At 70.9% G+C, this 56,152-nt stretch carries 55 protein-coding genes and 7 tRNA genes (2 of these 62 cut by a window edge); 19 read left to right on the top strand and 43 right to left on the bottom strand.

Features of this window, described 5'->3' with window-relative positions:
* The 3 genes from STRVI_RS13710 to rpsD all read right to left on the bottom strand — a co-directional run.
* Window positions 1-50 carry the 5' portion of a DUF6167 family protein gene (locus tag STRVI_RS13710; protein WP_014056247.1) on the bottom strand. It extends 280 nt beyond the left edge of the window, so 50 of the gene's 330 nt are visible here — the first part of the coding sequence; the start codon lies at window positions 48-50; its stop codon lies beyond the left edge, outside the window.
* A gap of 8 nt (window positions 51-58) precedes the next feature.
* Window positions 59-505: a DUF948 domain-containing protein gene (locus tag STRVI_RS13705; RefSeq protein WP_014056246.1), complete on the bottom strand. Its 447-nt coding sequence runs from the start codon at window positions 503-505 to the stop codon at window positions 59-61.
* 279 nt (window positions 506-784) lie between these two features.
* Complete coding sequence (gene rpsD, locus STRVI_RS13700) at window positions 785-1,396, bottom strand: 30S ribosomal protein S4 (protein ID WP_014056245.1); 612 nt, start codon at window positions 1,394-1,396, stop codon at window positions 785-787.
* Window positions 1,397-1,451: 55 nt separating this feature from the next.
* On the opposite strand from rpsD, the gene STRVI_RS13695 reads away from it, so the two are divergent.
* Window positions 1,452-2,354 carry a DUF2470 domain-containing protein gene (locus STRVI_RS13695; RefSeq protein WP_014056244.1) on the top strand — a complete coding sequence of 301 codons (903 nt, stop codon included), beginning with the start codon at window positions 1,452-1,454 and terminating at the stop codon, window positions 2,352-2,354.
* Between the two features lie 50 nt (window positions 2,355-2,404).
* On the opposite strand, the gene STRVI_RS13690 is transcribed toward STRVI_RS13695, so the two are convergent.
* Both STRVI_RS13690 and STRVI_RS13685 read right to left on the bottom strand, forming a co-directional pair.
* Window positions 2,405-3,793, bottom strand: coding sequence for a replication-associated recombination protein A (locus STRVI_RS13690; RefSeq protein WP_014056243.1), 1,389 nt, complete (start codon window positions 3,791-3,793; stop codon window positions 2,405-2,407).
* A gap of 64 nt (window positions 3,794-3,857) precedes the next feature.
* Window positions 3,858-4,514: a vitamin K epoxide reductase family protein gene (locus tag STRVI_RS13685; protein WP_043235867.1), complete on the bottom strand. Its 657-nt coding sequence runs from the start codon at window positions 4,512-4,514 to the stop codon at window positions 3,858-3,860.
* A gap of 179 nt (window positions 4,515-4,693) precedes the next feature.
* Between STRVI_RS13685 and STRVI_RS13680 the strand changes: the two genes are divergently transcribed.
* Genes STRVI_RS13680 through STRVI_RS13665 form a run of 4 tightly spaced genes read left to right on the top strand, consistent with a single transcriptional unit; the run spans window position 4,694 to window position 8,302 of the window.
* Window positions 4,694-5,572, top strand: a complete 879-nt coding sequence (locus STRVI_RS13680) for an ABC transporter ATP-binding protein (RefSeq protein WP_014056241.1) — start codon at window positions 4,694-4,696, stop codon at window positions 5,570-5,572.
* Window positions 5,569-6,429: an ABC transporter permease gene (locus STRVI_RS13675; RefSeq protein ID WP_014056240.1), complete on the top strand. Its 861-nt coding sequence runs from the start codon at window positions 5,569-5,571 to the stop codon at window positions 6,427-6,429. The genes STRVI_RS13680 and STRVI_RS13675 overlap by 4 nt, the downstream gene beginning before the upstream one ends.
* Window positions 6,387-7,685 carry a sensor histidine kinase gene (locus STRVI_RS13670; protein WP_014056239.1) on the top strand — a complete coding sequence of 433 codons (1,299 nt, stop codon included), beginning with the start codon at window positions 6,387-6,389 and terminating at the stop codon, window positions 7,683-7,685. Before STRVI_RS13675 ends, STRVI_RS13670 begins: the two co-directional genes overlap by 43 nt.
* Complete coding sequence (locus STRVI_RS13665) at window positions 7,682-8,302, top strand: response regulator (protein WP_014056238.1); 621 nt, start codon at window positions 7,682-7,684, stop codon at window positions 8,300-8,302. The genes STRVI_RS13670 and STRVI_RS13665 overlap by 4 nt, the downstream gene beginning before the upstream one ends.
* Window positions 8,303-8,360: 58 nt before the next feature.
* On the opposite strand, the gene hisS is transcribed toward STRVI_RS13665, so the two are convergent.
* Together hisS and STRVI_RS13655 are read right to left on the bottom strand one after the other, a co-directional pair.
* A complete protein-coding gene (gene hisS / locus STRVI_RS13660; protein ID WP_014056237.1) occupies window positions 8,361-9,623 on the bottom strand; it encodes a histidine--tRNA ligase in 1,263 nt (420 codons plus the stop codon).
* Between the two features lie 13 nt (window positions 9,624-9,636).
* A complete protein-coding gene (locus STRVI_RS13655) occupies window positions 9,637-10,353 on the bottom strand; it encodes an MBL fold metallo-hydrolase (protein ID WP_014056236.1) in 717 nt (238 codons plus the stop codon).
* Between the two features lie 152 nt (window positions 10,354-10,505).
* Here STRVI_RS13655 and STRVI_RS13650 point away from each other — a divergent pair, with 152 nt between their 5' ends.
* Together STRVI_RS13650 and STRVI_RS13645 are read left to right on the top strand one after the other, a co-directional pair.
* Window positions 10,506-11,372 carry a peptidylprolyl isomerase gene (locus tag STRVI_RS13650; RefSeq protein ID WP_014056235.1) on the top strand — a complete coding sequence of 289 codons (867 nt, stop codon included), beginning with the start codon at window positions 10,506-10,508 and terminating at the stop codon, window positions 11,370-11,372.
* Window positions 11,373-11,580: 208 nt separating this feature from the next.
* Window positions 11,581-12,810, top strand: a complete 1,230-nt coding sequence (locus STRVI_RS13645; RefSeq protein WP_014056234.1) for a DUF349 domain-containing protein — start codon at window positions 11,581-11,583, stop codon at window positions 12,808-12,810.
* Window positions 12,811-12,936: 126 nt separating this feature from the next.
* On the opposite strand, the gene STRVI_RS13640 is transcribed toward STRVI_RS13645, so the two are convergent.
* The 15 genes from STRVI_RS13640 to pgsA form a co-directional block, all read right to left on the bottom strand.
* Window positions 12,937-15,468, bottom strand: coding sequence for a RelA/SpoT family protein (locus STRVI_RS13640; protein ID WP_014056233.1), 2,532 nt, complete (start codon window positions 15,466-15,468; stop codon window positions 12,937-12,939).
* Between the two features lie 234 nt (window positions 15,469-15,702).
* Entirely contained in the window at window positions 15,703-16,311 is a 609-nt protein-coding gene (locus tag STRVI_RS13635) for an adenine phosphoribosyltransferase (protein ID WP_014056232.1), read from the bottom strand.
* Window positions 16,312-16,327: 16 nt separating this feature from the next.
* Window positions 16,328-17,449, bottom strand: a complete 1,122-nt coding sequence (gene secF / locus STRVI_RS13630; protein WP_014056231.1) for a protein translocase subunit SecF — start codon at window positions 17,447-17,449, stop codon at window positions 16,328-16,330.
* Window position 17,450: 1 nt separating this feature from the next.
* On the bottom strand, window positions 17,451-19,232 hold the full coding sequence (gene secD / locus STRVI_RS13625; RefSeq protein WP_014056230.1) for a protein translocase subunit SecD: 1,782 nt from the start codon (window positions 19,230-19,232) through the stop codon (window positions 17,451-17,453).
* Between the two features lie 152 nt (window positions 19,233-19,384).
* Entirely contained in the window at window positions 19,385-19,912 is a 528-nt protein-coding gene (gene yajC / locus STRVI_RS13620) for a preprotein translocase subunit YajC (RefSeq protein WP_014056229.1), read from the bottom strand.
* A 225-nt stretch (window positions 19,913-20,137) separates the two neighbouring features.
* Window positions 20,138-21,226 (bottom strand): Holliday junction branch migration DNA helicase RuvB, encoded by a 1,089-nt coding sequence (ruvB, locus tag STRVI_RS13615; protein ID WP_014056228.1) that lies wholly within the window; start codon window positions 21,224-21,226, stop codon window positions 20,138-20,140.
* A gap of 67 nt (window positions 21,227-21,293) precedes the next feature.
* The gene (ruvA, locus tag STRVI_RS13610; RefSeq protein WP_014056227.1) at window positions 21,294-21,914 is read right to left on the bottom strand and encodes a Holliday junction branch migration protein RuvA; all 621 of its coding nucleotides are present in this window, start codon (window positions 21,912-21,914) and stop codon (window positions 21,294-21,296) included.
* The gene (gene ruvC / locus STRVI_RS13605) at window positions 21,911-22,516 is read right to left on the bottom strand and encodes a crossover junction endodeoxyribonuclease RuvC (RefSeq protein ID WP_014056226.1); all 606 of its coding nucleotides are present in this window, start codon (window positions 22,514-22,516) and stop codon (window positions 21,911-21,913) included. The genes ruvA and ruvC overlap by 4 nt, the downstream gene beginning before the upstream one ends.
* A gap of 159 nt (window positions 22,517-22,675) precedes the next feature.
* The gene (locus tag STRVI_RS13600; RefSeq protein WP_014056225.1) at window positions 22,676-23,428 is read right to left on the bottom strand and encodes a YebC/PmpR family DNA-binding transcriptional regulator; all 753 of its coding nucleotides are present in this window, start codon (window positions 23,426-23,428) and stop codon (window positions 22,676-22,678) included.
* Between the two features lie 118 nt (window positions 23,429-23,546).
* Window positions 23,547-24,176 carry a pyridoxal 5'-phosphate synthase glutaminase subunit PdxT gene (gene pdxT, locus STRVI_RS13595; RefSeq protein WP_014056224.1) on the bottom strand — a complete coding sequence of 210 codons (630 nt, stop codon included), beginning with the start codon at window positions 24,174-24,176 and terminating at the stop codon, window positions 23,547-23,549.
* 90 nt (window positions 24,177-24,266) lie between these two features.
* Window positions 24,267-25,187 (bottom strand): pyridoxal 5'-phosphate synthase lyase subunit PdxS, encoded by a 921-nt coding sequence (pdxS, locus tag STRVI_RS13590; protein WP_014056223.1) that lies wholly within the window; start codon window positions 25,185-25,187, stop codon window positions 24,267-24,269.
* A 260-nt stretch (window positions 25,188-25,447) separates the two neighbouring features.
* Window positions 25,448-26,005, bottom strand: coding sequence for a hypothetical protein (locus tag STRVI_RS13585; protein ID WP_014056222.1), 558 nt, complete (start codon window positions 26,003-26,005; stop codon window positions 25,448-25,450).
* Between the two features lie 119 nt (window positions 26,006-26,124).
* A complete protein-coding gene (locus STRVI_RS13580) occupies window positions 26,125-27,285 on the bottom strand; it encodes a glycosyltransferase family 4 protein (protein ID WP_014056221.1) in 1,161 nt (386 codons plus the stop codon).
* On the bottom strand, window positions 27,282-28,208 hold the full coding sequence (locus STRVI_RS13575) for a phosphatidylinositol mannoside acyltransferase (RefSeq protein ID WP_014056220.1): 927 nt from the start codon (window positions 28,206-28,208) through the stop codon (window positions 27,282-27,284). The genes STRVI_RS13580 and STRVI_RS13575 overlap by 4 nt, the downstream gene beginning before the upstream one ends.
* A complete protein-coding gene (gene pgsA / locus STRVI_RS13570) occupies window positions 28,205-28,930 on the bottom strand; it encodes a phosphatidylinositol phosphate synthase (RefSeq protein ID WP_435532615.1) in 726 nt (241 codons plus the stop codon). Before pgsA ends, STRVI_RS13575 begins: the two co-directional genes overlap by 4 nt.
* A gap of 149 nt (window positions 28,931-29,079) precedes the next feature.
* Between pgsA and STRVI_RS13565 the strand changes: the two genes are divergently transcribed.
* The gene (locus STRVI_RS13565) at window positions 29,080-31,287 is read left to right on the top strand and encodes an elongation factor G-like protein EF-G2 (protein WP_014056218.1); all 2,208 of its coding nucleotides are present in this window, start codon (window positions 29,080-29,082) and stop codon (window positions 31,285-31,287) included.
* A 233-nt stretch (window positions 31,288-31,520) separates the two neighbouring features.
* Window positions 31,521-33,173, top strand: a complete 1,653-nt coding sequence (locus tag STRVI_RS13560; RefSeq protein WP_014056217.1) for a hypothetical protein — start codon at window positions 31,521-31,523, stop codon at window positions 33,171-33,173.
* Between the two features lie 77 nt (window positions 33,174-33,250).
* On the opposite strand, the gene STRVI_RS13555 is transcribed toward STRVI_RS13560, so the two are convergent.
* The 4 genes from STRVI_RS13555 to STRVI_RS13540 all read right to left on the bottom strand — a co-directional run bounded on the left by STRVI_RS13555 (window position 33,251) and on the right by STRVI_RS13540 (window position 37,865).
* Complete coding sequence (locus tag STRVI_RS13555; protein ID WP_014056216.1) at window positions 33,251-33,817, bottom strand: HIT family protein; 567 nt, start codon at window positions 33,815-33,817, stop codon at window positions 33,251-33,253.
* Window positions 33,818-33,908: 91 nt separating this feature from the next.
* On the bottom strand, window positions 33,909-35,888 hold the full coding sequence (gene thrS / locus STRVI_RS13550) for a threonine--tRNA ligase (RefSeq protein ID WP_014056215.1): 1,980 nt from the start codon (window positions 35,886-35,888) through the stop codon (window positions 33,909-33,911).
* Between the two features lie 196 nt (window positions 35,889-36,084).
* Window positions 36,085-37,287: a hypothetical protein gene (locus STRVI_RS13545; RefSeq protein WP_014056214.1), complete on the bottom strand. Its 1,203-nt coding sequence runs from the start codon at window positions 37,285-37,287 to the stop codon at window positions 36,085-36,087.
* Entirely contained in the window at window positions 37,287-37,865 is a 579-nt protein-coding gene (locus STRVI_RS13540; RefSeq protein ID WP_014056213.1) for a DUF4365 domain-containing protein, read from the bottom strand. The genes STRVI_RS13545 and STRVI_RS13540 overlap by 1 nt, the downstream gene beginning before the upstream one ends.
* Window positions 37,866-38,027: 162 nt before the next feature.
* Here STRVI_RS13540 and STRVI_RS13535 point away from each other — a divergent pair, with 162 nt between their 5' ends.
* On the top strand, window positions 38,028-38,753 hold the full coding sequence (locus STRVI_RS13535; RefSeq protein ID WP_014056212.1) for a 3'-5' exonuclease: 726 nt from the start codon (window positions 38,028-38,030) through the stop codon (window positions 38,751-38,753).
* A gap of 47 nt (window positions 38,754-38,800) precedes the next feature.
* Here STRVI_RS13535 and STRVI_RS13530 read toward each other — a convergent pair whose 3' ends face one another.
* The 10 genes from STRVI_RS13530 to STRVI_RS13485 all read right to left on the bottom strand — a co-directional run bounded on the left by STRVI_RS13530 (window position 38,801) and on the right by STRVI_RS13485 (window position 47,732).
* A complete protein-coding gene (locus STRVI_RS13530) occupies window positions 38,801-39,172 on the bottom strand; it encodes a VOC family protein (protein ID WP_014056211.1) in 372 nt (123 codons plus the stop codon).
* A 135-nt stretch (window positions 39,173-39,307) separates the two neighbouring features.
* Window positions 39,308-39,382 (bottom strand) — tRNA-Val (locus STRVI_RS13525).
* Window positions 39,383-39,449: 67 nt separating this feature from the next.
* The gene (locus STRVI_RS13520) at window positions 39,450-39,938 is read right to left on the bottom strand and encodes an SRPBCC family protein (RefSeq protein ID WP_014056210.1); all 489 of its coding nucleotides are present in this window, start codon (window positions 39,936-39,938) and stop codon (window positions 39,450-39,452) included.
* 34 nt (window positions 39,939-39,972) lie between these two features.
* Complete coding sequence (locus tag STRVI_RS13515; protein ID WP_014056209.1) at window positions 39,973-42,735, bottom strand: hypothetical protein; 2,763 nt, start codon at window positions 42,733-42,735, stop codon at window positions 39,973-39,975.
* A gap of 96 nt (window positions 42,736-42,831) precedes the next feature.
* Window positions 42,832-43,443, bottom strand: a complete 612-nt coding sequence (locus STRVI_RS13510) for a DUF624 domain-containing protein (RefSeq protein ID WP_106685658.1) — start codon at window positions 43,441-43,443, stop codon at window positions 42,832-42,834.
* Window positions 43,444-43,474: 31 nt separating this feature from the next.
* Window positions 43,475-44,335 carry a carbohydrate ABC transporter permease gene (locus STRVI_RS13505; RefSeq protein WP_014056207.1) on the bottom strand — a complete coding sequence of 287 codons (861 nt, stop codon included), beginning with the start codon at window positions 44,333-44,335 and terminating at the stop codon, window positions 43,475-43,477.
* Between the two features lie 232 nt (window positions 44,336-44,567).
* Complete coding sequence (locus STRVI_RS13500) at window positions 44,568-45,569, bottom strand: carbohydrate ABC transporter permease (RefSeq protein ID WP_014056206.1); 1,002 nt, start codon at window positions 45,567-45,569, stop codon at window positions 44,568-44,570.
* A gap of 11 nt (window positions 45,570-45,580) precedes the next feature.
* Complete coding sequence (locus STRVI_RS13495; protein WP_014056205.1) at window positions 45,581-46,861, bottom strand: ABC transporter substrate-binding protein; 1,281 nt, start codon at window positions 46,859-46,861, stop codon at window positions 45,581-45,583.
* A gap of 277 nt (window positions 46,862-47,138) precedes the next feature.
* Window positions 47,139-47,210 (bottom strand) — tRNA-Val (locus STRVI_RS13490).
* A gap of 66 nt (window positions 47,211-47,276) precedes the next feature.
* Entirely contained in the window at window positions 47,277-47,732 is a 456-nt protein-coding gene (locus STRVI_RS13485) for a TIGR02611 family protein (protein ID WP_014056204.1), read from the bottom strand.
* Between the two features lie 190 nt (window positions 47,733-47,922).
* Between STRVI_RS13485 and STRVI_RS13480 the strand changes: the two genes are divergently transcribed.
* Both STRVI_RS13480 and STRVI_RS13475 read left to right on the top strand, forming a co-directional pair.
* Window positions 47,923-48,336, top strand: coding sequence for an SsgA family sporulation/cell division regulator (locus STRVI_RS13480; protein ID WP_003959770.1), 414 nt, complete (start codon window positions 47,923-47,925; stop codon window positions 48,334-48,336).
* 311 nt (window positions 48,337-48,647) lie between these two features.
* Complete coding sequence (locus tag STRVI_RS13475; RefSeq protein ID WP_014056203.1) at window positions 48,648-49,217, top strand: CGNR zinc finger domain-containing protein; 570 nt, start codon at window positions 48,648-48,650, stop codon at window positions 49,215-49,217.
* 56 nt (window positions 49,218-49,273) lie between these two features.
* On the opposite strand, the gene STRVI_RS52625 is transcribed toward STRVI_RS13475, so the two are convergent.
* Together STRVI_RS52625 and STRVI_RS13470 are read right to left on the bottom strand one after the other, a co-directional pair.
* A complete protein-coding gene (locus STRVI_RS52625) occupies window positions 49,274-49,447 on the bottom strand; it encodes a hypothetical protein (RefSeq protein ID WP_014056202.1) in 174 nt (57 codons plus the stop codon).
* 68 nt (window positions 49,448-49,515) lie between these two features.
* Window positions 49,516-49,974 carry a hypothetical protein gene (locus STRVI_RS13470; protein WP_014056201.1) on the bottom strand — a complete coding sequence of 153 codons (459 nt, stop codon included), beginning with the start codon at window positions 49,972-49,974 and terminating at the stop codon, window positions 49,516-49,518.
* A gap of 132 nt (window positions 49,975-50,106) precedes the next feature.
* Between STRVI_RS13470 and STRVI_RS13465 the strand changes: the two genes are divergently transcribed.
* Window positions 50,107-50,622 carry a DsbA family protein gene (locus tag STRVI_RS13465; RefSeq protein WP_014056200.1) on the top strand — a complete coding sequence of 172 codons (516 nt, stop codon included), beginning with the start codon at window positions 50,107-50,109 and terminating at the stop codon, window positions 50,620-50,622.
* Window positions 50,623-50,666: 44 nt separating this feature from the next.
* Here the strand turns inward: STRVI_RS13465 and STRVI_RS13460 are convergent, their stop codons facing one another.
* From STRVI_RS13460 to STRVI_RS13450, 3 genes are all read right to left on the bottom strand, one after another.
* Window positions 50,667-51,512 carry a GNAT family N-acetyltransferase gene (locus STRVI_RS13460; RefSeq protein WP_014056199.1) on the bottom strand — a complete coding sequence of 282 codons (846 nt, stop codon included), beginning with the start codon at window positions 51,510-51,512 and terminating at the stop codon, window positions 50,667-50,669.
* 69 nt (window positions 51,513-51,581) lie between these two features.
* Window positions 51,582-52,409 (bottom strand): aminotransferase class IV, encoded by an 828-nt coding sequence (locus STRVI_RS13455; RefSeq protein ID WP_014056198.1) that lies wholly within the window; start codon window positions 52,407-52,409, stop codon window positions 51,582-51,584.
* Entirely contained in the window at window positions 52,406-53,461 is a 1,056-nt protein-coding gene (locus tag STRVI_RS13450; RefSeq protein ID WP_014056197.1) for a chorismate-binding protein, read from the bottom strand. The genes STRVI_RS13455 and STRVI_RS13450 overlap by 4 nt, the downstream gene beginning before the upstream one ends.
* A 160-nt stretch (window positions 53,462-53,621) precedes the next feature.
* Between STRVI_RS13450 and STRVI_RS13445 the strand changes: the two genes are divergently transcribed.
* The 5 genes from STRVI_RS13445 (at window position 53,622) to STRVI_RS13425 (ending at window position 54,065) form a co-directional block, all read left to right on the top strand.
* Window positions 53,622-53,694 (top strand) — tRNA-Gly (locus STRVI_RS13445).
* Window positions 53,695-53,722: 28 nt separating this feature from the next.
* Window positions 53,723-53,793 (top strand) — tRNA-Cys (locus STRVI_RS13440).
* Window position 53,794: 1 nt separating this feature from the next.
* Window positions 53,795-53,866: transfer RNA gene (locus STRVI_RS13435), tRNA-Val, on the top strand.
* A 44-nt stretch (window positions 53,867-53,910) separates the two neighbouring features.
* Window positions 53,911-53,982 (top strand) — tRNA-Val (locus tag STRVI_RS13430).
* A gap of 11 nt (window positions 53,983-53,993) precedes the next feature.
* Window positions 53,994-54,065, top strand: a tRNA-Val gene (locus STRVI_RS13425).
* Window positions 54,066-54,136: 71 nt separating this feature from the next.
* Here the strand turns inward: STRVI_RS13425 and STRVI_RS13420 are convergent.
* Window positions 54,137-54,421: a zf-TFIIB domain-containing protein gene (locus STRVI_RS13420; RefSeq protein WP_014056196.1), complete on the bottom strand. Its 285-nt coding sequence runs from the start codon at window positions 54,419-54,421 to the stop codon at window positions 54,137-54,139.
* A gap of 65 nt (window positions 54,422-54,486) precedes the next feature.
* Window positions 54,487-55,488: a phosphotransferase gene (locus STRVI_RS13415; RefSeq protein WP_014056195.1), complete on the bottom strand. Its 1,002-nt coding sequence runs from the start codon at window positions 55,486-55,488 to the stop codon at window positions 54,487-54,489.
* A gap of 177 nt (window positions 55,489-55,665) precedes the next feature.
* On the opposite strand from STRVI_RS13415, the gene STRVI_RS13410 reads away from it, so the two are divergent.
* Window positions 55,666-56,152 carry the 5' portion of a cyclase family protein gene (locus STRVI_RS13410; RefSeq protein ID WP_050993660.1) on the top strand. It continues 413 nt past the right edge of the window, so 487 of the gene's 900 nt are visible here — the first part of the coding sequence; it begins with the start codon at window positions 55,666-55,668; its stop codon lies off the right edge, out of view.

Here is a 56,152-nt window from a genome sequence, read left to right as displayed (position 1 = left end):
CACACTCCGGCGGCGACGCCGGTGGTGAACCAGAATGTGCGGCGGAACATCCGGTCTGTCAGCCCTTCGATCCACGGTTGCGACGGCCGCCCCAGCGGGCGGACGGCAGGGTCTTGCCGATGACGACGGTGCGCGCGGGCGCGGGCTCGTCCGCCGCCCGCCCCTTGCGGCCGATCGCCCGCCGGACGCCGTAGCCGAACGCGGCCACCTTGACCAGCGGACCGCCGAAGGCGGTGGAGACGGTCGAGGAGAGCGCGGAGGCGTTGGAGGTGACCTCCTGGACGTCGGAGGCGATGGAATCCACCCGGGCGAGCTGGGTGTTGGCCTCGCGCACGGTCGCGGACGCCTCGCTGAGCAGCGGGACCGCCTGATCGGTGACCTCCGCCAGCAGCCTGGTGGCCGCCTTGAGCGTCTGGGCCAGCCTCACCAGCGCCAGGGCGAGGAAGGACACCAGGATCGCCCAGAAGACGGCCACGAGGATCCCGGCCACCTCTCCACCGGACACGTCGCACCGCTCCCTGTCGCCGCTCGTCGTCGTTGGTCGTGTTGGTCGTGCTCGTCGTGATCGCTCGTCGTTCGGGTCGTTCGTCGCCCGCCGCTCTCGGGCGGTATCCGGGCGCGGGCGGCAGGTATCGACCTTATCGCGCCACGGACGCGCACCCGAAACGGATAACGGCCGCCGGGCGCGCTCCCGGGTCCGCCATCGGAAAAGCCCGCGGGTTCCCCGTCGACCGGCGTCGAGGGGAACCCGCGGGCTTGGCTGGGTACTGTGCGCTCCGCTGAATCAGCGGGCGTAGTACTCGACGACGAGCTGCTCGTCGCAGATGACCGGAATCTCCTTGCGGTTGGGGTCCCGGTCGAGGCGGAAGGCGAGCGCCATGAGGTTGACCTGGAGGTAGCGCGGGGTCTCGCCGTCGGGGGCGTAACCACCCTCGCGCGCCACCTGGAAGGGGTGCTTGTCGCGGCTGCGCTCGCGGACCATCACCACGTCGTCCGGGCGGACCCGGAAGGACGGCTTGTCGACCTTACGGCCGTTGACCTCGATGTGGCCGTGGGTGACCATCTGGCGGGACTGGTAGATGGTGCGGGCGATGCCCGACCGCAGGACGAGCGCGTCCAGACGGCGCTCGAGCTCGATGACCAGAGCCTCGCCCGTCTTGCCTCCGGCCTTCCGAGCGCGGTCGTAGGCACGGGCCATCTGGCGCTCGCTGATGTCGTACTGGGCGCGCAGGCGCTGCTTCTCCAGCAGCCGGACCTTGTAGTCACTGGTCTGCTTGCGGCCACGGCCGTGCTCGCCCGGCGGGTACGGGCGGGCCTCGAAGTACTTGACGGCCTTCGGGGTCAGAGCAATGCCCAGCGCCCGCGACTTCTTGACCTTGGGACGCGACTGGTTCACGGGGAACGAACCTCCATGTAAGTTAGGTGAGCCTTACCTTAGCCGAGGAGAACGCATGTTTCGACCTGGGATCCCCCTGCCCAGCACTGGTCAGAGCCCCGAGGAGGGTCAGCCGCGTCCCAAGGAAGACGCCCTGCGGCCGTCGCCGGCAGAGCGCGTACGTACTCTCGTTGAATCCAAGGCTACGGCTTCGTTGACGATTCCCGGAATCGAGGCCCTGGCTGACCTGGGGGCCGACTGTCCGGCCGCCCGGACGGTCGCCCCGGACGGAGATGTGCTGCTGCTGGTCCCCAGCGGCTCCCCTCCCGCCCGGGCCGCCGCACACGCCCAGGACGACGAACTGACCTGCGTGATGGAGATCACCGACGTCGCCCCCGTCGCGATGCCCCAGCGGATCCGCGGTCGCGCCTGGGTGGCCGGCTGGCTCACCCCCATCCCCTGCGGCGAGCGCACGCGCGCCGCGGCGGCGCTGCTGGCCGAGCGGCATCCGGTGGGCGAACTGCTCGGCCTCGACCAGGCGCCGCGGCCCCGGCGGTCCGGTGGGCCGGCCACCGGAGTGGGGCCCGCCGGGAGAGCCGCCTGGACGCTGCTGCGGCTGGAGGTCGGCGAGGCGTGCGTGGACGACCTGTGGGGTGCGGACGGCGTCGAGCCGGACGACTTCACGACCGCCGGCCCCGATCCGCTCGTGCGGCACGAGGCCGATCTGCTCCAGCATCTGCACGCCGCCCACAGCGAGCAGGTGCGCGGGCTGTGCGCACTGCTCGGCGACCGCTCCGACGTGGTCTGCACCCGGGGCGCGGCCACCCCCGTGGCGCTGGACCGCTTCGGTCTGCGGGTGCGCTTCACGGACGAGGCGGACCGGCCGTTCGACGCGCGCTTCGACTTCCCCGAGCCGGTGCGGAACGTGACCGAGCTGCGGTACGCGATGCACGCCCTGTTCGACGCGGCGACGAGCTGAGCCTGCGAGTGGGGTGATCGGCGCGGGCGCGGCGGCCGCAGGCCGGGCCGCTACGACGAGGCCGGGGCCGGACCGTCGGCGGACGGCGGCCGGTCGCCCCGCAGCCGCGCCCGCACCCGCTCCACCACATCCGCGTACCGCGCCTCGGCGCCGTACCGCGTGGGCTCGTAATACCGCTTGCCGTGGATCGTGTCCGGCGCGTACTGCTGCGCCGCGATCCCGCCCGGCAGATCGTGCGGATAGAGATAGCCCTGTGCGTGGCCGAGCTTCTTGGCGCCCTGGTAGTGGCCATCACGCAGATGCGGCGGCACCGGCCCGGCCAGGCCCGCCCGCACATCCGCCAGCGCCGCGCCGATCGCCGTGGTCGCGGCGTTGGACTTGGGCGCGAGCGCCAGGGCGATCGTGGCATGGCTCAGGGTGAGCGCCGCCTCCGGGAAGCCGATCAGGGCGACCGCCTGCGCCGCGGCCACGGCGGGGGGCAGGGCGGTCGGATCGGCGAGGCCGATGTCCTCGCTCGCCGAGATCATCAGCCGGCGGGCGATGAACCGCGGGTCCTCCCCCGCCTCGATCATCCGGGCCAGATAGTGCAGCGCCGCGTCCACATCCGAGCCGCGGATGGACTTGATGAGGGCGCTGGCCACGTCGTAGTGCTGGTCGCCCGCGCGGTCGTACTTCACCGCGGCCCGGTCGACCGCCTCCTCCAGCGAGGTGAGGGTGACCTCGGCCTCGCCCTTGTCCAGGGCCGCCCCGGCGCCCGCCTCCAGCGCGGTGAGCGCCCGCCGGGCGTCGCCGCCCGCTATGCGCAGCAGATGCGCTTCGGCGTCCTCGGGGAGGGTGACCGCTCCGCCGAGCCCGCGCTCGTCGGTGAGCGCGCGCCGCAGCAGCCCGCGCAGATCGTCGTCGGTCAGCGACTCCAGGGTGAGCAGCAGCGAGCGGGACAGCAGCGGGGAGATCACGGAGAAGTACGGATTCTCGGTGGTGGCCGCGATCAGCGTCACCCAGCGGTTCTCCACGGCGGGCAGCAGCGAGTCCTGCTGGGCCTTGCTGAAGCGGTGGATCTCGTCGAGGAAGAGGACGGTGTCCCGCCCGTACGCGCCGGAGGAGCGGCGCGCGCCGTCGATGACGGCCCGGACCTCCTTGACCCCCGCGGTGATGGCCGACAGCTCGACGAAGCGCTTCTGGGTGGCCTGGCTGACCACATACGCCAGCGTCGTCTTGCCGATCCCCGGCGGGCCCCAGAGGATCACCGACGATGGCCCGGCCGGACCCCCGCCACCCTCGCCCACGAGCCGGCGCAGCGGCGATCCGGGGCGCAGCAGATGCTGCTGGCCCACGACCTCGTCGAGGGTGCGCGGACGCATCCGCACGGCCAGCGGGCTGCTGGCCGGGTCCTTCTCCTGGCGGTCCTCTGCGGCGGCGGTGAACAGGTCTGGCTCCACGACGGGAAGCCTATGCCAACCCTCCGACAACGCCGCCGGGCTCAGCGTTCGGAAGGCACGGGCTTCAGCCCTGAGCGCCCGTCCAGAAGTCCCACCAGCGGGTCAGGATCAGCATTCCGATGACCCCGATCCACATCACCGGGACCACCCAGTGGAACTCCATGAGCCCGCGCCGCAGGCCGTCGGGCGCGGGAAGGTATCCGTGCTTGAGGTTGTGGCCGGTGACGTAGCAGAACATCACGATGGTGGCGACCCAGGCGAGGCAGCACCACAGGCACAGCGAGCCGATGACGTACAGCGACTCGTACTGCAGCCAGGTCACGAAGCCGACGCCGAAGAGCGTGCCCGCGTTGAAGGTCAGCCAGTACCAGCGCGGGAAGCGTGCCCCGGTCAGCAGGGAGATGCCCACACAGATCACGATGCCGTAGGCGACCAGGCCGAGCATCGGGTTCGGGAAGCCGAACGCCTGCGCCTGGTCGCTCTCCATGATGTTGCCGCAGGAGACGACGGGGTTGAGGCTGCAGCCGGGCGTGAAGACCTTACCGTCGGCCTTGTACTCGAGGATCTTGTTCTTGTCGATCGTGATGACCCAGGCCGCGAGAAGCCCCAGCGCACCGGTGATCACGAGCAGAAGGGCGAAGGCGCGACTGCCCCCCGTCCCGGTCCGCACGCCGTCCCGCGCCTCGCCGGACTCCACGTCGTCCATCACTGTCGTCGCCATACTCGCCGTCCGTCGCTCTCCACCGTGTTCAGCCCCGTCGGGCACGGCCATTGTGCCGCACCCGCCCCCGCCGTACGGCCCGCTCATCCAGGCCATGCCATGGTGTCCTGTCACCCGTTCGGAGGACATAAGACGGGCTTCCCGGTCGTCCCCGGGACGAGCGCGACACCCTCACGCTCATGGATATGGCAGACGAAGCGATACAGGTCCGCGGACTGCGCAAGCGCTATGGCGCGGTGACCGCACTGGACGGCGTTGACCTGGGCATCCGGCAGGGTGAGGTGTTCGGCGTCCTGGGGCCCAACGGGGCGGGCAAGAGCACCATGGTGGAGATCCTCCAGGGCCATCGGAGCCGGGACGCGGGAGAGGTCACGGTGCTGGGCCGGGACCCCGCCTCCGGGGGACGGGAATGGCGTTCCCGGATCGGCATCGTTTGGCAGGATGAATCCGCCCCGGCCGAGTTGACGGTGCGGGAGACCGTGCGGCATTTCGCCCGCTACTACCCGCGCCCGCGCGACCCCGACGAGGTCATCGGCCTGGTCGGCCTGGAGGCCAAGACGGGCAGCCGGATCAAGGCGCTGTCGGGCGGCCAGCGGCGCCGGCTGGACGTGGCGCTCGGGGTGATCGGCGATCCGGAGCTGTTGCTGCTGGACGAACCGACGACGGGCTTCGACCCGGCGGCACGGCGGCGGTTCTGGGAGCTGATCCGGCGGCTGGCGGACGAGGGCACCACGATCGTGCTCACCACGCACTATCTCGACGAGGCGGAGGCGCTGTCCGACCGGCTCGCGGTCATCGCCGCGGGCAAGGTCGTCGCCGAGGGCGCACCCGCCGAACTGCGCGAGCGGCACGGAAGCCGGGCGACGGTCCACTGGATCGAGCCCGGCGACGGGGCGCGCCAGGAGGAGACGGAGACCCCGACCCGTACCGTCGCGGGGCTGATGCGCCGCTTCGACGGGGAGATTCCGGGGCTGCGGATCTCCCGGCCGACCCTGGAGGACGTCTATCTGCGGCTCACCGGCCAACTCGACGAGCAGCCCGGGGAGGGCACGCGATGACCACCACGAGCACCACCTCCTCCGGTGCCCGGCACACCGGCGCGGCCACCCCCGCGCGGCTGCCCGGCGCCTGGACCCTCGGGCTGCACCGGGGCGCCCTCGAGCTCAGGCAGTTCTTCCGCCAGCGCGAACAGGTGGTCTTCACCTTCGCCTTCCCCGTCGTCTTCCTGGCCCTGTTCGCCTCGATCTTCCGGAACGATGTGCGGGGCGCGGGCGTGACCGCCTCTCAGCTGTACGCCGCGGCGATGATCGCGTCGGGGGTGATGTCGACCAGCTTCCAGTCGCTGGGCGTCTCCATCGCGCTCGAACGGGACGAGAAGGTGCTGCGGCGGCTGCGCGGTACGCCGATGCCCCCGGCCGCGTACTTCCTCGGCAAGCTGTGGCTGGTCCTGGTGTCCGGGATCGCCGAGACGGTGCTGCTGCTGGCCGTCGGCGCCGCGCTCTTCGACCTCGATCTGCCCACGGGGGCGGCCACGTGGTTCACCTTCGCCTGGGTCTTCGCCCTCGGGCTGACCGGCTGTGCGCTGCTGGGCATCGCGATCAGCAGTGTGCCGCGCTCCGGCAGGAGCGCCACTTCGGTGGTGGTCCTGCCGTTCCTGGTGCTGCAGTTCATCTCCGGCGTCTTCATCTCGATCGACACGCTGCCGGACTGGATGCTGAACGTGGGTGCCCTCTTCCCGCTGAAGTGGATGTGCCAGGGGTTCCGAGGAGTGTTCCTGCCGGAGTCGGCGGCCGTGCTGGAGCAGGCGGGCTCCTGGGAGTACGGGCGGATCGCCCTGGTGCTGGGCGCGTGGTGCGTCGGAGGATTGGTGCTGTGTCTGCTGACCTTCCGTTGGAAGAGCCACCGGGACGGCTGAGCGAACCGGCCGGGCCGCGCGATCCGGACGTGTACTACCGCACGTACCGCCGCTGGGACGTCTATTTCGCGATCGTGTTCGCCGCCACGTTCCTGTTCGTGCTGGGCGGATCGGACCCCGGGACAGGACTGCGCGTGGTCGCGGCGTCCTTCTTCGCCGCGACCGCGCCGTGGTATGTGCTGGTGGGCCGGCCGGTGCTGCTGGCGGAAGGCGAGGACCAGCCCCGCGCGCTGGTCTATCTGGTGGGGCTGTTCCTGCTGTTCGTGGTGCCCTCGGCGCTGGTCGGGGAGACCCGGATCGCCATCTTCGCGCTGGCGCCCCAGTGCTTCATGCTGCTCCGGATGCGTGGGGCGCTGATCGCCGTCACCGTGATCAATGTCGTCCCGGTGGTGGTCTGGGCGTTCGTGGAGCGGCCCGATTCCGGGGATCTGTTCTTCAACTCCCTCTTCGCGGCCGTCTCATGGGCCTTCTCGTTGATCATCGGCAGCTGGATCATCATGGTGCTCCAGCAGAGCGCCGAGCGGGCCCGGCTGATCGCCGAGTTGGACGCCAGCCGCGAGGAGGTGGCCCGGCTGTCGGCCGCGCACGGCGCCCTCGCGGAGCGGGAGCGGCTGACCCGGGAGATCCACGACACCCTCGCCCAGGGCTTCACCAGTCTGGTGATGCTCGTTCAGGCCGTGGAGTCGGAGCTGGACCACGATATGCCGCTGGCCCGCCGCCACTTGGGCCTCATGGCCCGTACGGCACGGGAGAACCTCGCGGAGGCCCGCGCCCTGGTCGCCGGGGCGGGCCCGGCCGACCTGGACGGCAGTTCGCTCCCCGACGCGCTGCGGCGGCTGGCCGCGCGCCACGGGGAGCAGACCGGCTCCGCCGCCCGCGTCGAGGTCTCGGGGGCGGTCCGGCCGCTGCCCGCCGCCGTGGAGGTGGTGGCGCTGCGCGGCTGCCAGGAGGCGCTGTCCAACGCCCGTCGGCACGCGGGGCCGGGCACCGCCGTCACCATCGCGCTCGGCTACGGCGAGGACGCGCTGCGGCTGCGGGTCCGGGACACCGGCCGCGGCTTCGACCCACGCGCCCCGCGCGAGGGCTACGGCCTGGCCGGGCTACGGGCACGGGCGGGCGAGGTGGGTGGCACGGCGGAGGTGACCGCCGCCCCCGGCGAGGGAACGACGGTCACGCTCGAACTGCCCGTCCAGCCGACCGCCCCGTCCCTCCATCCCTCCCGGCCGACGGTACGAAAAAAGAGGAGCGCACGGTGATCCGGATCCTGATCGCGGACGACCACCCGGTGGTGCGGGAGGGGCTGCGCGGCATGCTCGGCGCCGAACCCGATCTGACCGTGGTCGGCGAGGCGGACAGCGGGCCGCGGGCGGAGGCGCTGTGCGTCTCGCTGCGGCCCGATGTGGTGCTGATGGACCTGCGGATGCCGGACGGGGGCGGGGTGGAGTCGATCGCCCGGATGACCGCCGCCGGGCTGCCGTCCCGGGTGATCGTGCTCACCACGTACGAGACGGACGGGGACATCCTGCGCGCGGTGGAGGCGGGCGCGGCGGGCTATCTGCTCAAGGACATGGCCCGCGCCGAACTGGCCGAGGCCGTACGCTCCGCGGCTCGCGGCGAGACGGTCCTGGCCCCGTCCGTCGCCGCCCGGCTCATGGACCAGCTGCGCGACCGGCCCGAGCGGCCCCGCCTCTCCGAGCGGGAGACGGCCGTGCTGCGGCTGGTCGCCCAGGGGTGCACCAATGCGGAGATCGGACGACGTCTGTTCATCGGCGAATCCACGGTGAAGACCCATTTGCTGCGGGCCTTCGGCAAGTTGGGCGTGGACGACCGCACCGCGGCGGTCACCAGCGCGATGCGGCTGGGCCTGCTGTAGGGGCAGCGAAAGCGAAGAGGGGCCCGGAGAAATCCCCGGGCCCCTCTTCGAGCGTCGCTCAGGCGAGGCGCGACTGGATCGCCTCGACCACCTCGGCCAGGGGCACCGGCGCCTGCTCGCCGGACTCCATGTCCTTGAGCTGGACCACGTCCTCGGCGAGGTCGCGCTCGCCCGCCACGATCGCGTAGCGCGCACCGCTGCGGTTGGCCGCCTTCATCGCGGCCTTGAGGCCCTTGCCGCCGTAGGCGAAGTCCGTGGCGACACCCGCCGTGCGGAGCTCGCCGACCACGCCGAAGAGGACCTTCCTGGCCTCCTCCCCCAGCGGCACCGCGAAGACGCTGACGGCATCGGGGAGGTTCAGCTCGATGCCCTCGGCCTCCAGCGCCAGCACCGTACGGTCGACGCCGAGCGCCCAGCCCACCGAGGGCAGCGCCGGGCCGCCGATCATCTCGGACAGCCCGTCGTAACGGCCGCCGCCGCCGACCGCGGACTGCGAGCCCAGCCCGTCGTGGACGAACTCGAAGGTGGTGCGGGTGTAGTAGTCCAGGCCGCGCACCAGCTTCGCGTCGTCCTCGAAGGCCACGCCGCGCGCGGTGATCAGCTCGCGGACCTCCGCGTGGTACGCCTTGCACTCCTCGCACAGGTAGTCGCGCAGCAGTGGGGCGCCGGTGAGCTGCTCGCGCACCGCCTCGCGCTTGTCGTCCAGCACCCGCAGCGGGTTGATCTCGACGCGCGCCCGGGTGTCCTCGTCCAGGTCGAGGCCGCGCAGGAAGTCCTGGAGGGCGGCCCGGTAGACGGGGCGGCAGGTGGCGTCGCCCAGCGAGTTCAGCAGGATGCGGAAGTCGCGCAGCCCCAGCGAGCGGTACGCGTCGTGGGCCAGGATGATCAGCTCGGCGTCCAGGGCCGGGTCCTCGGCGCCGATCGCCTCCGCGCCGACCTGCGAGAAGTGGCGGTAGCGGCCCTTCTGCGGCCGCTCGTAGCGGTAGTACGAACCCGAGTACCAGAGCTTGACCGGCAGCGATCCGGCCTTGTGCAGATTGGCCTCCAGGGCGGCGCGCAGCACCGAGGCGGTGCCCTCGGGGCGCAGCGCGAGCTCGTCGCCGCCCTTGGTGGTGAGGGTGTACATCTCCTTGGTCACGATGTCGGTGGACTCGCCGACGCCGCGCGCGAAGAGCTCCACGTTCTCGAAACCGGGGGTCTCGATATAGCCGTAGCCGGAGCGCTTGAGCGGTGCGGCGATCGCCTCGCGCACCGCCAGGTACGCCGCGGAGGCCGGCGGGATCAGGTCATACGTGCCCCGGGGGGCTTTGAAGGTGCTCAACGGAAGTCTCTCGTCACATTCCTCGTCGCGGAGCCGGGCGCTGCGCGCCGTCTCCCAGGCCGGCGGCCACCTCGCGCAGATACGGGTTGGTGGCGCGCTCACGGCCGATGCTGGTCTGGGGGCCATGGCCGGACAGCACCACGGTCGAGTCGTCGAGCGGCAGGACCACACGGGCCAGCGACTCGAGTATCTCGGCGTGATCGCCGCCGGGCAGATCGGTGCGTCCGATGGAGCCGGCGAAGAGCAGATCGCCCGCGAAGAAGACGGACGGGACGTCCGCCTGCTCGGGCATCCGGAAGGTCACCGACCCCTTGGTATGGCCCGGGGCGTGCGCGACGGTGAGGTCGAGACCGGCCAGCTTCAGCTCGGCGCCGTCGGCCAGCTCCTTGACGTCGTCCGGCTCGCCCACGGTGAGTTCGCCCATCAGCGGCATGCCGATGGAGCGCCCGAAGGCCTTCTCGGGGTCGCTCATCATGTAGCGGTCGGACGGATGGATCCAGGCCGGTACGTCATGCGCGCCGCACACCGGGACGACCGAGGCGACATGGTCGATATGGCCGTGGGTGAGGACGACGGCGACGGGCTTGAGCCGGTGCTTGGCGACCGCCTCCGCGACGCCTTGGGCCGCCTGATGGCCCGGGTCGATGATCACGCACTCCTCACCGGCGGCGGGGGCGACCAGATAGCAATTGGTCCCCCAGGCCCCGGCGGGGAACCCGGCAATGAGCACGATCGTCCTTAAAAGTCGTCCGGTGGAAGATTGTCGGCGGCTTCAGAGCCTACCGGCGGCGCCCCCACCACAGCGAACCCGTATACGGTACGGCCGAGCCCTCACGCACAACAGCAGGACACTGACGGCACACGCCTTGAGGAGACGACCCGGTGGTCACTAACGAGCAGCGGCGGCGGCAACTCGCCCGGGAGAAGTACCTTCGCCAGCAGCAGCGGCGCGAATCCGCCCGGCACAAGACGCGCCAGCGCAATGTCGTGATCGCCGCCGTACTGGCCGTGGTCCTGGCCGGTGGCGGTGCCATCGCGGCCACGGGCGCGCTGTCCGGAAGCGACAAGGACAAGACGAAGGACGACGCCGCCGCGTCCGGCACCCCCTCGGCCGCCCCCACCAGCAAGGCGCCGGACCCCTGTGCCAAGGAGGCGAAGGCGGTCGCGGGCAAGAAGCCGAAGAAGCTGTCGTGGAAGAAGGAGCCGGCGCTCACGGTCGACAAGTCGGCCTCCTACACGATGAAGCTGGAGACGACCTGCGGGGACATCTCCGTGGCCATGGACGCCGGCAAGGCGCCGCACACGGTCAACTCCTTCGGCTTCCTGGCGGGCGAGGGCTACTTCGACCACACCAAGTGCCACCGGCTGGTGAACTCGGGGATCTACGTGCTGCAGTGCGGTGACCCGCAGGGCACCGGCGCGGGCGGCCCCGGCTACACCCTCCCGGACGAGAACCTGAAGGACCCCTCGGTCAAGGGCGGCAAGTACCCGGCCGGGACCGTCGCCATGGCCAACCAGTACAACCCGCAGACCAAGCAGGGCAAGAACACCGGCGGCAGCCAGTTCTTCCTGGTCTACAAGGAGAGCGAGCTCCCGCCCTACTACACGCCCTTCGGCACCGTGGACAAGGCCGGGATGAAGGTCCTGAAGAAGATCGCCGACGCGGGGGCGGGAGCCCCGGACCAGACGATGAACACCGCCCCCAACGCCAGCGTCGTGATCAACAAGGCGACGGTCGGCAAGTCCTGAGGTCGCCGACGCGCGTACTGCGAAATTTCGGTCGCGCAGGATACGGACAGCCGGGGCACCGGTCGCCTATGTTGGCGTTGTGTAGGGTGCCTGCCCCGGAGGCCGCCACCCTGCCGTGAGACCGGCCAGGGCGCATCCCGGCCGGAAGAAACTGTGGACGATGCCGGCGGGCCGCGCGCCCGCCCCGGCATCATGTGGAGGAGGCGCTGTGAGCAGCGAGCCTTGGGGCCGCGTCGACGAGGCGGGGACCGTATACGTGCGTACGGCCGACGGTGAGCAGGTCGTCGGATCGTGGCAGGCGGGATCGCCGGAAGAGGCCCTCGCCTACTTCGAGCGCAAGTACGACGGTCTGGTCGTCGAGATCGGTCTCCTCGAGCGCCGGGTCAAGACCACCGATCTGTCGGCCAAGGACGCGACGGCGGCCATCGACCACATCCGGCACCAGCTCGACGAGCATCACGTGGTCGGCGATCTGGACGCGCTGAGGGAGCGGCTCGACAAGCTCGCCGGGGACGTCGACGCCCGCCGCGAGCAGCGCAAGGCGGCCAAGGCGGTCCAGGCCGACGAGGCCCGCAGGGCCAAGGAGGACCTGGTCGCCGAGGCCGAGCAGCTGGCCGCCAGCGAGCAGTGGCGGGCGGCCGGGGAGCGGCTGCGCGCCCTGGTGGACACCTGGAAGGGCCTGCCGCGCCTGGACCGCAAGGCGGACGACGAGCTGTGGCACCGCTTCTCGCACGCCCGCTCGGCGTTCTCCAAGCGCCGCAAGGCGCATTTCGCGGCCCTGGACGCACAGCGCGAGGAGGCCCGTCAGACCAAGGAGAAGCTGGTCGCCGAGGCCGAGGCGCTCTCCGGCTCCACCGACTGGGGCCCGACCGCGGCCCGGTACCGGGAGCTGATGGCGGACTGGAAGGCCGCGGGCCGTGCGCAGCGCGAGGCCGAGGAGGACCTGTGGAACCGCTTCCGCGGTGCGCAGGACATCTTCTTCCAGGGGCGCAGTGAGGTCTTCGCGGAGCGCGACGCCGAGCAGCGGGAGAATCTCACCCGTAAGGAGGAGCTCGTCGTCGAGGCCGAGAAGCTGCTGCCGATCTCGGACCTGAAGGCGGCCCGCGCGGCCTTCAGGTCGGTCAACGAACGGTGGGAGGCCGTCGGCCATGTGCCGAGGGACGCCCGGGCCCGGATCGAGGGCCGGATCCACGCGGTGGAGCGCGCCATCCAGGAGGCCGAGGAGGCGGACTGGCGGCGGACCAACCCCGAGGCGCGGGCGCGCGCCCAGGGGCTCACGGGCCAGTTGCAGGACGCCGTCGACAAGCTGCGCAGGCAGATCGACGCGGCCCGCGCGGCGGGGAACAACGCGAAGGCCGACAAGCTCTCCAAGGAGCTCGAGGGCCGGCAGGCGCTGCTGGACCAGGCGCTGAAGGGCCTGCAGGAGTTCGGCGGCTGATGCCGATCCGCTGATCCGGTCGATACGGCGGCGGCCCCCGGTGCGAAGGCGCCGGGGGCCGCCGCCGTCGTGTGCTCAGCGGGCGCGTTTTCTCAGCGGGCGCGGGTTCTCAGCGGGCGCGGGTTCTCAGCGGGCGCGGGCCGAGGTGACCCGGTAGACGTCGTAGACGCCCTCGACGCCCCGTACGGCCTTCAGGACGTGGCCCAGGTGCTTGGGGTCACCCATCTCGAAGGTGAAGCGCGAGGTGGCCACCCGGTCGCGGGAGGTCTGCACGGCCGCCGAGAGGATGTTGACGTGCTGGTCGGACAGCACGCGGGTGACGTCCGACAGCAGCCGGGACCGGTCCAGCGCCTCGACCTGGATGGCGACCAGGAAGACCGACGACTGGGTGGGCGCCCATTCGACGTCGAGGATGCGCTCGGGCTGCTGGGAGAGCGAGTCCACGTTGACACAGTCGGCGCGGTGCACCGAGACACCGCTGCCGCGGGTGACGAAGCCGATGATGGGGTCGCCGGGGACCGGCGTACAGCAGCGGGCCAGCTTGACCCACACATCCTCGACACCCTTGACCACGACGCCCGGATCGGCGCTGGAGCGGCGCTTGGAGCGGCGGATGGGCGGGGCGGTCTCGGCGATGTCCTCGTTGGCGGCATCCTCGCCGCCGAGCGCCTGGACGAGCTTTTGCACCACGTTCTGCGCGGAGACATGGCCCTCGCCGATAGCCGCGTAGAGCGCGGAGATGTCCGGGTAGCGCATCTCATGGGCGAGGGTGACCAGGGAGTCCCCGGTCAGGATCCGCTGGATGGGCAGGTTCTGCTTGCGCATCGCCCGGACGATCGCGTCCTTGCCCTGCTCGATGGCCTCGTCGCGGCGCTCCTTGGAGAACCAGGCGCGGATCTTGTTACGGGCGCGGGGCGACTTGACGAAGCCCAGCCAGTCGCGGGACGGCCCGGCGCCCGCCGCCTTGGAGGTGAAGACCTCCACCAGGTCGCCGTTGTCGAGGGTCGACTCCAGCGGCACCAGCCGACCGTTGACCCGCGCCCCGATGGTGCGGTGGCCGACCTCGGTGTGTACGGCGTATGCGAAGTCGACCGGGGTGGCCCCGGCCGGAAGCGCTATGACATCGCCCTTGGGCGTGAAGACGAAGACCTCGTTGCGGGACAGGTCGAAGCGCAGGGACTCCAGGAACTCGCCCGGGTCCTCGGTCTCCTTCTGCCAGTCCAGGAGCTGCCGCAGCCACGCCATGTCGTTGATGGCGTCGTCCTTGCCCGCCTTACGGGGCACATCGGTGCGCACCTTGGAGGCGCCGGCCACCGCCTCCTGCTTGTACTTCCAGTGCGCGGCGATGCCGTACTCGGCGCGACGGTGCATGTCGAAGGTGCGGATCTGCAGCTCGACCGGTTTGCCGCTGGGCCCGATGACCGTCGTGTGCAGCGACTGGTACATGTTGAACTTGGGCATCGCGATGTAGTCCTTGAACCGCCCGGGCACCGGGTTCCACCGCGCGTGGATGGTCCCGAGCGCCGCGTAGCAGTCGCGGACGGTGTCGACGAGCACCCGGATGCCCACCAGGTCGTAGATCTCGGCGAAGTCGCGGCCGCGCACGATCATCTTCTGGTAGACGGAGTAGTAGTGCTTCGGCCGGCCGGTGACGGTCGCCTTGATCCGTGCCGCCCGCAGATCGCCCTGGACCTGGTCGGTGACGACGGCCAGGTACTCGTCGCGCTTGGGGGCCCGCTCGGCGACCAGCCGCACGATCTCGTCGTACATCTTGGGGTAGAGGATCGCGAAGGCGAGGTCCTCCAGCTCCCATTTGATGGTGTTCATGCCCAGGCGGTGGGCGAGCGGGGCGTAGATCTCGAGGGTCTCGCGGGCCTTCTTCTCCTGCTTCTCCCGCTTGAGGTAGCGCATGGTGCGCATGTTGTGCAGCCGGTCGGCCAGCTTGATGACCAGCACCCGGGGGTCCCGGGCCATGGCGACGACCATCTTGCGCACGGTCTCGGCCTGGGCCGCCTCGCCGAACTTGACCTTGTCCAGCTTGGTGACGCCGTCGACGAGCAGGGCGACCTGGTCGCCGAAGTCCCGGCGCAGGGTGTCCAGGCCGTATTCGGTGTCCTCGACGGTGTCATGCAGCAGCCCGGCCATCAAAGTGGCCGGATCCATACCCAGCTCGGCCAGGATCGTGGTCACCGCGAGGGGGTGGGTGATGTACGGATCGCCGCTCTTGCGCTTCTGTCCGCGGTGCCAGCGCTCGGCCACCTGGTACGCGCGCTCGATCTGGCGCAGCGTCGAGGCTTCCGCCTTGGGGTCGTTGGCGCGCACGATCCGCAGCAGCGGCTCCAGCACCGGGTTGTACGGGCTGGAGCGCTGGACGCCCAGGCGCGCCAGGCGGGCCCGGACGCGGTTGGACGAGCCGGAGCGGGGCGCGGGGCTCTGTACGGGGCGCGCGGGGGGCGTGGTGGCGGGCAGGTTGCTGGAGCGGCCCGTGGCGGGCTTCGGGCTCGTCTGCTCGGGGCCGCGCCGGACCGGGCTGTCGCCGCTGTTCTTGGGCACGCCGGAGGCCGCCGTCGGTTCGGCGGCGGTGGGCGCCTCCGGCTGTCCGGAGGGGGTTCCGCCCGGACGGACTTTGGGCGAGAGCGGCTGGGCCTCGTCTGGCAAGAGCACTCCTCAAGCGGTCCGGACCTCGAGAGGTCAGGCTGCCATGGTATCGATCCCGCCACTCCGCTTGCCTGCCGACTGCCAAGCCGGGCATGACGGAGGCATGTGGCGGCATGACGGAGGGCGGGGACCGGCGGTGCGCGGTCCCCGCCCTCCGGCGGTCTTCTCGGCCCGCTGTGCGGGCCCCGGCCCGGCGTACGGGCCCCGGCCCGGCGTACGGGCCCGTCATCCGGCTCAGACCGTGATCAGGGCCTCCAGCGGGGCGCTGTCGAGCGCGGCCAGCAGACGGCCACGGCCGTCGAGGAAGCCGAGCTCCAGCAGCACGGCGACCCCGGCGATCTGGGCGCCGGCCCGCCGGATGAGCTGCAGGGACGCCTCGGCGGTGCCGCCGGTGGCCAGTACGTCGTCGATCACCAGGACCCGGTCACCGGGCTCCAGCGCGTCGGCGTGTATCTCGATCTCGGCGGTGCCGTACTCCAGCTCGTACGCCTGGCCGAGCGTCGCCCCGGGGAGCTTGCCGGCCTTGCGGACCGGTACGAAGCCGATTCCGGCGCGGACGGCGGCCGGGGCGGCGAGGATGAAGCCACGCGCCTCCAGGCCCACCACCTTGTCCGCCCGGTGCCGGACGCACAGCTCGGCGAGCGCTTCGGTGAGCGCGCCGAAGGCGGTGGCGTCGGCGAGCAGCGGGGTGATGTCCTTGAACATCACGCCCGGCTTGGGGTAGTCCGGCACGTCCTGGATCCGGCTGAGCAGCAGTGTGCGCAGCTCGTCGGCGGCGGCCGCACCGGATCCGTCGGAACTGCCGTCGGGACTATCCGCCGCGGTCTTCGTCGTCTCGGTCATCGTCGGGCTCCCCCGCTCATCGCCGCTTGCCCGACGGCCGGCCGCGCCCCCGGTTACGGGCGGCGGGCTGGCGACGCTGACCGACGACCCCGGAGGGGGCCGCGGCGGCGTCCTCCAGGCCGGGGGCCTCCTCCTCGTCGGACGACGACTCGGCGGCCTCGGCCTTGGCGGACGCGGCACGCTTGGCCTTGACCCGCTTGGCCAGGGCCTTCATCTTCGGGTCGCGCTCCTTCAGATCCGCGACCAGCGGGGTCGCGATGAAGATCGAGGAGTACGCACCGGCGGCGAGGCCCACGAAGAGCGCCAGGGAGATGTCGTTGAGCATGCCCGCGCCGAGCAGACCGCCACCGATGAACAGCAGCGCGCCAACCGGCAGCAGCGCCACGATCGTGGTGTTGATGGACCGCACCAAGGTCGAGTTGAGGCTGCGGTTGGCGATTTCGCTGTAGGTGAAGCGGGTCTGCTTGGTGAGATCCCTCGACGCTTCCTTGAGGCCGTCGAAGACCACGACGGTGTCGTAGAGCGAATATCCGAGGATCGTCAGCAGACCGATCACGGTGCCCGGGGTGACCTCGAAGCCGACCAGTGCGTAGACACCGACGGTGATGGTGAGGTCGTGGATCAGGGCGATCAGGGCGGCCAGCGCCATCCGCCATTCGAAGGCGATGGCGAGATAGATCACCACCAGCACCATGAAGATCGCCAGACCCTGCCAGGCCTTGCCGGCGATCTGCTCGCCCCAGCTCGGACCGACAAGCTGAGTGTCGATCTTGCTGGTCTTGACGCCCAGCTCCTTGGCGAGGTTCTCCTGGACCGGCAGGGCTTCCTTGGTGCCCAGCTCGCTGATCTGGATCCGCAGGCCGCCCCGGCCGAGCTCCTGGACGACGACGGTGTGGCCGCCGGACGCGTCCTCCGCCGTCTGGCGCAGGTCGGAGGCCGAGACCTTGGTGTTCGGGGTGGTGAAGACCGCGCCGCCGGAGAACTCGATGCCCATGTTCAGACCGCGCACCGCCAGGCCCACGATGGCCGTGATGGTGATCAGTATCGAGACGCCGTACCAGAGCTTCCGCTTGCCGACGAAGTCGTAGCCGACCTCGCCTCGGTAGAGCCTGGCGCCGAGAGTGCCGAGTCGCGACATCTCACGCCTCCTTCGTGTCGGCGGGGCCGGGGGCGGCGGGACGGCGACGGCGCAGTGGCGGCGTGACCCCGAGGCGCTTGGGGTCCAGTCCGGACCACGAATGGCCGTTCCCGAAGAACGGGCGGCGGGCGAGGATCGTCATCAGCGGCTTGGTGAAGAGGAACACCACGGCGACGTCGAGCAGCGTGGTGAGCCCCAGGGTGAAGGCGAAGCCCTGCACCTTGCCGACGGTGACGACGTAGAGCACCGCGGCGGCCAGGAACGACACGAAGTCCGACACCAGGATGGTGCGCCGGGCCCGCGGCCAGCCGCGCTCCACGGCGGGGCGCAGCGAGCGGCCCTCCCGGATCTCGTCGCGGATCCGCTCGAAGTAGACGATGAACGAGTCGGCGGTGATACCGATGGCCACGATCGCACCGCAGACCGCCGGCAGGTTCAGCGCGAAGCCGATGCCCGGGCCGAGCAGCACCATGATCGTGTACGTCAGGATCGCGGAGACGCCGAGGCTGGCCATGGCCACGAGGGCGAGACCGCGGTAGTAGACGACCAGGTAGATCACGACGAGCGCGAGGCCGATGGCACCGGCGACCAGACCGGCGTCCAGCTGCTCACCGCCGAGCGCGGCGGAGACGGTGGTCTCGTCCGCGATGTCGAAGGACAGCGGGAGCGCACCGTAGGACAGCACGTTGGCCAGGTCCTCGGAGCTCTGCTGGGTGAAACCGCCGGAGATGGTGGCCCGGCCGCCGGTGATGGCGCCCTGGGTGACCTCGGGGTCGGAGACGACCTCGCCGTCCAGGACGATCGCGAAGCGGTTCTGCGGGGACTGCTTGGTGGTGAGCTCGCCGGTGGTCTTGGCGAACTTCTTGGAGCCCTTGCCGTTGAAGTCGAGCTGGACGATCCAGCCCGCTCCGTTCTGGCTCTCGAAGACCGCGGAGGCGTCGTCCACGTCGGTGCCCTCGACCTCGGAGGGGCCGAGGACGAACTTGGAGTCGCCCTTCTCGCTGCAGGCCAGCACGGGGTCGCTCGGCTTGGCGTTGGCCGCCTTGTCGGCGACCGCGGCGCGGGCGGCCGGCTTGGTGCAGTCCAGGGCCGCGAACTGCTTGGCCAGCTCCTCCTGGCTGGTGGAGCCGGGCGGGTTCTTGGACGGGTCGGGCTTCGGGGTGTTCGACGGCGAGGGGGTCTCGCTGGGCTTCTTGTCGGCCTTCAGCCCCTCGGAGAGGGCCCGCCCCTGGGTGCTCGGGCTGGCCGAGGAGGACGTGGAAGCCGACGAGGAGGCCGACGGCGTGCCGGACGGCTTGCCGCCCTTGTCGTCACCCTTGCCGCCGGCGCTGGCGGACGGGCTGGGGGTGGAGCTGGGCTCGGGGGTCTTCTGGCCGCTGGTGGTCGTGGCCACCGGCCGGAAGTAGAGCTGGGCGGTGGTGCCGACCTGCTGCCGGGCCTGCTTCGCGTTCGTCCCCTTGGGGATGTTCACGATGATGTGCTTCTCGCCCTGCGTCTGGACCTCGGCCTCGGACACACCCAGACCGTTGACCCGCCGCTCGATGATGCTCACGGCGGTGTTCATATTGTCCGTGTTGATCGCGTTGGGCTTGCCCGGTTGGTTCTTGGCCTCCAGCGTGAAGCTGGTGCCGCCCGCGAGATCGATACCCAGTCGCGGCGTGGTATGACCGGAGACGAACATGCCTCCGGTCAGCGCCACGATGGCGATCAGGATGACGGCCAAGGCGCGCCCGGGCCTGCCCTGTGACCCGGAGGACCTGCGGCCCTTCTTCGGTGCTGCCACCTTCTCGTATCTCCCTGTCCAACCGCCCCGCATCGGGTGTGCGCGGAGCGGCCACGAAGTCTTGTGGGGACGAGCCCCCGCCGGAGCCTAGACCGTTCAGGGAACCGCGGCGCACCAAGCGGGGGCGCGCCGCGGTTTCCCGGATGACGGACTTACTTCGCGTCGGTGCCGCCGTCCCGCTTCTCGTCCTCGGAAGTGCTCGCCGCGACGGCGTCGTCCTTGCCGAGGTCGATCTTCTTGACATCCGTCTTCCCGGCCTTCTCGTCCGCCTCTTCTTCGGCCGCGTCGGCCTTGTCGGCGGAGGAGTCGCCATCACCGGCGTCGGCGGCCTCGGTCAGCGAGGAGGCGTCGTCGGGAACGACAGGGGTGTCGGCGGCGTCGACGTCCTCGTCGGGGTCGATGCCGTGCACGATGCGGTTGTACTCGGCGTCATCCAGGACGGCGCCCACCGAGTTCTTCGCGTAGATCGCGTGCACGCCGGGGGCCACCTCGAGGAGGACCGTGTCGTCGTGGACCTCCTTGACCGTCGCGTACATGCCGCCAATGGTCCGCACGCCGGTGCCCGGGTGCATGTCACTGCGCATCTGCTGGGCCTTGCGCTGCTTGTTCTTGGCCGAACGCGTCATCAGGAACATGGCCCCGATGAGCACGATGAACGGCAGGAGAGTCACGATATTCACGGGACGGAAATTCCTTCACACGACCGCGGGGGAGCGGCCTGGTCTACGGGGGTGGGTATACCGCACGGTGAGCGGACGGCATACGGACGGCATCGGCGGAGTCTAAGCGAGCCCACGCCAATGGAACAACGCCCGGCGCGGTACCGGGGTTCCTGACCCCGCCATTATTGGTCCTCTACGCCATGATGCAGGGTAAGCGCGCGCTTATGCCCCGGGCAGGGCCCGTCACGCCTTGAAGAGCCCCGCCTGGCCGCCGCCGGCGGTCTGCGGCGGCGGGGTCAGCCCCAGATGGGCCCAGGCCGCCGGGGTGCCGATCCGCCCCCGGGGCGTACGGGCCAGCAGCCCCTCCCGGACCAGGAAGGGCTCGGCGACCTCCTCGACCGTCTCACGCTCCTCCCCCACGGCGACCGCCAGGGTCGACAGCCCCACCGGGCCGCCGCCGAACAGCTTGAGCAGGGCGCTGAGCACCGCCCGGTCCAGCCGGTCCAGGCCGCGCTCGTCCACGTCGTACACGGCGAGGGCACTGGCGGCGATCTCGCGCGTGATCACGCCGTCGGCCTTGACCTGGGCGTAGTCCCGCACCCGGCGCAGCAGGCGGTTGGCGATCCGGGGGGTGCCGCGGGAGCGGCCCGCGATCTCGGAGGCGCCCTCGGCCTCGATGGTCACATCGAGCAGCCCGGCGGAGCGGTGGATGACCCGCTCCAGCTCGGCCGGGGCGTAGAACTCCATATGGCCGGTGAAGCCGAAGCGGTCGCGCAGCGGGGGCGGCAGCAGCCCGGCCCGGGTGGTGGCGCCGACCAGCGTGAACGGCGGCAGCTCCAGCGGGATGGCGGTGGCCCCGGGCCCCTTGCCGACGATGACGTCGACGCGGAAGTCCTCCATCGCCATATAGAGCATTTCCTCGGCGGGCCGGGACATCCGGTGGATCTCGTCCAGGAAGAGCACCTCGCCCTCGGCGAGGGAGGAGAGGATCGCGGCCAGATCGCCGGCGTGCTGGATGGCGGGGCCGGAGGTGATCCGGATCGGGGCGGCCATCTCGGCGGCGATGATCATGGAGAGGGTGGTCTTGCCCAGTCCGGGCGCGCCGGAGAGCAGCACGTGGTCGGCGGTGCCGCCGCGCTGCCGGGCCGCCTTGAGCACCAGGTCAAGCTGCTCGCGCACCCGCTCCTGCCCGACGAACTCGCCGAGGTCCTTCGGGCGCAGCGCGGCCTCCACCGCCTGGTCGTCGCCGTCGGCGTCGGCGCCCACCAGCCTGCCGCCCGGGCCGGGCGGGGCGTCGTCGGCGGTGGCCGATGGGGTCTCGTCCCAGTTCACTGCGTTTCGCCTCGCGATGTCGTCTGGAATGGTGCCGCCGGTCGCGGCCTGCCGCGGCCGCGGTGGCTCACCGTGTGCGGTTCAGGGTCTGCAGAGCGGCCCGCAGCAGCAGAGCCACCTGGGGCTTGCCGCCCGCGGCCACCGCCTCCTCGGCCTGCGGGGTGACGGCGGCCACCGCCTCGTCGGCCTCCCGGGTGGCGTAGCCGAGGCCGACCAGCGCGGTGTGCAACTGGTCGCTCCAGCCGGGGGCCGCCGCGGAGCGGGCGCTGGGGACGGCGGAGCCGAGTGGCTCGCCGAGCCGGTCCTTCAGCTCCAGCAGCAGCCGCTGCGCCCCCTTCTTACCGATGCCGGGGACGGCGGTGAGCGCCTTCTCGTCCCCGGTGGACACCGCGAGCCGCAGCACGTCCGGGGAGTGCACCGCCAGCATGGCCTGGGCCAGCCGGGGGCCGACCCCGCTGGCGGTCTGGAGCAGCTCGAAGACCTGGCGCTCGTCGTCGTCGGCGAAGCCGTAGAGGGTCAGCGAGTCCTCACGGACGACGAGGGAGGTGGCCAGCCGGGCCTGCTGGCCGACGCGCAGCCCGGCCAGGGTGGCGGGGGTGCACTGGAGCGCCATCCCGATCCCGCCGACCTCGATCACGGCGGTGTCCGGGGCGACGGCCGCCACCGGACCGGAGACGAACGCGATCATGAGATACGGCCTTTCGTGGTGCGCGCGGTGCTCGTGGGGCGGTCGGGACTCGCGGTGCGAGCGCTATTCGTGGTGCGGGCGTTATTCGTGGTGCGGTGAGCGGCGACGGCCTGTTGGAGGCGGTTGGTCACGGGAGCCCGCCAGATATGGCAGATGGCGAGCGCCAGGGCGTCCGCCGCGTCGGCCGGTTTGGGCGGTGCGTCCAGCCGCAGCAGCCGGGTCACCATCGAGCCGACCTGCGCCTTGTCGGCGCGCCCGGATCCGGTCACGGCCGCCTTGACCTCGCTGGGGGTGTGCAGCGCGACCGGGAGCCCGCGGCGGGCCGCGCACAGCATCGCGACGGCGCTGGCCTGGGCGGTGCCCATGACGGTGCGCACATTGTGCTGGCTGAACACCCGCTCCACGGCGACGGATTCGGGCCGGTGGGCGTCCAGCCACTCCTCTATGCCGCGCTCGATGAGGACGAGCCGGTCGCCGATCGCGAGATCCGCCCCGGTCCGGACGACGCCGACGCCGAGCATCCGCAGCGGGCGGCCCGCGACCCCCTCGACCACGCCGACGCCGCACCGGGTCAGCCCCGGGTCCACGCCCAGCACCCGCACCGCGCCCCTCCCCTCACCGCTGCTTCGGTCACCTGTTCCTGCAGGCTAGCGGCTGCCACCGACAACACCGGCGCGGACAACGCCGACGGGCCGGCGGGGTGATGCCCCGCCGGCCCGTCGGCGTTGGCCGAAGGCGTTGACCGCCGTGCCGATCCGCCGTCAGGCGTCCACCTTGGCCATGACCTCGTCGGAGACGTCGAAGTTGGCGAAGACGTTCTGCACATCGTCGCTGTCCTCGAGAGCGTCGATCAGCTTGAAGATCTTGCGCGCGGCGTCTTCCTCGAGCTCGACCTGCATCGTGGGCACGAAGTTGGCCTCGGCCGAGTCGTAGTCGATGCCCTCCCCCTGCAGGGCGGTGCGGACCGCGACCAGGTCGGTGGCCTCGCTGATCACCTCGAAGGACTCACCGAGGTCGTTGACCTCCTCGGCGCCCGCGTCCAGGACCGCGCCCAGCACGTCGTCCTCGGCGAGCTCGCCCTTGGGGACGATGACGACGCCCTTACGGTTGAACAGATACGACACGGAGCCCGGGTCGGCCATCGAGCCGCCGTTGCGCGTCATCGCGACGCGGACATCGGAGGCCGCGCGGTTGCGGTTGTCGGTCAGGCACTCGATGAGCACGGCCACGCCGTTGGGGCCGTAGCCCTCGTACATGATCGTCTCGTACTCGGCGCCACCGGCCTCGAGACCTGCGCCGCGCTTGACCGCGCTGTCGATGTTCTTGTTCGGAACCGACGACTTCTTCGCCTTCTGGATGGCGTCGAAGAGCGTCGGGTTGCCCTCCGGGTCGGAACCGCCCATCCGGGCCGCGACCTCGATGTTCTTGATCAGCTTCGCGAAGAGCTTGCCGCGCTTGGCATCGATCACGGCCTTCTTGTGCTTCGTCGTAGCCCATTTAGAGTGGCCGGACATCCGCCTGTCTCCTTCGCGTTACCCAATGCTGTACCAACGCCTGAGATCCTACCGGGATCGGTTCAGCCCGCGGCGCGGACCAGCCCTCCCGTCTCCCGCCACCACCCTCAACCGAGCGCTACGCGCGCCGCACCATTTCTACGAAAAGCTTGTGCACCCGGTGGTCACCCGTCAGCTCGGGGTGGAACGAGGTCGCCAGGACATTGCCCTGCCGGACGGCGACGGTGTGCCCGTCGAACGTCGCGAGCACCTGGGCACCGCCGCCCACGGACTCGACCCACGGCGCGCGGATGAAGAGCCCCTCGACCGGGCCGCCCTCGATGCCCTCGATGTCGACCCGGGCCTCGAAGGACTCGTTCTGACGGCCGAAGGCGTTGCGGCGCACGATCATGTCGATGCCGCCGATGGTCTCCTGGTCGTCCCGGCCGTCGAGGATCTTGTCCGCGAGCATGATCATGCCCGCGCACGTACCGTACACCGGCATTCCGGCCCGGACCCGCTCGCGCAGCGGCTCCAGCAGCCCGAAGATGACCGCCAGCTTGGACATGGTGGTCGACTCGCCCCCCGGGATCACCAGGGCCGCGACCTCGGCGAGTTCCTCGGGGCGGCGGACCTGCCGGGCCGTGGCCCCGGCCGCGGTGAGCGCGGCGAAGTGCTCGCGGACATCGCCCTGGAGGGCGAGCACACCGATCACGGGCGCGTCGGGCGTGGACGTGGTCGGCAGGGAAGCAGTGGACGACGTAGTCACGGAAGCGAAGACCTCTCGAACGTCAGGAGCACCACGCGCCGGGCCGGGACGCCGGGCGCGTGGTGCCATGTGGTGCCGTGCGAGCGCCGGTTACCAGCCGCGGCTGGCGTAGCGCTCGGACTCGGGGAGGGTGTCGCAGTTGATGCCGACCATGGCCTCGCCGAGGTCCCGGGACGCGTCCGCGATGACCTTGGGGTCGTCGTAGAAGGTGGTGGCCTTCACGATCGCGGCGGCGCGCTTGGCCGGGTCGCCCGACTTGAAGATGCCGGAGCCCACGAAGACGCCCTCGGCGCCGAGCTGGCGCATCAGCGCGGCGTCGGCCGGGGTGGCGACACCGCCGGCGGAGAACAGCACGACCGGCAGCTTGCCGGTCTGCGCGATCTCGGCGACCAGCTCGTACGGGGCCCGGATCTCCTTGGCGGCCGCGTAGAGCTCGTGGTTGTCCAGGCCGCGCAGGCGGGCGATCTCGCCCTTGATCTGGCGCAGGTGGCGGACCGCCTCGACGACGTTGCCGGTGCCGGCCTCGCCCTTGGAACGGATCATGGCCGCACCCTCGGCGATCCGGCGCAACGCCTCGCCCAGGTTGGTGGCTCCGCAGACGAAGGGGGTGGTGAAGGACCACTTGTCGCTGTGGTTGACCTCGTCGGCCGGGGTGAGGACCTCGGACTCGTCGATGTAGTCGACGCCGAGCGACTGCAGCACCTGCGCCTCGACGAAGTGGCCGATCCGCGACTTGGCCATGACCGGGATGGAGACGGCGCCGATGATGCCCTCGATCATGTCCGGGTCGGACATCCGGGCCACGCCGCCGTCCTTACGGATGTCGGCCGGCACCCGCTCGAGTGCCATGACCGCGACGGCACCGGCGTCCTCGGCGACCTTGGCCTGCTCGGGGGTGACGACGTCCATGATCACGCCACCCTTGAGCTGCTCGGCCATACCGCGCTTGACGCGGGCGGTGCCGGTCGCGGGGGCGTCGGAGTTGGGCGTGCTGGCGGGCGTGATGGACACGGTTTGACCTCACTCGATAATGAAAAGTGCGATGAGCCCATCGTAGGGCCGTTCGATACCGGAACATGACCCGGCCATCCGGTCCAGGTCACGAGCGTGTGTGCTACACGAATGACAAAAGCCGCTCGGGGCGGGGCACGGCAAGGGCCAATCGAAGGCCGGTGGCTCGAAACAGCCGGTGAATCCTCAGTGCGCGGAAGGCGGCGGGGGCAGGCTCTTCTGCCGTCGCCGCGCAGGCTTCCTTCAGCGCAGGGCTTTCTTCAGCGCTCGGCCTCCTCGGCGCCCGGTACCCGCCCGAGGGCCGCCGGGGGCTCGTCGTCCATCTCGAAGGCGAGCGGAAACGGGGCGTGACCCGCCAGCCGGAACCAGCGCACCGTGCGATGGCGGCGCAGCGCCCGCGCCGCGCGCACCGCGTCGTTGTGGAACCGCCGGGCCATCGGCACCCGCCTCACCGCCTCCGTGAGCTCCCCCAGCGCCTCCTCGCCGCCCGGCGCCCCCCGTACCGCCTCGGCCTGTGAGCTGTCCTGGAAGACGGCCCGCAGCGCCTGGCTCAGCTCGCTCTCGGCGACCTCGCGGTGCTCCTCCTCGGACTGCCGGGCGGCGTGCGCGGCCTGGTACAGCACGATCGACGCGGCGGGGTCGAGCACTCCGGCGGTGCCCAGCTCCTGCGCGACGGAGGCACGCCGCAGCAGTTGCGCGTCCAGTGCGGCCCGCGCCGCGTCCAGACGGCTGTGCAGCCGGTCGAGGCGTCCGGCGGTCCAGCTCAGATAGAGGGCGATGACGACCAGCGCGACCGCGATCCAGATCAAGGTGCTCACGGCCCGCCACGCTACCGCCTGCCCGCCCCAGGAGTCCGGGGTGGAGCCCGCACGCCGGAGTCGCTCGGAGCGGCCGTGTACGGCGCCGTACGCCCCTGACGGGCCGCCCTCGGCGGGCGCTAGGGCCTGGCGAGCCCCAGACGCGCCCACAGCCGCGTACGGTCGTCCGCGGCCACGGACGCCGCCCCGTCCGCCACCGTCTCGTAGACCGCGAGGATGTCCGCGCCCACCGTCGACCAGTCGAAGCGCCGTACGTGCCGGCTGCCCCGCTCCCGCAGCTCGGCCAGCCGCTTGTCATCGCCCAGCAGCCGCACCGCGGCCGCCGCCAGGGCGTCGGCGTCCTCGTTGACGAACAGCTCACCCGCCGCTCCCCCGTCCAGCACCTGGGCGAACGCGTCCAGATCGCTGGCAAGCACCGCGGCCCCCGCCGACATGGCCTCGACGAGGATGATGCCGAAGCTCTCGCCGCCCGTATTGGGCGCGACGTAGACATCGACGCTGCGCAGCAGCCGCGCCTTGTCCTCGTCGCTGACCATCCCCAGGAACTCGACGCGCTCCCGCAGCGGCGCCGGCAGGGCGGCCACGGCCTCCTTCTCGTCGCCGCGCCCGGCGATCAGCAGCCGCGCCCCCGGCCGGGCCTCGAAGATCTTCGGCAGGGCGCGCATCAGCACCGGCAGCCCCTTACGGGGCTCATCGATCCGGCCCATGAAGCCGATCGTGTCCCCCTGCCACTCCTCCTTCGGCTCGGCGTCGGCGAAGAAGTCCACGTCGACACCGTTGGGGATGACGACCGCGTCGCCGCCGAGGTGCTCCACCAGCGTCCGGCGCGCGTACTCGCTCACCGCGATGCGCGCGCTGATCTTCTCCAGCGCCGGCTGCAGGATCGGATACGCCGCGATCATGGCCCGGGAGCGCGGATTGGAGGTGTGGAACGTCGCGACGATCGGCCCCTGCGCCGCCCAGCAGGCCAGCAGCCCCAGTGAGGGCGAGGTGGGCTCGTGGATGTGGATGACGTCGAAGCCGCCGTCGTGCAGCCAGCGGCGCACCCGCGCGGCCGACAGGAAGCCGAAGTTCAGCCGGGCCACCGAGCCGTTGTACGGCACCGGCACGGCGCGCCCCGCGGAGACCACGTACGGCGGCAGCGGCGTCTCGTCGTCCGCCGGGGCCAGCACGGAGACCTGGTGGCCGCGCCGGATCAGATGGTCGGCCAGATCGCGGATGTGGAACTGGACGCCGCCTGGGACATCCCAGGAGTACGGGCAGACGATCCCGATCCTCAAGGCTTCTCCATTCCAGGACTTCCGGGACTTCCAGGACCACGATCCAGATCCGCGAGCCACAGGCGCTGCAGCATGTGCCAGTCCTCCGGGTGCTCGGCGATCCCCGAGGCGAAGGCGTCGGCCATCTCCTGGGTCATGACGGCGGTCCGCTCCTCGCGGTTCCCGTCCCCCGGCACCTCGACCGGCGGATGCACCCGCCCCCGCATCACCGGCGAATCGTCGTACCAGAGGGTCACCGGCAGCAGCAGGGCACCGGTCTGCAGGGCGAGCGCGGCGGGCCCGGCCGGCATCTTCGCCCGCTCGCCGAAGAACGACACCTCCACGCCCGAGGCCGACAGATCGCGGTCGGCGACCAGGCACACCAGACCGCCCGAGCGCAGCCGCCGCGACAGCGTCCCGAACGCGCTCCCGCCCTGGTGCGGCAGCACCTCCATGCCCAGTCCCTCGCGGTAGGCCACGAACCGGTCGTACAGCGACTCCGGCTTCAGCCGCTCCGCGACCGTGGTGAAGGGCACCCCCAGATGTGTGGTCACCCAGGCCCCGGCGAGGTCGTAGTTGCCCATATGCGGCAGCGCCAGCACCACGCCCCGGCCCTCGGCCAGACCGTCCACCAGATAGTGCACGTCCTTGACGTCGAAGCCGCTCTGTATGCGCTCGGGGCTCCACGCCGGAAGCCGGAAGGACTCCATCCAGTAGCGCAGATACGAGCGCATGCCCGTCCGCGACAGCTCGGCCAGCCGCCGGGGCGAGGCGTCCGGGACCACCCGCGCCAGATTGGCCTCCAGCCGCAGCACGCCCTTACCGCGCCGCTTCCACGTCCGGTCGGCGATGCGCTGCCCGAGGCGCACGGCGACCGGCTCCGGGAGCTTCTTGACCGCGCCCCAGCCGAGCCCGTACAGCGCGTCGGTCAGCCTGTCCTTCACCGCGTCTCGCCCCCCTGGGGCACCGCCTGCTCCTCGGCGTCCGCCTCGGCGGCCTCCCGGCGCACGGTCACCACCCGCTGGACGAGGGTCACCGCGCTGCCGACGGCCACGATCCACAGCGCGATCGGGAGCAGGATGTCGATATGCGGCACGCCGAACTTGTGCAGACCCGAGAAGCCGCAGGCCACCAGGGAGATCACCAGCCGTTCGGCGCGCTCCACCAGCCCGTTGACGTTCACCGGCAGCCCGATGCTCTCGCCGCGCGCCTTGGTGTATGAGACCACCTGGCCGCTGGCGAGGCAGAAGATCGTCACCGCACACAGCACATTGTCGTCACCGCTGCCCGCGTACCACAACGCCAGACCGCCGAAGATCGCGCCGTCGGCCACCCGGTCCAGCGTGGAGTCGAGGAAGGCGCCCCAGCGGCTGGAGCGCCCGAGCTGCCGCGCCATATTGCCGTCGACCAGGTCGGAGAAGACGAACAGCGTGATGACGACCGTTCCCCAGAAGAACTCCCCCTGGGGGTAGAAGACCAGTGCGCCCGCGCACACGCCGGCGGTGCCGGTAAGGGTCACCGCGTCGGGGCTGATCCCGAGACGGATGAGCAGGGCGGCGAACGGTGTGAGAACACGCGTGAAGAATGCACGCGCGTACTTGTTCAGCATGGCCTTCCCGGGGGGTCGATACGGGCCGGGTGGCCAAGAGGCCACCGGCGCGCCCATCGTAGCCACGCCCCGGAGGGGCGCCGTGCACCTGTCGGACAGCTCCGTGACCCCACGCGCGCTACGGCCGCATGTGTGACGTATGGACGCACCGTTACAGCGGTGGAAAGCTCGAAGTATCGCAAGGTGTCGACCGGGAGGCGAGACACATGGGCGACAAGACGAGTACACCCCCAGGGGCCGCCGGAAGGGCAGCGGCGGCCGACCGGCCCAGCTCCCTGCGGAATGTGGTTCTGGTCGGCCACAGTGGGACGGGAAAGACGACGCTGGTGGAGGCCCTCGCACTGGCGACGGGCGCGGTCAATCGGGCGGGCAGAGTCGAGAATGGCGGCTGCCTCTCCGACTACGACGAGATCGAGCACCGGCAGCAACGTTCGATTCAGCTCTCCCTGGTCCCCGTCGAATGGGGCGGGATGAAGATCAATCTCCTGGACACCCCGGGCTATGCCGATTTCGTCGGGGAACTCAGGGCCGGTCTGCGAGCGGCGGACGCGGCCCTTTTCGTTGTCTCGGCCGCCCAGGACGCCCTGGGCATCACCGGGGCCACCCGCATGATCTGGGACGAGTGCGCCGCGGTCGGCATGCCGCGCGCCATCGTGATCACACACCTGGAAGCGGCCCGCGCCAGCTTCGAGGAGATGACCGGGCTGTGCCGGGACAGCTTCGGCGGCGACGACCCCGACGCCGTACTGCCGCTGTACCTGCCGCTGCGGGGCGAGCCGGGGCCCGACGGGCACGCCCCGGTGACCGGCCTCATCGGGCTGCTCACCCAGCGGGTCTTCGACTACTCCTCGGGCGTGCGCACCGAATCGCCGCCCCGGGAGGACCAGCTCCCGCTGGTCGAGGAGGCCCGCGGCCGGCTCATCGAGGGGATCATCGCCGAAAGCGAGGACGAGACCCTCATGGACCGCTATCTCGGCGGTGCGGAGATCGACGTCAAGACGCTGATCGAGGACCTGGAGAAGGCCGTCGCACGCGGCAGCTTCCACCCCGTGCTGGCGGCGGCGCCCGCCGCCGACGGGTCCAAACAGGGCCTGGGCACCGTCGAACTGCTGGACCTGGTGACCGGCGGCTTCCCGTGCCCGCTGGAGCGCGAGACGCCCGCCGTCACCACCCCTCAGGGCGCCGCACGCCCGCCGCTGAGCTGCGATCCGGACGGTCCGCTGGCCGCCGAGGTGGTCAAGACCTCCTCCGATCCGTATGTCGGCCGGGTCTCCCTGGTGCGGGTCTTCTCCGGCACGCTCCGCCCCGACGAGACCGTCCATGTGTCCGGCCACGGTATGGAGGACCGCGGCCATGAGGACCACGACGTGGACGAGCGGGTCGGCGCCCTGTCCGCGCCCTTCGGCAAGCAGCAGCGCTCCCTCGCCCAGGCCATCGCGGGCGATCTGGCGTGCGTGGCCAGGCTGACCCGGGCCGAGACCGGGGACACGCTCTCGGCCAAGGACCAGCCGCTCCTCATGGAGCCCTGGCAGATGCCCGATCCATTGCTGCCCGTCGCCATCCAGGCACACAGCAAACCGGACGAGGACAAGCTGTCGCTGGGCCTGTCCCGGCTGGTCGCCGAGGACCCGACGATGCGCCTGGAGCAGAACCCGGACACCCACCAGGTGGTGCTGTGGTGCCTGGGCGAGGCGCATATGGACGTCGCGCTGGAACGGCTGCGCAGCCGGTACGGAGTCCAAGTGGACGCGGTGCCGTACAAGGTCTCGCTGCGTGAGACCTTCGCGGGGAAGTCGGCCGGGCGCGGCCGCCATGTCAAACAGTCCGGAGGCCACGGCCAGTACGCGATCTGCGAGCTCGAGGTGGAGCCGCTGCCGGAGGGCTCGGGCATCGAGTTCGTGGACAAGGTCGTCGGCGGCGCGGTGCCCCGGCAGTTCATCCCGTCCGTCGAGAAGGGCGTGCGCGGCCAGGCGGCGCGCGGCGTCGCGGCCGGTTACCCCCTGGTCGACGTGCGGGTCACGCTGCTGGACGGCAAGGCGCATTCGGTGGACTCCTCCGACGCCGCCTTCCAGACGGCGGGCGCGCTCGCGCTGCGCGAGGCGGCCGCCGACGCCCGGATCGACCTGCTGGAACCGGTGGTCGAGCTGGGCGTGCTGGTCTCGGACGACTATGTCGGCGCCGTCATGAGCGATCTGTCCGGCCGGCGCGGCCGGGTCGTCGGCACCGAACAGTCGGGCGGTGGACAGACCCTGATCAAGGCGGATGTGCCGGAGATCGAGATTGGTCGGTACGCGGTCGATCTGCGATCGCTGTCGCACGGCACGGGACGGTTCAGCCGCTGCTACGCCCGGCATGAGGCGATGCCCCACCAGCTCGCCGAGCGGATGCGCGAACAGGTGTCCGCCGAGGCGTAGTTCACGGCCCGCCCGTGGCGTATCTCACGGTCGGTCCAGGGCGTATTTCACGGCCCGCCCGCCCCACCGCGCCGGGGCGGGCGGGCCTTTGCCGTCCGCCGTCCAGCGGCGGACCTGCGGGCGGCTTTCCCCACCAGGGTTTTCCACAGGCCGCACACGCACTGGCGACAGGCGGTGCACACCCCGGATACGCTGAGGTCGCAGCGCAAGAGCGTGCGGTATTGGGGGCGTTGGTGACGGACGGATTCGACTTCAGTCCAGGGGCGCAGGTTCCCCTCTCGGGAGCGGCGGGACAGACGGCAGCGACCCAGGCACTCGCCTCGGCCGCCTACCGGGACGGCCCCGTGGCAAAGTTGCTCGACGCCAATTCGGAGTGGACGGTCTCCGAGGTCAAGGCGCCGAGAATGTCGCTCTTCGAGCCGAATCTGGGCGAGGCGTTCGCACGCGCCGTCCAGATGAGAATGCTCGGCGGCGGCCGGGGCCAGGTGATCCAGTCCTTCGGCACAGAGCCGCAGACGATCGTCGAGCACTGTCTGGCCGCCAACCGCATCCGCAAGACCCGTGACGCCCGGCTCACCGCCGTCATGGTGATCTTCGGGCTGCTGTTCCTGCCCGGCACACTGCTCTGGCTCGGCGTCTTCCAGCTCCGCCGCTCGATCGCCGGGGCCCAGGACAAGCGGATGGGGGCACTCGGCACCGCGCTGCTGGTGGCGCTCGGCGTGATGGTCCTCATCTTCCTGATCAAGCTGCCCTTCGGCGGCTTCTGGGGAATATATCTGCGCGGCGTCGTGGTCGCCCCCGTGATCGGCTGGTACATCGCCAAGCAGATCTGCGAGCGCACCGCCAAGGAGCTCCGGGACTCCTGGGGCGGGCTGCTCTCGGGCGGCGGCATCGGCGCCAAGGTGCCCGAGACGGTGCCCAACCACCCGGGCCAGACCGCCGCCGAGGAGCTGCGCAAGGCGCTCCACAAGCTCACCGCCGAGCAGCACAGCAATGTGGTCTTCTACGCCGGCCCCAAGGGCATATTGGGCATGGGCACCCGCTGGGGAAGCTGGCAGTTGGCCGAGGACCTGGTCTCGGCCGACCCCGACAAGGAGATCGACCCCTTCCGTAGCTGGGACGTCATACGGGCGATCCATGACCAGCTACGCATGCTGGAGCGCACCCCGCTGCACACCGGCGGCTTCCCCAAGCCCTCCGTGCGTCACTGGGTGGTCTCACCGATCGGCGAGGGAGCCAAGTCGGTCGAGCGCGGCGGCACCTCCGAGGAGGAGGGCTTCCAGATAAAGGGCGTCGAGCTGCAGCGGATCTGCGACAAGCAGCAGTTCGACGCAGGTGACCGGCACTATCTGGGTGTGCAGTTCGTGCTCTGGGACGGCCAGTTGGTGATCACCCTGATGATCACGGTGACCCTGCTGCACAAGACGCTGCGGATCGAGGTCACCGGGCACGCGCTGGGGCCGATCCATCCGCTGTTCCACAACAAGCCGTCGGCGCCCAGCAAGACGGTCTCCAAGACCTTCCGGTTCTGGGAGACCAAGTCCATCCCGCTGCCGCTGGTGAACGCGAAGGAGGTCGTGCGGCTGACCGCGCGCGCCCCCTTCACCTGGTACCCGCCGATACTGGACCACCTCGGGGGCAAGCTGGTCCTGCCCGAGCCGTTCGGTCTGCGGCACGCCTGGGCGGACAAGCCCTGGCGGCACCGCTTCATGGCGGACGACGCGCTGCGCACCGCCACACCGGTGCTGCGGGTGGTCCATGAGGCGGCTCTCGGGGTGCTCAAGCACCACGGCGTGGACACCGAGCGCTTCGGCAACCGCTCGCTGGCGCTCAGCGGGCAGATCCAGGAGGCCGCCCCGAAGAAGGCCGATCTGTACGACGCGTAAACCGCCGTACGCACCGTATGGGGAAGGCCCCGGCCGCGTGGCCGGGGCCTTCCCCATTACGGCATGCGGCTCGGTGGCTATGCCTGGGCCTGCGGCCAGGCATCGGCCAGCAACTGACGGGTGTCGGCGAGGAGTTGCGGCAGCACCTTGGTATTGCCGATGACCGGCATGAAGTTGGTGTCCCCGCCCCAGCGCGGCACCACATGCTGATGCAGATGCGCCGCGATCCCGGCTCCGGCGACGGTGCCCTGATTCATGCCGATGTTGAAACCGTGCGCACCCGAGGCGCTACGGAGCGCGGTCATGGCGGCCTTGGTGTACTCCGCCAGCTCGATCGTCTCCTCGGCGGCGAGCTCGGTGTAGTCGGCGATGTGCCGGAACGGGACGACCATGAGATGGCCGCCGGTGTACGGGTACAAATTGAGCACGGCGTACACGGAGGCGCCTCGAGCGATGATCAAGCCATCCTCGTCCGACTTCTCCGGAATGGAGCAGAACGGACAGCCATCGCCCGCGCCCGGGCCGGTCGGCTTGTTCTCCCCCTGGATGTAGGCCATCCGATGGGGCGTCCACAGGCGCTGGAACGCGTCAGGCGTCCCCACTCCGATCTGCTGTTCCGGCTCACTCGTCATGCGGGCCAGCATATTCGCCCGGCCGTGGTGAGGAAGAGCCGAGGGGCGGCCCTGGTCAGGGCCGCCCCTCGGAATCCCGGCCTCCGTGGGAGACCGCAGTGGATCAGACCTGGATCCGGCGCTCCACGGCGTCGGCGATCTCGGCCAGCGCCTCGTCGATCGGAATGCCGTTCTTCTGCGAGCCGTCGCGGTAGCGGAAGCTCACGGCGTTGTTGGTCACGTCCTCGTCACCGACGATCACCATGAACGGGATCTTGGACTTCTGCGCGTTCCTGATTTTCTTCTGCATCCGGTCCGAGGACGAGTCCACCTCCATCCGCAGGCCCTTCGCCTTGGCCTGCGCGGCGAACTCCTCCAGGTACGGCACATGTCCGTCGCCGATCGGAATACCGACCGCCTGCACCGGGGCCAGCCACGCCGGGAAGGCGCCCGCGTAGTGCTCCAGCAGGACCGCGAAGAAGCGCTCGATCGAGCCGAAGAGCGCCCGGTGGATCATGACGGGCTGCTGACGCGAGCCATCGGCCGCGGTGTACTCCAACTCGAACCGCTCCGGCTGGTTGAAGTCGACCTGGATGGTCGACATCTGCCAGGTACGGCCGATCGCGTCCCGCGCCTGCACCGAGATCTTCGGGCCGTAGAAGGCCGCGCCGCCCGGGTCCATGACCAGCTCCAGGCCCTGCTTCTCAGCCGCCTTGCGCAGCTCCTCGGTGGCCTCTTCCCACTGCTCCGGCCCACCGATGAACTTGTCGGAGTCGTCCCGGGTGGACAGCTCCAGATAGAAGTCGTTCAGGCCGTAGTCGCGGAGCAGGTCCAGCACGAAGGTGAGCAGATTGTCGAGCTCATCGGCCATCTGCTCCTTGGTGCAGTAGATGTGCGAGTCGTCCTGGGTGAAGCCCCGGGCCCGGGTCAGGCCGTGGACGACGCCGGACTTCTCGTACCGGTAGACCGTGCCGAACTCGAAGAGCCGCAGCGGCAACTCGCGGTACGACCGCCCGCGCGCCCTGAAGATCAGGTTGTGCATCGGGCAGTTCATGGCCTTGAGGTAGTAGTCCTGGCCCTCGAACTCCATGGGCGGGAACATGCCGTCCATGTAGTGCGGCAGGTGACCCGAGGTCTCGAAAAGGCGTGCCTTGGTGATGTGCGGGGTGTTGACGAACTCGTACCCCGACTCATCGTGCCGCTTCCGCGAGTACTCCTCCATCTCCTTGCGGATCACACCACCCTTGGGGTGGAACACCGCAAGGCCCGAGCCCAGCTCGTCGGGGAAGGAGAACAGGTCAAGCTCCGCGCCCAGCTTGCGGTGGTCGCGCTTCTCGGCCTCGGCGAGGAAGTCCAGGTACGCCTTCAGCTCGTCCTTGGTCGGCCAGGCGGTGCCGTAGATCCGCTGGAGCTGGGGGTTCTTCTCGCTGCCCCGCCAGTACGCGGCGGCGCTGCGCATCAGCTTGAAGGCCGGGATGTTCCGGGTGGTCGGCAGGTGCGGACCACGGCACAGGTCCTTCCAGCACAGCTCGCCGGACTTGGCGTCGAGGTTGTCGTAGATGGTCAGCTCGCCCGCGCCGACCTCGGCCGACGCGCCCTCGGCGGCGTCCGCGGCCGACCCCTTGAGCCCGATCAGCTCCAGCTTGTACGGCTCGGCGGACAGCTCCTCGCGCGCCTCGTCGTCGGTGACCGCGCGGCGGGAGAACCGCTGCCCCCTCTTCTGGATCTCCTGCATCTTCTTCTCGATGCGCTTGAGATCGTCCGGGTGGAACGGGGTCTCGACGTCGAAGTCGTAATAGAAGCCGTCCTTGATCGGCGGGCCGATGCCCAGCTTCGCGTCGGGGAACAGCTCCTGCACCGCCTGGGCCATGACATGCGCGGTGGAGTGGCGCAGGATGTCCAGGCCGTCCTTGCTGGTGATCTCCACGGGCTCGATCTCGTCGCCCTCGGCCGGCTGGTACGCCAGGTCCTTGAGCTGTCCGCCCACGCGGACGGCGACGATCGAGCGGTCGCCGGAGAAGACGTCCGCCGTCGTAGTGCCCGTGGCCACCACGCGTTCTTCCCGCTCGGAATCGCGTTGGATGATCACACGGACGTCTGACACCGGTCTCTCCTGACTGATGGATGGCTCACCGCGGCGAATGCGGCGCAGCGTGAATCGTACCGAGCCGACGGGTGGGACCGCGAAACGGTTGTGCACGCCGGCACCGCGCGGGACGACCACCGTCACCGCCCAAGACGGCCGCCGTCACCCCGCGCGGCGGCCGCCGCCGGACGTGGTCAGGGGCCGGGACGGACGGTCAAGGGCCGCCGCCGCATGCCTCCTCGAAGAAGTCCAGGTTCTCCTGGAGCGATTTGACCAGCCGGTCCCGCTCGGCCTCGTCCACCTGGACCGGGGTGACGCCGGTGGCCCCGCTGAGCCGCCGGAAGCCGCCGCGGCTCTCCAGCCGCCCCCGCACCCGGATCGGCAGCCCCACCAGATGGGCGTGGCCGGCGATCCGGTAGTCCTCCTCGTCCAGGGTGATCCGCACCTGTGCGACCTCGGCCCCGGAGAGCACCCGCAGCCGCACCGTCCCGGGACCGCCGGGGCCGGTACGGCGCAGTCGCACCACCGCACCCGTGAGGCATACGGGCACCGACGGCTCATCCCGGACATAGCGGGCGCCCGCCTCCCGCAGCCCCGGCAGATCGCCGGGCGAGAACTCCACCGGATCGGGCCGGGCGGCGAACCCCGGCGGCGGACCGGCGGCCGGTGACCACTCCAGCGCCACCCGCGCCCCCTCCGTGCCCTGGACCAGCGCGACCACCGCCTCGGTCAGCTCCCGGCAGGCCCCGGCCGCGACCGCCGCGTCGTACACCTCCATGCCGCCGGTCGTCCGGTGGTAGTCGGCGGCGTCGCGGAGGGCGTACAGCGCGCGCAGCAGGGTGACGGCGGTGGCGCGGCCGTCCTCCTCGACGGGCACGAAGACGGTCAGCTCACGGCCGCCGGACTCCGCGCCCGGGGGCCCGGTCAGCACCCGCTCCAGGGACGCCTCGGCGGCGCGGCGGTGCCGGGCGCCGTAGTAGCCCGCCCGGCCCCGGGCGGCGAGTGCCGCGGCCAGCAGGGTGTCGCGGGCGGCGGCGCGCAGCCGCTCCTGCGCGGTCCAGGCGGAGGTGCCGCCGGGCGATTCGGGCACCTCGCGCCGCCAGCGGATCTCGTCGCTGGGCACGGCGAGGCCGGTGAGCACCTCGCGGGCGGAGGGGGCGGCGCTGCGGCTGAGCGCCATTAACGCCTCACCGAGCAGATCGCCGCTGTCGGGGAAGTCCCGGCTTTCGGGCACCAGCAGGCTGGTGGCGCCCGCGGTCCGGCCCGGCGGCGTCCAGCGGGCGTAGCGCCCCGGGGTGCCGCCGCGGCGGCGCCAGCCGTGCCGGGCGAGCAGGGCGCCGAGGACGGCCGGATCGGTCTCGTCGGGGTGCGGGACGGACGGGGGTGCCGGGTCGTCCTGAGGCCACGGTCGGTCCATCACGGTCTCCCTCCCGCCCCGACCCGGGTCATGATCTCGCAGAGCGCGCGGTCGTCGAAGACCCGCGAGGTCGGGATCCGCACGGTGGTCCGGCGGCGGCCCGTGATCGGGTGGCCGGCCAGATTGATCCAGTAGCAGCAGTGGCGCAGGGACAGTCGGTCATGCCCGGCTCGCAGCCAGTCCTCCTGGCTGCGCGGCACGATCATCACCACGAGGATCTTGTGCACGGAGACCGGGCTCCGGGCCAGCTTGATCAGGTGGTCGTTGTCGAGGGTGAAGGCGAAGGTCGGGCCCGGAGGGTCCGGTGCGATCTGGTACGTGGCCTTGAGCTGCACCTTGATGGTGACCTCGTCGTCCACCGCGTGGCCGGGCGCGCTGTGGCTGACATGCCAGTCGATGCCGTGGTCGGGAAAGGGCTGGGCCAGTGAGCAGCCCGCGGCGGCGGCGACCGCGTGCAGATACCCCACTTGAAGGGTCTCCATGCATGCAGTGGTCGCGATCTGGCCACGCACGGGGGGTGATCTGCTCAGGGCAAGGCCGCTCACCGTCGGGGCCGGGTCGGGTTTCGCGAGCGTCATGTCCGTGACGCCTTCCGGTCGTCGCCGGCATACGTACACCTGTGTTGTCTCCGCGTCAGGACCTCGGCAAACAGCGGCGGTTCGAGGTGCTCGCTCCGGGTATCACCTGGTCGGGGCGGGATGCAGGAGTCATCGACGGGAAAAGCACGAGGAGTTGGGGCCATGCCGTCCTGGTTCGAGGGGCCGCTTGCTGCCTTTGACACGGAGACCACGGGTGTCGATGTCGAGCATGACCGGATCGTGTCGGCGGCGCTGGTGGTACAGCGCGGGACCGGAAGTCTGCCGGAGATCCGGCGTTGGCTGGTGAGTCCGGGGGTGCCGGTGCCGCCGGCCGCCACCGAGATACACGGCCTGACCGATGCCCATCTGCAGCGTCACGGCAGATGGCCGGCGCCGGTGATGGACGAGATGGCGCGGGCGATAGCCGAGCAGACCGCGCGGGGCACCCCGCTGGTGGTGATGAACGCGCCGTTCGATCTCACCCTGCTGGACCGGGAGTTGAAGCGGCATCGCAACTCCAGCCTGGCGGGCTATCTTTCGCTGCGCTCGATGAGCGTGCTGGATCCGCGCGTGCTGGACAAGCATCTGGACCGCTATCGCAAGGGCCGCCGCACCCTGCTCGATCTGTGTGCGCACTACGGAGTGGAGCTGACCGGCGCGCATGACGCGGCGGCGGACGCGGCGGCCTCCCTGCACGTGGTGCGGGCGGTGGGCCGCCGGTTCGCCTCCCGGCTGGAGATGCTCACACCCGCCGAGCTGCACGCCCGCCAGACGATCTGGTACGCGGCGCAGGCCCGGGGGCTGCAGGCGTGGTTCGCGCTCAACGGCTCGGACGAGATCTGCGATCCGGCCTGGCCGCTGCGTCCCGACCTCGCGGCCGCGGCCTGACGCTCCGGGGCGGCCTGACGCTCAGTTGCGGCGGAGCGAAAGGGAGCTCAGGCGCGGCGGAGCGAGAAGGGATGGCCCGCCGGGTCGGAGTAGATCCGGGTGTCGCGCAGGCCGCCGTTGTTCTTGGTGTCCAGCGGGCGGGCGCCCAGGTCGATGACCTGCCGCTCCGCGGCGTCGATATCCTCCACCAGCAGGTCCAGATGGGCCTGCTGGGAGTCGTCCGGCCGCGGCCAGCTCGGCGGGGCGAAGCCGTGGTCCCGCAGGAACGCCATCCGCGACCCGCCGGGTGCGACGATCTCGATCCGGTCGGGGGTGGTCATCGGCTGGATCTCGGCGCCGAGCACCCGGGCGTAGAACTCGGCGAGCTCTTCGGGTTCGGCACAGTCCAGGGACAGGACGGCTGCGCTGGCTACGGCCATGAGTTCCCCTCCATATCGTCGCCCACGGAAGTTTTATCCGGATACCCAGCTCTTGGCCGTACAAGCACACGGACCGGCCTTACCAGCGCACAGATATGAGGCCGGGCCGCCTGCTGGCGGCCCGGCCTCATGGGGTGGTGGGCGATACTGGGTTCGAACCAGTGACCTCTTCGGTGTGAACGAAGCGCTCTCCCACTGAGCTAATCGCCCGGGTTGTCCCCATCGGGGTCTCCCCCGGCGGAACGACCTGAACAATACAGGTCGCGGCGGGTTTGGTTCAAACCGTATGTCCGCCGGAGGGCGGGGAGGCCGGACCGGCGGGCCGCGCGGCGAGATGCGCCCGCAGCCCCCGCCGCCCGGAGCACATCATCAGGGCGTGATTGGCCCGGAAGACGGGACGGCCGAGGAGTGCGAGGCGGCGCAGCAGGGGCTTGCGGGCCACCACCTCCTGTGCGAAGAGGGCGCGGGTGCCGGTCCCGTGGGGCAGCACCGTCCAGCGCGCCCATCCCTCCAGATCGCCCGAGAAGCCGATCTCCAGCACGCCGTCCGCCGGGTCCTGGCGTGCCTCGCTGACGGTCACCCGCAGGTCGTACGGGACCAGGGAGCGGAAGCGGGCGGCGCCGCTGCGCTCGTCGATCCGCCGGACCTCACGGACCTGGGGCCACCACCGCGGATAGTCGTCGCCGTTCGCCAGCGCCGCGAAGACGGCGGCGGGGGCGGCGTCGAGGTCCCATCGGCTGTGGAAACGGTAATGGCACCAGTCCATGCCCTCAAGTGTCGTCGGAACCGTGGCCGCGTGGCTAGTCCGGCAGCTTGTCGCCGACGAGCGCGAGGTTCTGGATGGCGGCGAGGCCGTACTGGGCGGTGGCGTTGGTGCTCACCCAGGCCGCCTCCACGCCGGGCTCCAGCACCTGCGGGCCTTCGAGCTCGACCGTCTTCCAGCTCGTGGTGGCGTCGGGGTAGCCGTCGCCCTCGTGGTGCTCGGTGAACTTCTGCCAGGCGCGGGCGGCCAGCTTGTCGTCCTCGAGCTGGACGGCGGCGTAGGCGTCGAGCCGTGAGTGGCCCTGGACCAGGATCAGGGAGCCGAAGTCGGTGCCGTAGCGGGCCTTCTGCTCGGCCTTGGTGGCGTTGAAGTAGCGGCAGTAGTCCAGCCATGCCTCCTTGAACTTCGGCAGGTCGATGAGCTCGATCACCTCGGCGCAGACCTCGACCAGGCCGAAGACCGCGGACAGATGGGAGACGCTGACCTTGGGCTCCTGCTCGATGGCGTATGTGCCGGTGTCGAGGTCGTACAGCCCGCTGCCCTGGACGAAGCCGTTGGGCTGAGCCGCGATGGTCTCCATGGTGGAGCGCAGCCGCGCCTCGGCCTTCTTCGCCTTCGGGCCGCGCCGCTCCCATTCGGTGAGCCAGGCGCCGGCGAGTCCGCTCCAGTCGGTGCCGAAGCCGATGGACAGGGCGTGCGGATCGGGCTCGTAGTCGGGGTCCTCGCGGACCTTGCGCAGTGGGTCGAGGACGAGGAATGTCTCGTCGGAGTCGACAAGGGCGTGCATGATGTCGCCGATCCGCTCGTCCGCGGTGAGGAAGTAGTAGTAGCGGCGGTACAGGGCGGTGGAGATGCGCTGCTGTTTGGCGCTGTCGGCGAAGTGCTGGACGCCGTGCCGGGTGCCGAGCCCGGCCCATTCGCCGAGGTGGTAGGCGTCGACCTCGGCCGTGTGCCGGGTCATGGATTCGGCGAAGCGGAAGATGTCGGAGCGGCCGGAGCGCAGATACGCCAGCCACAGCCACAGGTCGGGCGAGAGCTCGGAGTTGTCCCAGGCGTAGCCTCCGACGTCGTACCGCCACTGGTGCCGGTCCGCGTCGTAGGTGTGCATGATGTCGCCGTAGTCCCAGAAGCCGTACCAACGGCGCTGTTCGACCTGGCCCTTGTGGTAGTCGAAGAGGAAGTCCAGCCGGTCCTCGATCCTGGCCTTGGCGGGGGTGGAGCGGTCGACGGGGGCGAAGAGGCCGCCGAAGACCTTGGCGCGGGCGATGTCGGCGGGGCCCGCGGCCAGTTGGGGCGGGGTGCGTACGGCGGCGGCCTGCCGGACGAGGGTGTCGGCGTCGGGGGTGGCCGCGTTGGCCCAGAAGGTGAGTTCGCTGGTGCGGGCGATGCCGTACGGGGTGCCGAAGGCCGGCTCATAGTCCTCGTAGGTGATCTCGAGGCCCTCGAGCTGTTCGGGGAAGGTGTCCTGGCCCATGCCGTCGTGGTAGAAGCGCAGGTCCATGGGATGGGCCTCGGGCGACCAGAGCCACAGGGTGACCTCGGCCGCGTCCCCGGCGGCGCCGCGGATGTCGAGCTGGGCGGGGAACTTCTCCCAGAAGTCGCGCAGTCCGAAGGAGAGTCCGCCGCTGACGCCGCCGACGTAGCCGAAGCCGCTCGCCCGGCCGCCGCCGCCCGCCGCGATCCAGCCGTGGCCGGGTTTGGTGCGCTTGCGCAGGGTGAAGCCGTCGGCGGAGAGCTGGGAGAGCGTGTAGTCGCCCCAGGTGGGGATGAGGTGCAGCCGGGAGGTGACGCGCTGGTCCCAGGTGGCCGGGTCGGGCAGCTTCTCGCCCTTGACCTGGGCGGCGCGGACGTTGGCGCCGGGGTCGCGGCGCAGCCCGGTGATGCCCTTGACGGCCTCGGTGAGGAATCCCTTGCCCTCGCCCGCGATACGGATGTGGCGGTCGTACGCCTGGTCGCGCATCGGCACGGAGAAGCGGACGCCGAGGCCGCGGATGAAGTCCCCAGACTCATGACCGGCGGTCTGGTCGCCGTCGTACGTGATGGTGTGCACCATGCGGAACGAGTCGGCGCCCGCGTAGAAGTAGAGCCGGACGCTGAACGGGAGCCAGGCCCGGCGGCCCTTGCGGTGCTTGCCGTCGATGCGGACGACGGCGCGTACGGGGCCCCGCTGCTCGACCTTCGCCCCGCTGACCTCGCCGTCGAACCGCTCCCACGCGGCGCTGCCGTGGTCGCCGTCGTCGAGGTCGCCCTGGCGGAGCAGGACCAGCCGGCCGTCGCGGGCGATCTCGGTGGAGCCGCGGGTGACGGAGTGGACGAGCTTCTCGCCGTCCTTGCCGATCACGGCCCTGATCACTCCGGTGTCGACGGTGATCCGGCCGCCGCTCTCGGCGACGGTGACCTTCTTGGCGGGCGCGGCGGGTGTGCCGGTGGTGAGCTTGTGGGCGTCGCCGGTGAGCCCCTCCCCCGCCGCGTGCGCGGTCCACTTGAGCGAGCCGTCGGGCCAGTGTGCGGTGGCCCAGGTCTGCACGGGCACCTCTTTGCCGTCGGCGGTGGTCAGTGCGAAGGTCCGGTCGCCGGGGTGGGCGCCCTTGGGCCAGGGGACGCCGAAGGTGGAGCCCGCGGCCGCGCCCAGGCCGCCGTCCTCCAGCCAGGTGATGTCCACGGGCTCGTCGGCGGACTTGGCGGCGGGGCTGTCGGCGGCGGCCTGCGGGGCGTTCTTGGCGAGCAGCCAGGAGAACGGTATGGCGGCGCCGGTGACGGCGGCGGCCTTGAGGAGGTTGCGTCGGGCGATCGGGGGCATGTCCGCTTCACCTTTCGTACGGGGGCAGGTGCATGACATGAACGGCGGAGGGGTCGGCGCCGGGGGTGGGTGGCGCCGGAGGCTGGTTGCGCTGTGTCAGGCGCGGGCGCGGCGCTCCACCGCGACCGCACAGCCCGCGAGGGCGCCCGCCGCCGGGGCGATCAGCGGCAGCATCTGCCAGGCGGCGACGGCGAGTACCGCGAGCCCGCCGATGAGCAGCAGCGATCCGCCGACGTCGGCGGCCAGGCCCTGGCGTGCGGCGGTACGGGCGGCGGCCGGCCAGGCGGTGCCGGGCCGCCGTACGGTCGCCGTCCGCAGCCCGAGGACGAGCACCGCGAGCAGGCCCGCCACGCTGACGGCGATCAGCGCGGGCCCGCCGGGCAGGGCGCCGGTGCGGGCCACCCGCAGATCGAAGGCGAGCAGCGCGAGCGCCACCCACCACAGCAGGGAGAACCGCCAGCCGCTGCGGGTGGCCTCCCGCAGCCCGGTCAGGAAGTCCCGCCAGGTGGACCGCTCACCGTCCAGATGGCGGCGAAGGTGCGCACAGCCTGCGGCGAAGGCGGGCAGCACGGTGATCACCGGCAGGGCGGCGAGCACCATCCAGACACCGGTCAGCAGGCATTCGGCGAACAGCGCGAAGCGCAGTGTGCCGCGTGCGGGCCGCTGCGCGGCGCGTCGTACGGCGGCTGGTCCCACGGCTCTTCCCATGGCATCCCCCGTGGCTTGTCCCATGGCGGCCTCAGCCCTTCAGCCCGGAGGTCGCCGCGCCCTCGACCAGATAGCGCTGGAAGGCCAGGAAGAACAGCAGCACCGGCAGCAGGGCGACGAGCGACATGGCGACCATGCCTCCGTAGTCGGCGACGGAGTCCTGGTCGATGAAGAGCTTCAGGCCCAGCGAGACCGTGTACTTGTCCGGTTCGTTGAGGTAGAGCAGAGGCCCGATGAAGTCGTTCCAGGACCAGATGAAGGTGAAGATCGCGCTGGTGATCAGCGCCGGGCGGCACAGCGGCAGCACGATGTTCCAGTAGATGCGCAGATGGCCACAGCCATCCAGCCGGGCCGCCTCGTCCAGTTCCCGGGGCAGCCCGCGCATGAACTGCACCAGCAGGAAGACGAAGAAGGCATCCGCTGCCAGGTACTTGCCGAGCAGCAGCGGCACATACGTGTTGATCAGGTCCAGCTTCTGGAACAGGATGTACTGCGGAATGATCAGCACCTGGAACGGCAGCAGCAGGGTGGAGATCATGAGCGTGAAGAGCGCGTCGCGCCCCGCGAAGCGGATCCTGGCGAAGGCGTAGGCCGCCAGCGAGCAGGAGAACAGCACGCCGATCACCGAACCGCCCGCCAGCAGCAGCGAGTTGGCGAAGAAGGTCGAGATCGGCACGTCCGCGATGCCATCGCTGAGCCGACGGTAGTTGTCGGTGATCGGATCGGTGGGCAGCAGTTGAAGGCTGCCGATGATCTGGTCACCGGGCTTGAACGAGCCGCCGATCACCCACACCACGGGGTAGAGGATCACCGCCAGCACGGCGAGCGCCCCCACATGCCAGATCACGGAGCGCGCCCGGCGCTGCCGCCCGACCGTCACAAGGGCACTCACGGCGCCTCCCGCTCAGTCCCGGCGCGCTCCGGCGCGCAGGCTTCCCTCGTCACTGCTCGCTCCTTCGTCACTGCGCGGCTCCTCAGTCCAGCCCGCGCAGCGCGCCAAGACACGCGCCCCTCCCCCCGCTCAGTCCCGGCGCGCTCCTGCGCGCGGGCTTCCTTCGTCACTGCTCGCTCCTTCGTCACTGCGCGGCTCCTCAGTCCAGCCCGCGCAGCGCGCCGGGACACGCTCATCTGGCATCCTCCTCGTAGTGCACCCAGCCGCGCTGGGTCTTGAACAGCACGGCGGTCACCAGGCCGATGCCGAGCATCAGCATCCAGGCCATCGCGGCCGCGTAGCCCATGCGCAGATTGCGGAAGCCCTGCTCGTAGAGGTACCAGCCGTACACCAGCAGGGAGTCGCCTGGTCCGCCGGTGTTGGTGCCCGACCCCGCGATCACCACCGCCGAGGTGAAGACCTGGAACGAGTGGATGAGTTCCAGCAGGAGGTTGAAGAAGAGCACCGGCGAGATCATCGGCAGGGTGATGGACCGGAACCGTTGCCAGCGGCCGGCGCCGTCCATCTCGGCGGCCTCGTAGAGTTCGCCCGGCACCTGCTTCAGCCCGGCCAGGAAGATCACCATCGGCGCGCCGAACTGCCAGACGGTCAGGGTGATGAGGGTGGGCAGCGCCCAGTCCGGGTCGCCGATCCAGCCGCCGACGTCCCATCCGAAGAGGCTCATCGACTTGTCGACGATCGCGTCGTCGTTGAAGATCGCCCGCCAGACGACGCCGACGCTCACGCTGGCGCCGATGAGCGAGGGGGCGTAGAACGCCGAGCGGTAGAAGCCCTGGCCCTTACGGGGCTTGACCAGCAGCAACGCCACGGCGAGCGCCGCGGCCAGCTTCAGCGGGGTGCCGATCAGTACGTACTTGAGCGTCACCTGGACCGAGGTCCACCAGCGGTCGTCCTGGAAGAGGTCCTGGAAGTTCCTGAACCCGATCCACCGCGGCGAGTCGAAGAGGTTGTAGTCGGTGAACGCCAGATAGAGCGAGACGAGCATCGGGCCGAGGGTGAGCAGCAGGATCCCGATGCACCAGGGCGTGAGGAAGAGATAGCCCGCGAGGTTCTCGCGGCGGCCCGGCCGCCGCCCCGCCGCGGGCGCGGGGCGGGTGCCGGGGACGGCCTTGGCCCGGGGCTTCCCGGCGGGAGGCCGCGCTCCGTCCGTCGCACGCGTCGTGGTCGGTGTCACGGAAGCTCTCCTCACGAGCCGAGCGCGGACTCGGCCTCGTTGAAGAACTGGTCGACGGCCTTGCCCATCGAGGTCTGTCCCAGCGCGACCTGGGTGTAGATCCTCAGGAAGGCGGCCTCGGCGACATCGGCACCGGCCGGATGCGGGGTGATCGGCTCCAGCTTGGCGCTCACGCTCTTCTCATACGCGGCGATCTTGGCGTCGACGCCCTGGGGCCGGTAGGCGTCGTACTGGGAGGTGGTCGCCGGGATGCCGCGGTTGTAGCCCATGACCTTGCCCACCTCGGGGTCATGGGTCATGAAGTCGATGAACTGGGCGACTTCCTCGGGGTGCTGGGTGCGGGCGGAGCCGCTGAGCATCAGCGAGGAGAGGTACTGGCCGGTCCGCTTGCCGTCCGTGGTCGGGATGGGCCCGAGGTCGAGGGGGGTCTTGGTCTCGGCGGCGAAGCGGACCAGGAAGTTGTCCCAGGTGAACTCGGAGGCCGACAGATCGGCGCTGATCGACGCCTTGGGCTTGGCCTGCTCGGACTTCTTGCCCGGCACCAGCTCGTCGGCCTTGGCGTGCTGCTGCCACCGGCCCCACCACTCGGTGAGGTCGTCCTTGGTGAAGCCGAGCTTGCTGTCCTTGGTGAAGAACGCCTTGCCGTTCTGCCGCAGATACAGGTCGTAGAGGTACATCACATTGGCGTTGTCGCTGGCGCCGTAGAGCGCGTCGTCGCTCCTGCGCACCTTCTTGGCGGCCGTGAAGAAGTCGTCCCAGGTCCATCCGGCCTCGACGTTCACTCCGGCCTTCTTGAACGCGTCCGGGTTGTAGAAGAGGGCGAAGGTATTGGCGCCGACCGGCACTCCCAGGAGCTTGCCGTCGATATCCCCGGCCTTCTCCAGCCCGTTACGAAAACCCTTCAGGCTGAGATTTCCGGCCTTGGCCTGACCATTCAGATCCAGGAGAAGGTTCTTGTCGCCGTATTTGCGCAGGAAGGCGTAGGAGTTCTGGAAGACGTCCGGGGGGTTTCCGCCCGCGGCCTGGGTGTTGAACTTGCTCCAGAAGTCGGTGTATTCCGAGAAGTCTGTCTTGACCTTGATGTTCGGATGTTCCTTCTCGAACAGCTTCACCGTCTTCTGAATCAGCTCGGCGCGGTCCTTGGCGCCCCACCAGGAGTAGCGGATGGTCACCTTGCCGTCCCCCGAGCCGCTCCCCCCGCCACAGCCGGTGGCCAGCAGCCCCAGCGCGGCGACCACGGCCGCGGCCGCGCGAACCCCTCTCGCCCTCGCCGTCCATCGCCGAGCACCCATGACACGCCCCTCCCCGGGCAGGCCGTCCGACCGCCCTCGTTGGTTGAAACGTTTTAGGCAAGCGCTTGCCGGGACAAGTTAAGGACCAGCGACGCGTACGTCAACGGTTCGGACAGGATCGATCAGGATTGAGGTGAAGCGCTTCGACAACAGCGCTGAGGGCGGCACGGACGGCTTCCCGCCGCCGGACACCTTCGGACAGCCGCCGGGCACCTTCGGACATGCGAAAACGCCGAGGGCCCGGAAGGCTGATGCCTTCCGGGCCCTCGGTCCAGGGTGGGCGATACTGGGTTCGAACCAGTGACCTCTTCGGTGTGAACGAAGCGCTCTCCCACTGAGCTAATCGCCCTGGCGCACGGCCAACATTAGCGTATGCCGGACCGTGCTCATGACCAGTCCTACGACCCCGGACCGGTCACTGTTCGATCTTCCACGGCATCACGATGCCGAACTTCCACACGTACACCGACACCGCCGCGGCGCAGATCACCACCGCGATCGTGGTCAGTATGAGATTGCGCCGGCGCACCCTCGGATCCAGGGCACGGTGCGCCGCCTCGGTGACCTTGCGCTTGGTCCAGGCCAGCACCAACTGGGCCCAGACGAACTCGGTCGCCCAGATCGCCATTCCAGCGAAGATCACCAGCCACCCCGGACCGGGCAGGGGCAGCAGAATGATGCCCAGACCCACGACCCCGAGGCCGACGATGAAGACGCCGACCTGCCAGCTCAGGTGGAGCGGGCGCGACCGCTTGATGAACCGCGGCGCCCGGGAACCCCACACCGGCTCCCGCTTCGACCCGTCGCCCCCCGTCGCGGCCTGGGGCGGCGTTTCGGCAGCCCCCCGCCGCCGGTCACTCTCCGCATTCATGTGACCCAACCTACCTGATCATTTGACGTCACCGGAACGGCGGCAGTACCCATGTCGGAGCTGGGCCGCAAGAGCTACCGGAAGCGCCGCAAAACGGTCAGAGGGGTTTACAACGGCACCGTAGGTGGCATGTCGATTTCGCCGACGTGCGAATCCCCGAGCGCACACTGAGCGAAAGGCCCTGGCGCTTATGAACACCACGGTCAGCTGCGAGCTGCACCTGCGCCTCGTTGTGTCGAGCGAATCCTCACTGCCTGTACCCGCGGGCCTGCGGTATGACACGGCCGACCCTTACGCCGTGCACGCCACCTTCCACACCGGAGCCGAAGAGACGGTCGAATGGGTGTTTGCCCGCGATCTTCTCGCCGAGGGTCTGCACCGGCCCACCGGCACCGGCGACGTCCGTGTGTGGCCGTCCCGCAGCCACGGCCAGGGAGTCGTCTGCATCGCCCTGAGCTCCCCGGAGGGGGAGGCACTGCTCGAAGCCCCGGCGCGGGCCCTGGAGTCGTTCCTGAAGCGAACCGACGCCGCGGTGCCACCCGGTACCGAACACCGCCATTTCGACCTCGACACAGAGCTCTCCCACATCCTGGCGGAGAGCTGAGACCCGGAGAGAGCTGAGCGCTCGGCCGTCCGACTCGGGGAGACGGCGCAAGCCTGGGCGCGATCTACGCGACATGCACAACCTTTCAGTACCGACCATCCCGACCACGGCAACCCGACAACGGCAGAGGCAGGCGACGGTGCCGTCGCCGCGGCACCCCCCGCGGCGACGGCACCGTCGTGTGCCGCGCGGCACCATCGCGTGCCCGCCCGGGCCGTCCGGTGACCGCCCGGCGCCCGGCAGGGCTAGAGTCGGGCAGATCGAGGGCAGCCCAGGGGCCGCCGCCGACCCAGCCGGCCAGGGAGCCAATCGTGCTGATCAACCACGACACCCGGTGCGCGCTCGACGCGGTCGTCGATCTGGTGAACACCGCGCCCGAGGGTGCGGACCGGGACGACCTCGCCGATGTCGCCGCCCTGCGCCGGTTCGTCGAGCGCAATGACATAAGCGACATCAGCACGCTCGGGGAGCGCGACCTCGCCGCCGTCCGGGCCGTACGGGAGCGCTTCGCCGAGGTCTTCTCGGCGGCCGGGAACGAGGCCGCCACCCGCCGCTCCGCCGAGCTGCTCAACGCGATGATCGCCGCGGCCGGCACCACCCCCCGGCTCACCGACCACGACGGCTTCGACTGGCATGTGCACTACTTCGCGCCCGGAGCCTCGCTGGCCGACCACCTCGCCGCCGACTGCGGCATGGCGCTGGCGTTCATCGTGGTGGCGGGCGAGCGGGAGCGGCTGCGCCGCTGTGAGGCCCCGGACTGCCGCCACGCCTTCGTGGACCTGTCCCGCAACCGCTCCCGGCGCTACTGCGACAGCCGCACCTGCGGCAACCGGTTGCATGTCGCCGCGTACCGCGCCCGGCGCCGCGAGGCCGCGAGCTGACGGCCCGCACCCGGCGGTCGGCGGCCGGGCGGAGGGGGAACGGGCGGGGCGCCGCCTCACCACCGGTGGAGGTCGTGAACGGCGGTCACGAAGAGCAGGGTGCCGATGAACGCCAGGAACAGCATCAGCGGCGGCTGCGAGAGGGCGAAGAGACAGCCACGGGTCTCGTCGCTCGGCGGAACACGGGGTCCTTCGATGGGGGATTGCTCCCCGGGCGGTGATTGCAACATCTCGCGGAGATCATGACCCAGCCCTCACCCCGCCTGCGACCGGTGATCGTTTTTTGATCGGTCGCTTGTCAGATCCCGTGCTTTTTGAGTATGGCCTCGATGTCGGAGAAGTCATCTGTGCCAGAGCTCGTTCCGCCCTTGGCCTTCGGCCGCTCCGCTGCCTTCGTCGCGGCGGCTCCTCGGCCGGGCCCCAGCGCGGGCTCCGAGGCCCCCGCGGACACCCCGGCACGTTCGGCCGCGGCCGCCGCCCTGCGCTCCTTACGGGTGCCACCGGAGCGGCGCTCGACCGCCCGGCTGATCATGAACAGCGCCCAGGAGAGGCCGAGCACGCCGAAGCCCACCCACACGGTCGGCTTGAAGACCAGGTCGGCCATCCAGTCCAGAATGCCGGTCATCGCCAGGCCCAGCGGGACCAGGGCGTAGGCGGCGATCCGGGTCGCGGCCAGGAACCGCTTGCGGTAGGCGGTCAGCCCGGCGATGCCCAGACCGGCCGCGGACAGCGCGGCACAAATGGTGTCGGTCAGCATCGTTCCTCCCGCGACTGGCGTTCCGGTATGTCCATCGTGCACCCCGTAAGGCGGCGAGGGCCATGGCCCAGGCCCGGGATCAGGGACATCTCCGGGTACGGAGCGGGGACCAGGGGCTGGAAGACTGGCCCCATGAGCCACACCGACCCCTCCCCTCGCCCCGTCCTCGACGTCTGGTGCGAGCTGCAGTGCCCCGACTGCCGTACCGCCCTGGGCGATCTGCGCGCGCTGCGCGACCGCTTCCAGGACGCCCTGGACATCCGGCTGCGCCACTTCCCGCTGGAGCGCCACCGGCACGCCCACGCGGCGGCCCAGGCGGCCGAGGAGGCCATCGCGCAGGGGCGCGGCTGGCCGTATGTCGAGGCCGTCCTGGAGCGCACCGAGGAGCTCGGGACCCGCGGTGAGCCGCTGCTGGTGGAGGTGGCCCGGGAGCTGGGGCTGGACGCCGAGGAGATGGACACCGCGCTGGTCGACGGCCGGCACATGCTGATCGTGGACGCGGACCAGGCCGAGGGCAAGGCGATCGGGGTCACCGGCACCCCCACGTATGTGATCGGCGGCGAGCGGCTCGACGGCGGCAAGAGCCAGGAGGGGCTGCGGGAGCGCGTCGAGGAGATCGCCGCCCGCCTCATCGCCGAGCGACCGTAAGGCCCCCGGAGCAGACCCTCGGAGCTGGGCCCCGGAGCAGGCCCTCAGAGCAGCGGCTTGTAGAGCTGGTACTCGGTCGGCTCGTAGCCCAGCGACTCGTACAACCGCAGCGCCGGGGTGTTGCCGCCGAAGACATGCAGGCCCAGGCTGCGCGCCCCGTGCGCCAGGCTCGCGCGCTCGGCGGCCAGCATCAGGGTGCGGCCGTGTCCGCGGCCGCGGTGCTCCTCGGTGACCTCGACGGCGAAGACGTACGCCTCCCCGCTCTCGGCGGCGTCGGGCTCCCCCTCGCGCAGCGCGACCCAGAGGGTGCCCACGTCCGTACCGCCGTGGGCGAGGACGCGCAGTAGGGCCCCGGGGGTGTCCGGGCCCTGCGGCAGCAGCGTCGCGTAGTCGGTGTCCGCCTTGGTCTCGGCCTGCTGCCGGGTGACTCCGCGCTCCAACAGGTCGGCGATGTATCCGGCCCGCTCGCGGGCGCGCCACGCCGGGTACTCGGCCTCCGCCATGGGGCGTATCGCGCTGTCCCCGGGCAGTGCGGGCGGCTCCGTGAGCCGCTTTAGCATGTTGCGGCCGCGCTCGCGGTAGCCGAGCGCGGCCGCGAGCGCGAGGGCGGTCGTGGCCGGTGCGGGGACTCTCACCACGAGCTGGGTGCAGCCCCAGCCGCGCAGCACCTCCTCGGCGGCGAGCGCGGCGACCGTGCCGCGGCCCCGGTGCCGCTCGCCCTCGTCGATGTCGAGCCGCTCGATGCGCCCGGCCGTCGGGCCCAGGCGGGCGTCGGTGGTGAGCTGGACGGAGCCGACGGGGCGGCTGTTGACACACACCTCGTACGAACGGGCACGCCCGCCGCCGTCGGTGTGCTGTTCGGGCGCGATGGGCCGCAGCGTGGTGGTCACGAGGGTGTTCTACCGGTCCGTCGGGCCGACGTCACCCGTTTTCCGCGCGGATCCGCCGCTACCGGCCGGTCAGGGGTCGATGTCCGCGGCGGCCCGCTCGGTGAAGATCCGCAGGGCCTCGGCGGTGACCGGGCCGGGGGCGCCGGGCAGGATGCGGGTGTCCACCCGGTGCACGCCCTGTACGTCGCGGGTCGTGGAGGTCAGGAAGACCTCCTCGGCCCGGCGCAGCGCCTCCAGCGGCAGATCGGTCTCCTTGGCGCCCACCCATTCCAGCACCAGGGCGCGGGTGATCCCGGCGAGGCAGCCGGAGGAGAGCGGCGGGGTGTGCAGCTCGCCGTCGAGGACCACGAAGACGTTGGTGCCGGTGCCCTCGCAGAGCGCGCCGACGGTGTTGCCGAAGAGGGCCTCGGTGGCGTCCTGCTCGCGGGCGCGGGCCAGCGCGACCACGTTCTCGCCGTACGAGGTGGTCTTCAGGCCGGTGAGCGCCCCGCGTTCGTTGCGCGCCCAGGGAACGGTGATCACGGCCGTGGCGTCGGGCCGGCGGGCCGCCTCGGACAGCGCGACCACCAGCGTGGGTCCGGCCGTGCCGCGGTCGGAGCCGAGCGGCGAGAGCCCGCCGGTGTAGGTGATCCTGAGCCGCCCGAACGGCACGGGGTGGGCCCCCAGCACCTCCTCGCAGCCCCGCCGCACCTCGTCCAGGTCCGGCTCGGGAAGCCCCAGGCCCTCAGCGGAGCGGGCCAGCCGCCGCAGATGGCGGGTGAGGGCGAAAGGCTGCCCCTCGGTGGCCTTGACGGTCTCGAAGACACCGTCGCCGACCGTGAGCCCATGGTCGAAGACGGACACCCTGGCGCTGTCCGCGTCGCAGAGGGATCCATCGAGCCAGATGGCCGGTTTCATCGCGTCGCCCTTCCCGTCGGCTGCTGTACGCCCGACGCTACCGCGAGCAGTCGGGCGGCCTTGAGTTCCGTTTCGTCCCATTCGCGCTCCGGGTCGGAGCCCCACGTGATGCCCGCCCCGGTGCCGAACCGCAGCACGGCCCCGGCCGGGCCGCGGTCGATCCAGAAGGTCCGTATCCCGACCGCCAGCTCACCGGTGCCGCGGTCGGCGTCGACCCAGCCGATGCCCCCGCAGTACGGACGTCGGGGCGCGGTCTCCAGCTCCTCGATGACGCGCAGCGCGCTGGACTTGGGCGCGCCGGTGACCGATCCGGGCGGGAAGGTGGCCGCGAGCAGTTCCGGCCAGCCGGTGCCGGGGGCGAGTTCGCCGCGCACCGTGGAGACGAGGTGGACCAGTCCCGGATGCGGTTCGACCGCACAGAGGGCCGGGACGGTCACCGAGCCGGTGGCGCAGACCCGGCCCAGGTCGTTGCGGACCAGGTCCACGATCATCACGTTCTCGGCGTGGTCCTTCTCCAGCAGGTCTTCGGGGCCGCGGCCGGTGCCCTTGATGGGGCCGGACTCCACGGTGCGCCCGGCGCGCCGCAGGAACAGTTCGGGCGAGGCAGTGGCGACCTCCACCCCGTGGGCGGGCAGCCTTACGGTGCCCGCGTACGGGGCGGGGTTGCCCAGGGCCAGCAGCGCGGTCAGCGCGTCCACATCGGCCCCGGCCGGATCGGGCAGCGGCGCGGTCAGCACCCGGCAGAGATTGGCCTGGTAGACCTCACCGGCCGCGATGCGCCGCCGGATGCCGCGCACCCCGGCGGTGTAGGCGTCCCGGTCCAGGGACGAGGTCCACTCCCCGGCCGAGGGGCCGCGCCAGCCGCCGGGCGCGGGGGGCGGCACGGGCTCGGTCCGTACGTCCCCGAAGCGTGCACAGACCAGACGGCCCTCGAAGTCCGCGACAACGGCCCAGAAACCGTGGGTGTCCAGGGCCGACGGATCGCTGGTCACCTCGCGTAGATCGGTGGCGAGCAGGCCGCCGAAGCGGGCGAGCGGGGGCAGATCGTGCACGGTTGCGAGTCTATGGTGCCCAGGTCAGGGCGGCCCCGGGAGGGCGTGCGGCCCCCGAGCAGGGCAGCACGCTGCGGAAACGGAATTTGAGCTGGCCGGGGAATCCGCTAGAGTTCAACACGTCGCCGGGACGCGGAAGCGCCCCGGACAAACGACACGTGCGGACGTGGCTCAGTTGGTAGAGCATCACCTTGCCAAGGTGAGGGTCGCGAGTTCGAATCTCGTCGTCCGCTCGGAGTGGGGGTTTCGACCTCCACGGTTGGTGGAGTGGCCGAGAGGCGAGGCAACGGCCTGCAAAGCCGTCTACACGGGTTCAAATCCCGTCTCCACCTCGGACGATTAGCTCAGCGGGAGAGCGCTTCCCTGACACGGAAGAGGTCACTGGTTCAATCCCAGTATCGTCCACTCGGATCCTTGCGGATCCACCTGGGATCCTCGCGGATCCACCTGCGCGATTAGCTCAGCGGGAGAGCGCTTCCCTGACACGGAAGAGGTCACTGGTTCAATCCCAGTATCGCGCACGCAGTCCCGCGGACGATTAGCTCAGCGGGAGAGCGCTTCCCTGACACGGAAGAGGTCACTGGTTCAATCCCAGTATCGTCCACACTGATCGGCTGAGGGCCGGAGCTGAGAGCTCCGGCCCTCTGACGTTTCTCGGCTCTCAGCTCTCAGCTCTCAGGACGAGAAGAGCATGTGCCCGAAGCCCCGCTTGTGGTGGCCGTGGTGACCGCCATGGTGCCCGTGCTGCGGCGCGCCCCACGCGGGCGCGGGCGCGGCCGGGTACCCCTGCGGGCCGGGCGCGGCGGGCGGCATCTGCTGGGTCCACTGCGTCTCAAGGCGGGTCAGCGCCTCCAGCTCCCCATAGTCCAGGAAGATCCCCCGGCAGCCGCTGCACTGCTCTATCTGCACGCCATTGCGGTTATACGTGTGCATCGGCGCATGGCACTTGGGACACTGCATGGTCCGCTCAACTCCTCATGCTTCGGACAACAACGCGCCGGAACATCCATCCGACCGCGTGGACTTCACCCTATGGCCTCCATGTACCGGGCGATGCGGACAGCCGCCTCCACCATCGCCTCCTCGGCCTCGTCCAACGCCCGCCCGGCGGCCGCCGCTTTGGCGAGCGCGAGCGCGGCGGTCTGGACAGTGAGGGCGCGGGCGGGCACGTCCAGCCGCGGCCAGGGGTCGCCCTGCCCCGCGGCGGAACCGCCCGCCGCCCGGTACGCCCCCAGAAACCGGTCCCAGTCCTCGGGGGCGAGCAGCCCGGCGGCGTACCAGGCGGCGGGCCGCGCGAGATCCCAGGCCGGGTCGCCGAGGCCGAGGTCGTCGATGTCGATGAGCCGCCAGTCGGTGGCGTGGGGGCGGATGAGTTGGCCCAGGTGGAGATCGCCGTGGCAGAGGCTGTTGGCCTCTTGGCGGTCCGCGCGATCCCGGCGATCTCCGCGGTCCCGGCGGTCCGTACGGTCCAGGTCCGCGTGGTCCGCGTGGTCCGCGTGGTCCGTGCGGTCCACTCCTCGCGCCCAGCCGGGCAGACCGGCCCAGGCGTGCAGCACGGCCCGGATGGCCGCGCTGTCGGGGAGTTCCGCCGCCCGCAGCCGGGCGATGGCGCGGGCCGCCTTGGCCGGACCGCGCATCGCCGGGAGGGGGCCGGGCAGTTCGGCGACCGGCACGGCGTGCAGCCGGGCCAGCAGCTTCCCCGCCTCGACCCACGGGGCCGCGTCCGGCGCGTCGGGCGCCACGGGTTCGCCGTACGGCCAGAGGGTGACCCGCCGGCCATCGGGCAGCGCGCCCATGCCGTCGTCGACCGGCGGCAGCAGTATCCCCGCGCACCGGGGGTGGGCCGCGACCCCGAGCCGGACGGCCAGCTCGGCCGGGTCCGTGCCGGGCGGGTGCGCCTTGGCGACGACATGGCCGTACCGCACGACGGTGGCGTCGGGCCGGTCGGCCAGGACGGTCACCTCGGCGGTGGCGCCACGCCGGCCCCGGCGAAGGGCGGCGACGAGCTGCGCCGCGGTTTGGCTCACGGCTCCCCCATGTCATCGGCTGCCCCGGGATCGTAGCCCCTGCCGGGCGGGGTGCCGGTGCTCCGCCCCTCCTGATGTCGGGCGCTCACCCGAGTGCGGGCCGTGGGCGCAGGCGGCGCCACACCCACGGTTACAGAGTTTGAATCCTGTAACCCCAACCCGGTACGGTTCGGCGCCATGGACGCATCACACACGGGAACGAGCAACTCAGCAGACCTGCCGAGCAATTGGGGCCGGTGGGGTGAGGACGACCAGCTCGGCACGGTCAACCTCATCACCGCGGAGGCCCGGGCCAGGGGCGCCGCGGAGGCCCGCACCGGGCGGACGGTGTCACTCGCGGTGCCGATCCAGCCGGCGCCGCTCATCAGCGGCCCCTTCGCGCCGTCCACCCAGGACGCCTCGCCCGTTCAGCAGATGATGGTCTACGTCGGTTCCCCCGCGCCGGCGATGGCGGACGTGATGCTGGTGACCAATCACCACCCGCGCTCGACACACCTCGACGCGCTGGGGCACGCGATCCGCGACGGGCGGGTCTATCCGGGGCGGCCCGTGGACGAGGCCGTGACACCGGCCGGCGCCCGGCACGGCTCCACGACGGCGTTCGCCGCCGGGCTCGCCACCCGGGGCATCCTGCTCGACCTGGCGGCCGACGGCCCGTTGCCCA

Origin of the sequence: Streptomyces violaceusniger Tu 4113, from assembly GCF_000147815.2 — a bacterium.
Classification (GTDB): Bacteria; Actinomycetota; Actinomycetes; order Streptomycetales; family Streptomycetaceae; genus Streptomyces; species Streptomyces violaceusniger_A.
Note: the sequence above shows the minus strand (reverse complement) of the source record. Positions and strands in the feature narration are given on the sequence as shown.

Excerpts from the sequence above, each read along its gene's own strand:
- STRVI_RS13530 (WP_014056211.1), bottom strand. The coding sequence starts at position 39,172 with ATGGCCGTAGCCAGCGCAGCCGTCCTGTCCCTGGACTGTGCCGAACCC.
- STRVI_RS13480 (WP_003959770.1), top strand. The coding sequence starts at position 47,923 with ATGAACACCACGGTCAGCTGCGAGCTGCACCTGCGCCTCGTTGTGTCG.
- STRVI_RS13555 (WP_014056216.1), bottom strand. The coding sequence starts at position 33,817 with ATGCTGGCCCGCATGACGAGTGAGCCGGAACAGCAGATCGGAGTGGGG.
- ruvA (WP_014056227.1), bottom strand. The coding sequence starts at position 21,914 with ATGATCGCGTTCGTCTCCGGTCCGGTGGCGGCCGTCGCCCCGGACACC.
- STRVI_RS13420 (WP_014056196.1), bottom strand. The coding sequence starts at position 54,421 with ATGCAGTGTCCCAAGTGCCATGCGCCGATGCACACGTATAACCGCAAT.
- STRVI_RS13485 (WP_014056204.1), bottom strand. The coding sequence starts at position 47,732 with ATGAATGCGGAGAGTGACCGGCGGCGGGGGGCTGCCGAAACGCCGCCC.
- STRVI_RS13470 (WP_014056201.1), bottom strand. The coding sequence starts at position 49,974 with ATGCTGACCGACACCATTTGTGCCGCGCTGTCCGCGGCCGGTCTGGGC.
- STRVI_RS13515 (WP_014056209.1), bottom strand. The coding sequence starts at position 42,735 with ATGCCCCCGATCGCCCGACGCAACCTCCTCAAGGCCGCCGCCGTCACC.
- STRVI_RS13520 (WP_014056210.1), bottom strand. The coding sequence starts at position 39,938 with ATGGACTGGTGCCATTACCGTTTCCACAGCCGATGGGACCTCGACGCC.
- STRVI_RS13600 (WP_014056225.1), bottom strand. The coding sequence starts at position 23,428 with ATGTCCGGCCACTCTAAATGGGCTACGACGAAGCACAAGAAGGCCGTG.
- STRVI_RS13495 (WP_014056205.1), bottom strand. The coding sequence starts at position 46,861 with ATGGGTGCTCGGCGATGGACGGCGAGGGCGAGAGGGGTTCGCGCGGCC.
- STRVI_RS13545 (WP_014056214.1), bottom strand. The coding sequence starts at position 37,287 with ATGGACCGACCGTGGCCTCAGGACGACCCGGCACCCCCGTCCGTCCCG.
- STRVI_RS13695 (WP_014056244.1), top strand. The coding sequence starts at position 1,452 with ATGTTTCGACCTGGGATCCCCCTGCCCAGCACTGGTCAGAGCCCCGAG.
- STRVI_RS13635 (WP_014056232.1), bottom strand. The coding sequence starts at position 16,311 with ATGACCGAGACGACGAAGACCGCGGCGGATAGTCCCGACGGCAGTTCC.
- secF (WP_014056231.1), bottom strand. The coding sequence starts at position 17,449 with ATGTCGCGACTCGGCACTCTCGGCGCCAGGCTCTACCGAGGCGAGGTC.
- STRVI_RS13510 (WP_106685658.1), bottom strand. The coding sequence starts at position 43,443 with ATGGGAAGAGCCGTGGGACCAGCCGCCGTACGACGCGCCGCGCAGCGG.
- STRVI_RS13680 (WP_014056241.1), top strand. The coding sequence starts at position 4,694 with ATGGATATGGCAGACGAAGCGATACAGGTCCGCGGACTGCGCAAGCGC.
- STRVI_RS13455 (WP_014056198.1), bottom strand. The coding sequence starts at position 52,409 with ATGAAACCGGCCATCTGGCTCGATGGATCCCTCTGCGACGCGGACAGC.
- STRVI_RS13685 (WP_043235867.1), bottom strand. The coding sequence starts at position 4,514 with ATGGCGACGACAGTGATGGACGACGTGGAGTCCGGCGAGGCGCGGGAC.
- STRVI_RS13535 (WP_014056212.1), top strand. The coding sequence starts at position 38,028 with ATGCCGTCCTGGTTCGAGGGGCCGCTTGCTGCCTTTGACACGGAGACC.
- pgsA (WP_435532615.1), bottom strand. The coding sequence starts at position 28,930 with ATGGGCGCGCCGGTGGCCTCTTGGCCACCCGGCCCGTATCGACCCCCC.
- STRVI_RS13675 (WP_014056240.1), top strand. The coding sequence starts at position 5,569 with ATGACCACCACGAGCACCACCTCCTCCGGTGCCCGGCACACCGGCGCG.
- STRVI_RS13540 (WP_014056213.1), bottom strand. The coding sequence starts at position 37,865 with ATGACGCTCGCGAAACCCGACCCGGCCCCGACGGTGAGCGGCCTTGCC.
- STRVI_RS13465 (WP_014056200.1), top strand. The coding sequence starts at position 50,107 with ATGAGCCACACCGACCCCTCCCCTCGCCCCGTCCTCGACGTCTGGTGC.
- STRVI_RS52625 (WP_014056202.1), bottom strand. The coding sequence starts at position 49,447 with ATGTTGCAATCACCGCCCGGGGAGCAATCCCCCATCGAAGGACCCCGT.
- STRVI_RS13565 (WP_014056218.1), top strand. The coding sequence starts at position 29,080 with ATGGGCGACAAGACGAGTACACCCCCAGGGGCCGCCGGAAGGGCAGCG.